Origin of the sequence: Nitratidesulfovibrio sp. D1, assembly GCF_051133415.1 — a bacterium.
GTDB lineage: Bacteria > Desulfobacterota > Desulfovibrionia > Desulfovibrionales > Desulfovibrionaceae > Cupidesulfovibrio.
In genome coordinates this window covers 568,403-626,073 of the sequence record NZ_JBPGNZ010000001.1, presented here as the reverse complement: position 1 = coordinate 626,073, position 57,671 = coordinate 568,403, and the positions used below count along the sequence as shown (strand labels likewise).

Annotated in this window: 44 protein-coding genes, 1 tRNA gene and 1 pseudogene (2 of these 46 running past the window's edge); 27 read left to right on the top strand and 19 right to left on the bottom strand. The window is 67.4% G+C overall.

Annotated features, from left to right (window positions below):
* Nucleotides 1-2,306: the 5' portion of an ATP-binding protein gene (locus tag ACR4XJ_RS02625; protein WP_434753739.1), read on the bottom strand. The gene continues 1,261 nt to the left of window position 1, outside the view; the window shows 2,306 of its 3,567 coding nt (coding positions 1-2,306); it begins with the start codon at nt 2,304-2,306; its stop codon lies off the left edge, out of view.
* Nucleotides 2,307-2,646: 340 nt separating this feature from the next.
* Between ACR4XJ_RS02625 and ACR4XJ_RS02620 the strand changes: the two genes are divergently transcribed.
* The 12 genes from ACR4XJ_RS02620 (at nt 2,647) to ACR4XJ_RS02565 (ending at nt 18,814) form a co-directional block, all read left to right on the top strand.
* The gene (locus tag ACR4XJ_RS02620) at nt 2,647-2,934 is read left to right on the top strand and encodes a phage regulatory CII family protein (RefSeq protein ID WP_333507549.1); all 288 of its coding nucleotides are present in this window, start codon (nt 2,647-2,649) and stop codon (nt 2,932-2,934) included.
* A 2-nt stretch (nt 2,935-2,936) separates the two neighbouring features.
* Nucleotides 2,937-5,174 carry an ATP-binding protein gene (locus ACR4XJ_RS02615; protein ID WP_434753738.1) on the top strand — a complete coding sequence of 746 codons (2,238 nt, stop codon included), beginning with the start codon at nt 2,937-2,939 and terminating at the stop codon, nt 5,172-5,174.
* Nucleotides 5,171-5,623 carry a response regulator gene (locus ACR4XJ_RS02610; protein WP_434753737.1) on the top strand — a complete coding sequence of 151 codons (453 nt, stop codon included), beginning with the start codon at nt 5,171-5,173 and terminating at the stop codon, nt 5,621-5,623. Before ACR4XJ_RS02615 ends, ACR4XJ_RS02610 begins: the two co-directional genes overlap by 4 nt.
* Before the next feature lie 112 nt (nt 5,624-5,735).
* Nucleotides 5,736-8,420, top strand: a complete 2,685-nt coding sequence (locus tag ACR4XJ_RS02605; RefSeq protein ID WP_434753736.1) for a PAS domain S-box protein — start codon at nt 5,736-5,738, stop codon at nt 8,418-8,420.
* Between the two features lie 106 nt (nt 8,421-8,526).
* Nucleotides 8,527-10,308, top strand: coding sequence for a methyl-accepting chemotaxis protein (locus ACR4XJ_RS02600; RefSeq protein ID WP_434753735.1), 1,782 nt, complete (start codon nt 8,527-8,529; stop codon nt 10,306-10,308).
* Nucleotides 10,309-10,381: 73 nt separating this feature from the next.
* Complete coding sequence (locus tag ACR4XJ_RS02595) at nt 10,382-10,747, top strand: response regulator (RefSeq protein WP_333507554.1); 366 nt, start codon at nt 10,382-10,384, stop codon at nt 10,745-10,747.
* Nucleotides 10,744-12,114, top strand: coding sequence for an ATP-binding protein (locus tag ACR4XJ_RS02590; RefSeq protein ID WP_434753734.1), 1,371 nt, complete (start codon nt 10,744-10,746; stop codon nt 12,112-12,114). The genes ACR4XJ_RS02595 and ACR4XJ_RS02590 overlap by 4 nt, the downstream gene beginning before the upstream one ends.
* 468 nt (nt 12,115-12,582) lie before the next feature.
* Nucleotides 12,583-13,392: an HD-GYP domain-containing protein gene (locus tag ACR4XJ_RS02585; protein WP_434753733.1), complete on the top strand. Its 810-nt coding sequence runs from the start codon at nt 12,583-12,585 to the stop codon at nt 13,390-13,392.
* Nucleotides 13,393-13,641: 249 nt separating this feature from the next.
* Complete coding sequence (locus tag ACR4XJ_RS02580) at nt 13,642-14,100, top strand: RrF2 family transcriptional regulator (RefSeq protein ID WP_434753732.1); 459 nt, start codon at nt 13,642-13,644, stop codon at nt 14,098-14,100.
* Nucleotides 14,101-14,494: 394 nt separating this feature from the next.
* Nucleotides 14,495-15,142 carry an RrF2 family transcriptional regulator gene (locus ACR4XJ_RS02575; RefSeq protein WP_434753731.1) on the top strand — a complete coding sequence of 216 codons (648 nt, stop codon included), beginning with the start codon at nt 14,495-14,497 and terminating at the stop codon, nt 15,140-15,142.
* A 52-nt stretch (nt 15,143-15,194) separates the two neighbouring features.
* Nucleotides 15,195-17,606 (top strand): PAS domain S-box protein, encoded by a 2,412-nt coding sequence (locus tag ACR4XJ_RS02570; protein ID WP_434753848.1) that lies wholly within the window; start codon nt 15,195-15,197, stop codon nt 17,604-17,606.
* Entirely contained in the window at nt 17,603-18,814 is a 1,212-nt protein-coding gene (locus ACR4XJ_RS02565) for a response regulator (protein ID WP_434753730.1), read from the top strand. The genes ACR4XJ_RS02570 and ACR4XJ_RS02565 overlap by 4 nt, the downstream gene beginning before the upstream one ends.
* Here the strand turns inward: ACR4XJ_RS02565 and ACR4XJ_RS02560 are convergent.
* The 9 genes and pseudogenes from ACR4XJ_RS02560 to tmcD all read right to left on the bottom strand — a co-directional run bounded on the left by ACR4XJ_RS02560 (nt 18,811) and on the right by tmcD (nt 27,711).
* Nucleotides 18,811-20,826, bottom strand: a complete 2,016-nt coding sequence (locus ACR4XJ_RS02560) for a hybrid sensor histidine kinase/response regulator (RefSeq protein ID WP_434753729.1) — start codon at nt 20,824-20,826, stop codon at nt 18,811-18,813. The genes ACR4XJ_RS02565 and ACR4XJ_RS02560 overlap by 4 nt on opposite strands.
* A 309-nt stretch (nt 20,827-21,135) precedes the next feature.
* Nucleotides 21,136-21,531, bottom strand: coding sequence for a DVU0259 family response regulator domain-containing protein (divK, locus tag ACR4XJ_RS02555; RefSeq protein WP_434753847.1), 396 nt, complete (start codon nt 21,529-21,531; stop codon nt 21,136-21,138).
* Between the two features lie 291 nt (nt 21,532-21,822).
* A pseudogene (locus ACR4XJ_RS02550) lies at nt 21,823-22,107 on the bottom strand (response regulator); the annotation flags it as partial.
* A gap of 41 nt (nt 22,108-22,148) precedes the next feature.
* Nucleotides 22,149-23,066 (bottom strand): universal stress protein, encoded by a 918-nt coding sequence (locus ACR4XJ_RS02545; protein ID WP_434753728.1) that lies wholly within the window; start codon nt 23,064-23,066, stop codon nt 22,149-22,151.
* A 5-nt stretch (nt 23,067-23,071) separates the two neighbouring features.
* Nucleotides 23,072-23,683, bottom strand: coding sequence for a hypothetical protein (locus tag ACR4XJ_RS02540; RefSeq protein ID WP_434753727.1), 612 nt, complete (start codon nt 23,681-23,683; stop codon nt 23,072-23,074).
* Nucleotides 23,684-23,756: 73 nt separating this feature from the next.
* Complete coding sequence (gene tmcA / locus ACR4XJ_RS02535) at nt 23,757-24,188, bottom strand: acidic tetraheme cytochrome c3 TmcA (RefSeq protein WP_434753726.1); 432 nt, start codon at nt 24,186-24,188, stop codon at nt 23,757-23,759.
* Between the two features lie 20 nt (nt 24,189-24,208).
* Complete coding sequence (gene tmcB / locus ACR4XJ_RS02530) at nt 24,209-25,546, bottom strand: electron transfer complex ferredoxin TmcB (protein ID WP_434753725.1); 1,338 nt, start codon at nt 25,544-25,546, stop codon at nt 24,209-24,211.
* A gap of 127 nt (nt 25,547-25,673) precedes the next feature.
* The gene (gene tmcC / locus ACR4XJ_RS02525; RefSeq protein ID WP_434753724.1) at nt 25,674-26,333 is read right to left on the bottom strand and encodes a TmcC family electron transfer complex membrane anchor subunit; all 660 of its coding nucleotides are present in this window, start codon (nt 26,331-26,333) and stop codon (nt 25,674-25,676) included.
* 22 nt (nt 26,334-26,355) lie between these two features.
* Nucleotides 26,356-27,711, bottom strand: a complete 1,356-nt coding sequence (gene tmcD / locus ACR4XJ_RS02520; protein WP_434753723.1) for an electron transfer complex subunit TmcD — start codon at nt 27,709-27,711, stop codon at nt 26,356-26,358.
* Between the two features lie 541 nt (nt 27,712-28,252).
* On the opposite strand from tmcD, the gene ACR4XJ_RS02515 reads away from it, so the two are divergent.
* Together ACR4XJ_RS02515 and ACR4XJ_RS02510 are read left to right on the top strand one after the other, a co-directional pair.
* The gene (locus ACR4XJ_RS02515; protein ID WP_434753722.1) at nt 28,253-29,665 is read left to right on the top strand and encodes an outer membrane homotrimeric porin; all 1,413 of its coding nucleotides are present in this window, start codon (nt 28,253-28,255) and stop codon (nt 29,663-29,665) included.
* 475 nt (nt 29,666-30,140) lie between these two features.
* On the top strand, nt 30,141-30,833 hold the full coding sequence (locus tag ACR4XJ_RS02510; protein ID WP_434753721.1) for a hypothetical protein: 693 nt from the start codon (nt 30,141-30,143) through the stop codon (nt 30,831-30,833).
* A 243-nt stretch (nt 30,834-31,076) separates the two neighbouring features.
* On the opposite strand, the gene ACR4XJ_RS02505 is transcribed toward ACR4XJ_RS02510, so the two are convergent.
* The 4 genes from ACR4XJ_RS02505 to ACR4XJ_RS02490 form a co-directional block, all read right to left on the bottom strand.
* Nucleotides 31,077-31,739, bottom strand: a complete 663-nt coding sequence (locus ACR4XJ_RS02505) for a DUF3313 domain-containing protein (protein WP_434753720.1) — start codon at nt 31,737-31,739, stop codon at nt 31,077-31,079.
* Between the two features lie 327 nt (nt 31,740-32,066).
* Entirely contained in the window at nt 32,067-32,657 is a 591-nt protein-coding gene (locus ACR4XJ_RS02500) for a TetR/AcrR family transcriptional regulator (protein ID WP_434753719.1), read from the bottom strand.
* A gap of 203 nt (nt 32,658-32,860) precedes the next feature.
* Nucleotides 32,861-32,937, bottom strand: a tRNA-Glu gene (locus tag ACR4XJ_RS02495).
* Nucleotides 32,938-33,048: 111 nt separating this feature from the next.
* Nucleotides 33,049-33,588, bottom strand: a complete 540-nt coding sequence (locus ACR4XJ_RS02490) for a DUF721 domain-containing protein (RefSeq protein WP_434753718.1) — start codon at nt 33,586-33,588, stop codon at nt 33,049-33,051.
* A 427-nt stretch (nt 33,589-34,015) separates the two neighbouring features.
* On the opposite strand from ACR4XJ_RS02490, the gene ACR4XJ_RS02485 reads away from it, so the two are divergent.
* The 4 genes from ACR4XJ_RS02485 to pstA all read left to right on the top strand — a co-directional run bounded on the left by ACR4XJ_RS02485 (nt 34,016) and on the right by pstA (nt 40,238).
* Complete coding sequence (locus ACR4XJ_RS02485) at nt 34,016-36,517, top strand: methyl-accepting chemotaxis protein (protein WP_434753717.1); 2,502 nt, start codon at nt 34,016-34,018, stop codon at nt 36,515-36,517.
* 171 nt (nt 36,518-36,688) lie between these two features.
* Nucleotides 36,689-37,723, top strand: a complete 1,035-nt coding sequence (locus ACR4XJ_RS02480; RefSeq protein WP_434753716.1) for a PstS family phosphate ABC transporter substrate-binding protein — start codon at nt 36,689-36,691, stop codon at nt 37,721-37,723.
* A 91-nt stretch (nt 37,724-37,814) separates the two neighbouring features.
* Nucleotides 37,815-39,059 carry a phosphate ABC transporter permease subunit PstC gene (pstC, locus tag ACR4XJ_RS02475; protein WP_434753715.1) on the top strand — a complete coding sequence of 415 codons (1,245 nt, stop codon included), beginning with the start codon at nt 37,815-37,817 and terminating at the stop codon, nt 39,057-39,059.
* Between the two features lie 9 nt (nt 39,060-39,068).
* Entirely contained in the window at nt 39,069-40,238 is a 1,170-nt protein-coding gene (gene pstA / locus ACR4XJ_RS02470; RefSeq protein WP_434753714.1) for a phosphate ABC transporter permease PstA, read from the top strand.
* Between the two features lie 103 nt (nt 40,239-40,341).
* On the opposite strand, the gene ACR4XJ_RS02465 is transcribed toward pstA, so the two are convergent.
* Nucleotides 40,342-41,574 carry a Fic family protein gene (locus tag ACR4XJ_RS02465; RefSeq protein ID WP_434753713.1) on the bottom strand — a complete coding sequence of 411 codons (1,233 nt, stop codon included), beginning with the start codon at nt 41,572-41,574 and terminating at the stop codon, nt 40,342-40,344.
* Between the two features lie 495 nt (nt 41,575-42,069).
* On the opposite strand from ACR4XJ_RS02465, the gene ACR4XJ_RS02460 reads away from it, so the two are divergent.
* From ACR4XJ_RS02460 to ahcY, 5 genes are all read left to right on the top strand, one after another.
* Nucleotides 42,070-43,053, top strand: a complete 984-nt coding sequence (locus ACR4XJ_RS02460; RefSeq protein WP_434753712.1) for an AAA family ATPase — start codon at nt 42,070-42,072, stop codon at nt 43,051-43,053.
* A 77-nt stretch (nt 43,054-43,130) separates the two neighbouring features.
* Nucleotides 43,131-44,450 (top strand): vWA domain-containing protein, encoded by a 1,320-nt coding sequence (locus tag ACR4XJ_RS02455; protein WP_434753711.1) that lies wholly within the window; start codon nt 43,131-43,133, stop codon nt 44,448-44,450.
* 2 nt (nt 44,451-44,452) lie between these two features.
* A complete protein-coding gene (locus ACR4XJ_RS02450; protein WP_434753710.1) occupies nt 44,453-44,911 on the top strand; it encodes a hypothetical protein in 459 nt (152 codons plus the stop codon).
* 385 nt (nt 44,912-45,296) lie between these two features.
* Complete coding sequence (locus ACR4XJ_RS02445; protein ID WP_434753709.1) at nt 45,297-46,226, top strand: ArsR/SmtB family transcription factor; 930 nt, start codon at nt 45,297-45,299, stop codon at nt 46,224-46,226.
* Nucleotides 46,227-46,345: 119 nt separating this feature from the next.
* Nucleotides 46,346-47,785 (top strand): adenosylhomocysteinase, encoded by a 1,440-nt coding sequence (gene ahcY / locus ACR4XJ_RS02440; RefSeq protein WP_434753708.1) that lies wholly within the window; start codon nt 46,346-46,348, stop codon nt 47,783-47,785.
* A 60-nt stretch (nt 47,786-47,845) separates the two neighbouring features.
* Here the strand turns inward: ahcY and ACR4XJ_RS02435 are convergent, their stop codons facing one another.
* A complete protein-coding gene (locus ACR4XJ_RS02435) occupies nt 47,846-49,993 on the bottom strand; it encodes a DEAD/DEAH box helicase (RefSeq protein ID WP_434753707.1) in 2,148 nt (715 codons plus the stop codon).
* On the bottom strand, nt 49,994-50,848 hold the full coding sequence (locus tag ACR4XJ_RS02430) for a HamA C-terminal domain-containing protein (protein WP_434753706.1): 855 nt from the start codon (nt 50,846-50,848) through the stop codon (nt 49,994-49,996).
* A 212-nt stretch (nt 50,849-51,060) separates the two neighbouring features.
* Here ACR4XJ_RS02430 and dhaK point away from each other — a divergent pair, with 212 nt between their 5' ends.
* The 3 genes from dhaK (at nt 51,061) to ptsP (ending at nt 55,645) form a co-directional block, all read left to right on the top strand.
* A complete protein-coding gene (dhaK, locus tag ACR4XJ_RS02425; protein ID WP_434753705.1) occupies nt 51,061-52,125 on the top strand; it encodes a dihydroxyacetone kinase subunit DhaK in 1,065 nt (354 codons plus the stop codon).
* A 355-nt stretch (nt 52,126-52,480) separates the two neighbouring features.
* A complete protein-coding gene (dhaL, locus tag ACR4XJ_RS02420; protein WP_434753704.1) occupies nt 52,481-53,113 on the top strand; it encodes a dihydroxyacetone kinase subunit DhaL in 633 nt (210 codons plus the stop codon).
* Nucleotides 53,114-53,116: 3 nt separating this feature from the next.
* Complete coding sequence (gene ptsP / locus ACR4XJ_RS02415) at nt 53,117-55,645, top strand: phosphoenolpyruvate--protein phosphotransferase (protein WP_434753703.1); 2,529 nt, start codon at nt 53,117-53,119, stop codon at nt 55,643-55,645.
* 275 nt (nt 55,646-55,920) lie between these two features.
* Here the strand turns inward: ptsP and flgM are convergent, their stop codons facing one another.
* Both flgM and ACR4XJ_RS02405 read right to left on the bottom strand, forming a co-directional pair.
* Nucleotides 55,921-56,232: a flagellar biosynthesis anti-sigma factor FlgM gene (gene flgM, locus ACR4XJ_RS02410; protein ID WP_434753702.1), complete on the bottom strand. Its 312-nt coding sequence runs from the start codon at nt 56,230-56,232 to the stop codon at nt 55,921-55,923.
* A gap of 46 nt (nt 56,233-56,278) precedes the next feature.
* Nucleotides 56,279-56,695, bottom strand: a complete 417-nt coding sequence (locus tag ACR4XJ_RS02405) for a DVU0524 family FlgM-associated protein (protein ID WP_434753701.1) — start codon at nt 56,693-56,695, stop codon at nt 56,279-56,281.
* A 398-nt stretch (nt 56,696-57,093) separates the two neighbouring features.
* Between ACR4XJ_RS02405 and ACR4XJ_RS02400 the strand changes: the two genes are divergently transcribed.
* Nucleotides 57,094-57,671, top strand: partial view of a Maf family nucleotide pyrophosphatase gene (locus ACR4XJ_RS02400; RefSeq protein ID WP_434753846.1) — the 5' portion only. Its footprint extends 109 nt past the window's final position; the window shows 578 of its 687 coding nt (coding positions 1-578); it begins with the start codon at nt 57,094-57,096; the stop codon falls past the right edge of the window.

The following is a 57,671-nucleotide window of genomic DNA, read 5'->3' as shown; positions in this document are numbered from 1 at the left end:
ATGTAGATGTCCCGCGTGTCCCGGAACGCGGCCGGGGTTGCCGTGGCCACCACGCTGGCCAGGACGGCGAACCTCTTTTGCATGATTTCCGGCGCATTGCATTCAAGCAGGGAGTGGCCTTCCAACTGGTCCGGGGTCATGCCCAGGCGTCCGGCCCCGGTGGCGTTGCATGCCAGCACGCGGCCCGTGGCGTCGAGCAGGAAGGCGCTGAGGCGCGGCGCGTTGAGCAGGGCGCGCAGGTTGGCCTCGCTTTCGCGCAGCGACTGCTGCTGCATGATCCGGGCAAAGGCGCTGCCGCCCTGGGCGGCCACGGCCTCCGCGTGGTGGCGGGCGGCCTTGTGGATGGGGTCGGGGCCGCGCGTGCCCACCAGCAGGCAGGCCACGGCCCGGCCTTCGTGCACCACGGGCAGCAGGTGCGCGCAGCAGATGGACGAGGCGGCCGCCAGCGCATCCAGTTCCGCGTCGCCGGTAAGGACGCAGTGGGATTCCTGCTCCGGCGGCGTCTCCGGCACGGGGCGTCCGGCCTCCATCAGGCGCGCGGCGGGCGTGCCCGAGGGCAGGCGGCGCACCCTGGCCAGTTCCGCCGGGTCGAACCCCTGCGCCGCCACCAGCCGCCATTCGTGCGGTTCCGGGGCGTCCCCGGCCAGCGGGGGGGAGCCCGGCGCACGAGGCAGGGACACGCGCAGCCATGCCGCGCCCGCGTCCACGCTTTCGGCGCGCAGGGCGGTGCGCAGGCACAGCCCCAGGCAGTCCTCCACCGAGGTGGTGATGCCGAGGGCCAGCAGCAGGTCGCGTTGCAGGCGCAGCAGTTCGTCGCGCTGGCGCTGGTCGTTGATGTCCTGGACCATGCCGTGCATCACCACCGGGGCCTTGTGCCCGGTGCGGGCCGTGGTGTCGAAGGTCACCTGCTGCCGGGCGTGCCGGTATTGGCCGGATGGCCCCCGGTAGCGGTATTCCACCAGGGTGTCGGTCTTCCGGTCCATGGCAAGGTACAGCTGCCCGGCCACCCTGACCCGGTCGTCGGGGTGGATGCGCTCGAAGAACCGCGCGAACGAGGGGGCCTCCGCCGCCAGGGGGAATCCGAACATGCGGAACAGGTTGTCCGACCACTGGCCGCGCCCGGTGTCCACGTCGCGCCAGTAGCTGCCCAGGTGGCCGATGCGCTCGCCGTGCTCCAGCAGGTCGCGGCTGCGGCGCAGGGCGGATTCCGCCCGCCGCCGCTCGGCCACCTCGCGCCGCAGCAGCTGGTTGGCGCGCCGCAACTGGGCGGTGCGCTTGCGGATGCGGTTGTCCAGCCCGCGCAGCGCCCGGCGCGTGGCGTCAGCGGTGCGGGCCGTCTGCAAGAGGTGCGCGGCGGTGTGGGCCAGCCCTTCGAGCTGCATATCGGTGATGGGGTCCAGCGTGGGCAGGGTCACCCCCAGCACGCCGCCGGAAATGCCCTGGCCGATGCGGATGGCGTACGCGGCGAACACGCCGCAGTCGCAGGTCAGGGGGGCGTCGGCCTCTGGCGTTGCGTGCAGCACCGGCCGCCGGGTGCTGGCCGAGGCGGCGCGCCCCACCGGGCCGTGCCGGAAGGGAATGCGCGCGATGCGCGGGTCGGGCCGGAGATGGCCCGGCAGGGCCGCTTCCTCCACAGCCAGGTGCAGGCAGACCGGCGCGCTGCGGGCGGTCACGGCGCACCGCGCCCCCGCATGGGGGCACTGGCCGCAGCGGTCGCCCGGACGCGCCAGCCAGATGCGGCAGGCCCCGGCGTCGAAGATGGACAGGATGTCCCGCGCCATCAGGCGCAGCTTTTCCTCGGGCGGGCCGCCATGGATCAGGGCGGCCCGCAGGTCGTTGAGCCGCTGCACCCGGTCCACGCGCCGCATGGAGTCGTGCAGGGTCGACACGTCGTGCACCACCGAATGCAGCAGGGCCCGGCCGTTCAGCCACACCGGGCCGCTGTGCACCTCCACCTCGCGTTCCAGCCCCGACGCGGCGCGATGGCGGAACCGGAAGGCCGAACGGTCGCAGCGGAAGGCCTCGTCCATGCGCTCGGCCAGTTCGTGCTCGTCCAGGGTGTTGATGGCGGAGATGGGCATGCCCGCCATGCGTTCACGGGGGTGCCCGTAGAAGCGGCAGGCGGCGGGGTTAGCGTCCACTATGGCGCCGCTGGCCGGGTCCACCAGCAGCATGGGGGCCACGCTGTGCTCGAACAGCGGGATGGGCCCGGCCAATGGCCCGGACGGCTGCCCGGACTGCTGACCGGACGGCGCGCGGTCCGTGGGGCCGGGAGCGTGTCCGGGCGGAGGCTGCTGGCGCGGCATGGGAAACCTCGCGGGTGGCGGGGGTGTCCGTCGGGCGTCCTTACGACAGGAATCTGCCGTGACCTGCCGTGATCGGGCGCGGCCCGGCGCATCCGGTGACGCGGCGGGGAATAGGGCATGTCTCGTTTGGCGAGACGCGGTCTCATTTCATGAGACGGGATTCTCACCTTCGGATACAGCATGAGAGATAGCGCTCCCCGCTGAAAAGAGCAACCCCAGCAGATACAAGGTGTTGCAGGCGCAGGGTGAGGCGGCGTGCCCGCTTGCCCCGGCCCACGGCGCGGCATGCTTCTTGATATTCCCCCCGGCAGGCCGGCCGACGGCGGCCGCAGGAGGGAACATGTCGGAGAAGTGGATCACCCGGATGGTGCAGGGGGCGGTGCTCAGCAGCAGAAGCCAGGCGCGCGAGGTGGCGCGCAGCATCGGCAAGCCCTATCCCACCCTGATGCGCGAACTGAATCCGTTCGACCTCGGGGCCAAGCTGGGCGTGGAGACGTTTTTCCAGATACTGCGCACCACCCGCGACGTGACGCCGCTGGAGCAGATCGCGCAGGAACTGGGCTATCGGCTGGCCCCGGTGGATGGCGGCGAGGAGGACCACGGCCACGGCGCGCACCCCGGACGGTAGGCATGCCGTCCCTGGGGAACAACACGGCGGCGGGGCTGCTGGCGCGGTGCGTGCCGGCAGCCGTGGCGGCGCTGCTGCTTCTGCTGCTGCCGCATGGGCCGGGCGGCCCCGCCCTGATGGTTCCGGCGGAAGCCTGGGCCATGCAGGACGGCTGGCTGCGCACCGGCCCGGAACCGCCGCAGCCCCGCGACGGGCTGCCCCCCGGCGCGCCGGAACTGCGCATCGGCCTGCTGACCACCTATCCGCCGCTCAGCTACATGGTCGAGGGCGTGCCCGCGGGCTTCGCGCGCGACCTGGCCGAGGCCGTGGCCCGTGCGGCGGGACGGCACGCGGTATTCCACGACTACGACAGCGGGGCGGCCCTGCTTGACGACCTGCGCGACGGCGGGCTGGACATGCTGTCGCTGGTGGCGGAAACGCCGGACCGCCTGCTGCGGATGGAATTCAGCGAACCGGCCCTGGAAATGTCCGAACGCATCTACGTGCGGCGCGACAGCGCCGCGCATCCGCGTGGCGTGGCCGACCTTTCAGGCATGCTGGTGGCCGTGGTGGAAGGCCATGCCAGCCACCAGTTCCTGCGGGGCATGCCGGGGCAGCGCCTGCTGGCGGTGCCCACCCCGCTGGACGGCGTGATGGCCGTGGCCTGGGGCCGGGCCGACGCCCTGGTGGGGCCGGAACCCGTGCTGGAGCACATCATCCGCCGCCTGCCCACCGAGGCTCCGCTGGAAGTGTCGGGCACGCAGCTGCGTATGCTGCGGTATTCGTTCGGGGTGCCCAAGGGTGAGACACACCGCGTCGCGGACATCAACGAGGCCATGAACCGGGTGCGCGCCTCGGGCGAGTACGACGTGCTGTACCGCCGCTGGTTCGGCGGCAACGTGCTGTCGCGCTACACCGACCGCGAACTGCTGCTGGCCGGGGCCGCCGTCATGCTGCTGATGGTGTTCCTGGGGGCGTCGGTGGTGCTGCTGGGGCGCACCACGCGCCTGCGCCGCGACGTGGAGGCGGGCACGGTGGCCACGCGCGAGGCGCGGGCATCCATGCTGCGCGAGGCCATCAGCAGGCAGCGGGCCGAGCAGGAGGCGGAACGCTTCTTCGCCCTGTCGCTGGACCCGGTGGCCATCATCACCCAGCAGGGGGCGCTGCACAGGGTGAACCCGGCCTGGGAGCGGTTGTCCGGCTACCAGGCGGAAGAGGTGGCGGGCCACCCGTTCCTGGATTTCGTGCACCCGGACGACGCGGCGGCCAGCCGTCCGGTGCTGGCGGGGAGCCTGGGCGGCGCGGTGGTGGAAAACCGCTTCCGCTGCAAGAAGGGGGCGTACCGCTGGCTGGCCTGGACCTCGGTGGCCCTGCCCGAGGAAGGGCTGGTCTACGTGTCCGGGCGCGACGTGACCCAGCGTAAGGAGGCGGATCTGCACCTGGAGCGCCAGGCCGAGGAATTGCGCCGCTCCAACGCGGAACTGGAGCAGTTCGCCTACATCGCCTCGCACGACCTGCAGGAGCCGTTGCGCAAGATCGCCAGCTTTCTGGACCTGCTGGCCAGGCGCTACGTGGGGCGGCTGGACAGCGACGCCGACGAGTTCATCGGCTTTGCCGTGGATGCCGCCCGCCGCATGAAGGACATGATCGAGGACCTGCTGGCCTATTCGCGGGTCAGCACGCAGGGGCGGGAGTTCGAGGACACGGACATGGAGAAGGTGGTGGACACCGTGCTCTCGGACCTTGGCCTGCTGTTCGAGGAGACCGGGGCCACCGTGGAGCGGGGGCCGCTGCCCATGATCCACGCCGACCGGGTGCAGATGGAACAACTGCTGCGCAATCTGGTGGGCAATGCCGTGAAATACCGGTCGGAAGCGCCGCCGGTCATCTCCATAGGGGCGGAGCGGGGCACGGCGGCGGAAGGCGGCGGGGGGGCGTGGAGCTTTTACGTGCGCGACAACGGCATCGGCATGAAGCCGGAGTATTTCGAGCGCATCTTCCGGGTGTTCCAGCGGCTGCACGGGCCCGGCCGCTATCCGGGCACCGGCATCGGCCTTGCGGTGTGCAAGAAGATCGTGGAGCGGCACGGCGGCTCCATCGGCGTGGAATCGGCTCCGGGCCGGGGCAGCACGTTCCGGTTTGTCATTCCGGATGGGCCGGACAGGCCCGACAGGCCCGACAGGCCAGACAGGCCGGACAGGCCCGCCATTTCAGACAGGCCCGGAAAGCCGGAGAGGAAGAACAGGAAGGAGGGGACATGAGCGGCATGCATCAGGCAACACTCATCGACATCCTGCTGGTGGAGGACGACCCCGGCGACGTGCGCCTGACGCGCGAAGCGCTGAAGGGCAACCGCGTGTCCAACCGGCTGTTCGTGGTGGAGGACGGCGAGGAGGCCATGTCCTTCCTGCGGCGCGAGGGGCAGTACGCCGACGCGCCCCGCCCCGACCTCGTGCTGCTGGACCTGAACCTGCCGCGCAAGAACGGGCGCGAGGTGTTGGAGGAGATCAAGAGGACGCCGGAGTTGCGCACCATCCCGGTGGTGGTGCTGACCACCTCGCGGCAGGAGCGCGACATCCTGAACGCCTACGACCTCAACGCCAACTGCTACATCACCAAGCCCGTGGGCTGGGAACAGTTTCTGGAGGTGGTGGGGCAGATCGAGCACTTCTGGATGGGCATCGTGACCCTGCCCCATAAGGGAGATTGAGGGGAGATTGATGGGGATCGGCCGCCACGCCCGCCGGGGCGCGGCATGACGGAACGGGACGCGGCGCGCCCGCCGCGCGCCGCATGAAGTCCGGAACAACCCCGGAGCACGCATGAACCAGGGGCTGGTGCGCATTCTGCTGTTCGAGGACGACTCCGGCGACGCCAGGCTGTTCAGCCTGCTGCTGGCCGGGTCGGGCCTGCCCCATGCCATCGAGCGGGCGGAAACGCTGGCCGACGGCCTGGCCCTGCTGGATGGCGGGGAATTCGACGTGGCCCTGCTGGACCTCAGCCTGCCCGACAGCCAGGGCTGGGACACCCTCGGCAGTCTGGTCTCCCACGCCCCGGAACTGCCGGTCATCGTGCTGACCGGGCTTTCCAGCCCTTCCTTCGCCGAAGAGGCCGTGGCGCGCGGCGCCCAGGACTACCTGCGCAAGGGCGAGGTGGCCGAGGGGCTCATCGGCCGCACCATCCGCTACGCCATCGACCGCAAACGCGCGGAGGCCACGCTGCGCCAGCACCGCCAGCGGCTGGAGACCATCATCAGCGCCAACCCGGACGGCATGCTGGTGGTGGACGCGGAAGCCCTGGTGCGCTTCGCCAACCCGGCGGCGCTGGCCATGCTGGGGCGCGACCGGCCCGATTCGCCCGATCTGCCTGATCTGCCTGATCTGCCCGATCTGCCCGATCTGTCTGACATGCTGGGCCAGCCGTCGCCCGTGCCGGTGCGTGACGACGAACTGGACCTGTGCGGCGGCAGCGGCGACCCCTGCCTGGTGGAGGTGCGCACCGCCCCGGTGACCTGGGACGACGGCCCGGCCACTCTGGTGGCCCTGCGCGACATCACCGCCCAGCGCCTGGCGGAACGCGCCCTGCGCGAGGCGGAACTGCGCTACCGCACCATCTTCGAGCATTCGCTGGACGGCATTTCGGTCTACGAGCACTACGAGGACGGCCGCCCGCCCCGGCTGGTGGACTGCAACCGGGGCTACGCGCGCATGGCCGGGCGCACCCGCGACGAACTGCGCGAGGTGGACGACGTGCGCGAGCTCCAGACATACCTGGGCGGGCGCAGGGCTCCCGACCCCTTCCGCCCGCTTCGCGAGGAAGGCGGCCTGCGCGGGCCGCAGAGCGCCGTGTATTCATGGCTGCGACCCGACGGGCGCGAGAACTGGATAGAGTCGGTCTCCGTGCCCGTGCGCGATGGCGACAAGGTGCTGGTCTTCGGCATCGGGCGCGACGTCAGCCGCCGCCGCAAGCAGGAAGAGGCGTTGCAGCAGAGCGAGGCGCGCTTCCGCGCCGTGTTCGAGCACGCCCCGCTGGGGGTGTTCATCAGCGATCAGGACGGCAGCCTCGTCAAGACCAACCGGCTGTTCAACGTGCTGCACGGCTTTGCCGCGGCGGAACTGCCCCTGGGGCACTTTTCGGAACTGGTGCACGGCCACGAGGCGGGCGACGTGCGCGCCCTGTTCGCGGAACTGCACCGGGGAGAGCGCAACGGCTTCTTTCTGGAAACGCAGCACCTGCGGCGCGACGGCGCGGTGTTTCCCGTGCGCCTGGCCGTGGCGGCCATCCGGGGGCGCAAGGGCGACCTGCAATACGCCGTGGGCATGCTGGAGGACATCAGCGAGCGCCGCGCCGCCGAGGCGGAGTTGCAGGGCTACCGCGCCCGGCTGGAGAACATGGTGCTGGAGCGCACCCGCGACCTGGAACAGGCCCTGCGCACGGCGGAATCGCACCGCGAGAAAATCGACCTCATCCTGCGCTCCGTGTCCGAAGGGCTGCTGGTCACCGACCCCGGCCACCGGGTGGTGCTGACCAACCCGGCGGCCGAGGACATCCTGGGCCTTGCCGCCCCCGGAGACCTGGAGGGCGAGGCGGTGGCCGACCTCATCGAGGACGAGCCCTTGCGCAGACGGCTGGCGCACTGCCTGGACGACACCATGGGCGGGGCCCCCTGCCAGTTCGGCTTTTCGCGCCCCACGGAGGCGGGCGGCGTGCACCACTACACGGCCAGCACTTCGGAGGTGCGCGACGCGCGCGGCGGGCGCACCGAACGGACCGAACGCGCCGGCGTGGTCACCGTGCTGCACGACGTGACCAACGAACGCGAACTGGACCGCATGAAGAACGAATTCCTGACCACCGCCGCGCACGAGCTGCGCACCCCGCTCACCACCATCCTGGGGTTCTCGGAACTGCTGGTCATGGGAAACGACATTGCCCCGGCCGAGCAGCGCCAATACCTCGGCTACATCAACGAGCAGGCCGCGCTGGTCACCGGCATCGTGGCGGACCTGCTGGACATTTCCCGCATCGAGATGGGCCAGGGCTTCAGCCTCAAGCGCAGGCCGTGCGACCTGGTGGCGCTGATCCGCCGCAAGGTCGCCGCGCACATCGTGGGCACGCGCCGGCATTCGTTCCGGCTGCTGCTGCCGGAAACGCCGGTGACCGCCGTGGTGGACGCGGACAAGGTGGCCCAGGTGCTCGACAACGTGCTCAGCAACGCCGTCAAGTATTCCCCCGGCGGCGGCGTGGTCGAGGTCCGCCTGCGGCCCGGCCAGGGCGCGCACGAGGTCAGCGTGCGCGACAACGGCATGGGCATGAGCCCGGAACAGCTTTCGCGGGTGTTCGAGAAATTCTATCGGGGCGACGCCTCGAATACCGGCATACCCGGCACGGGCCTTGGCATGAGCATCGTGAAGTACCTCATCGAGGCCCACGGCGGCGAGGTGGCGGTGGAAAGCGCCAAGGACGTGGGCACCACGGTGCGCTTCACCCTGCCCGCCGGGGCATGACCCCGGCATGGGAACCGGTGACCCGATGCCCTGATGCCTTGATGCCCTGATGAGTGGATGGGTTGACGAGTTGGTGAGCCGGGCCGCGCGGCCCGAAGGAGACGCCATGACCGGCGAGCGTGGAAAACGTGGAACATTCGGGATCAAGGCCAAGATCATGGCCATCGCCGTCCTGGGGCCGGTGTGCATCGCGGGCGTCATGGCCGCGCAGCGCATCGGCGACATCCGCGAGGGCGCGCACGAGGCCATCCTGCAACAGAGCCGCGCCGTGGTGCTCATGGCCGAGGCCGCGCGCGACGAGATGTCGCGCAAGCTCGAAGCGGGGCTGATCCGCCCCTTCGCGGAACTGCCGCCCGACAAGGTGGTGGACGCGGTGCCGGTGATCACCGCCATCAAGATGGCCAGGGTCAACGCGGAAAAGCTGGGCTACGAGTTCCGCGTGCCCAAGCGGCAGCCGCGCAACCCGGTCAACGAGCCCACGGACCTGGAACGCGGGGTGCTGGACCAGCTTTCGTCCTCGGGCCAGCAGGAACTGATCCTGCGCGAGGCGGACCGCATCCGTTACTTCCGGGCCATCCGGCTGACCCGCGAATGCCTGTTCTGCCACGGCGACCCCAAGGGCGAGCATGATGTGGTCGGCGGCATCAAGGAAGGCTGGCGCGAGGGCGAGGTGCACGGCGCGTTCGAAATCATCTCTTCGCTGGACGCGGTGAACGCGCAGGTGCGCCTGGCCGCCCTGACGGTGACCGGCTGGGCGCTGGGCATCGTGGCCGTCGTGGTGGCCTGCGCGTGGCTGCTGGCCAGCCGGTCCATCGCCCGGCCGCTCCAGCGCATCCGCGACGTGGCCGGGCAGGTGGCCTCGGGCGACCTGACGGCCGACGTCGAGGTCACCGGCCGGGACGAGGTGGGCAGCGTGGCCGAGGCCATCCGCGTCATGACCGTCAACCTGCGCCGGGTCATCGGCGAGGTGATGGAAACCACCCATGGCGTCACCTCCGGCAGCCGCGAACTGTCGGAGACGGCGGTGAGCATGGCCCAGGGCGCCACGGAGCAGGCCAGCGCGGTGGAAGAGGTGTCCGCCTCGGTGGAGCAGATGACCTCGAACATCCAGCAGAACGCCGAGAACGCGGCCGAGACCGACCGCATCGCCCTGCGCTCGGCAGAGGACGCCCGCGAGGGCGGAACGGCCGTGGCCCAGACCGTGCGGGCCATGAAGACCATCGCGGAAAAGATATCCATCGTGCAGGAAATCGCGCGGCAGACCAACCTGCTGGCGCTGAACGCCGCCATCGAGGCGGCCCGCGCGGGCGAGCACGGCAAGGGCTTCGCGGTGGTGGCGTCCGAGGTGCGCAAGCTGGCCGAGCGCAGCGGCACGGCGGCCGCCGAAATCGGCGAGCTGTCTTCGTCCAGCGTGGCCCTGGCCGAGCGCGCGGGCAACATGCTGGGCACGCTGGTGCCCAGCATCCAGAAGACGGCGGAACTGGTGCAGGAAATCGCGGCGGGCAGCAAGGAGCAGAGCGTGGGCGCGGAGCAGATCAACAAGGCCGTGCAGCAGCTTGATTCGGTGATCCAGCAGAACGCCTCGGCCTCGGAAATGATGGCCGCCACGTCGGAACAACTGGCCGGGCAGGCCATGCAACTGGCCCGGACCGTGGCGTTCTTCCGGCTGTCCCCGGGCGGCGGCCTGCCGCCCGGGTCGGTGACCCCGGCGGCCCCGCTGGGCGGTCCGGACGGGCCGGAAACACGCCGCCAGCCGCGCGGGCGTCCGTCCGCCGCCGTTTCCGACGGCGCGCTCCATGGCGGCCGGGCCGCCGGGGCCGGAAAGCCCGGCGTGACCCTTGACCTGGACGACGCGGCCCCGTCCGACGCCGACTTCGAACGATACTGACGCACGCCGGACCGGAACCGGACGCGCCCCGCCGGACGGGTCCCGATTCCGCCGCATGCAAGGGGGAGACGCCATGAAACGGATACTCATCGCCGAAGACCAGTACGAGGTGCGCGAACTGGTGCAGGCCACGTTGCGCATTGGCAACTATCAGATATTGCAGGCCGAAAACGGCATGCAGGCGGTGGAGATGGCCCGCCTGCACCGCCCGGACCTGATCCTGATGGACGTGATGATGCCCGGCGAGATCGACGGCCTGGAGGCTACCCGGCGCATCCGGGACGACCCGGCCACGGCGGGCTGCCGGATCATCATGCTGACCGCCAAGGGCCAGGCCCTGGACCGCGAGGAGGGCTTGCGCGCCGGGGCCGACGACTACTTCCCCAAGCCGTTCAGCCCGCTGGCGCTGATCCGCAAGATCGAGGAGTTTCTGGGATGACCCGTCCGCCGGATGACATGCGCCCGGATGTGGGGCCGGACGCGGGGCCGGACCCGCCGGACCAACTGGAACTGGCCGAGTGCGGCGAGGTATCCATGCAGACGGTGCGCTACGCCGAGGATCTGGCGGCGCTGTACACCGTGGAGCGGGCCCAGCGCGCGGAGTTGCAGGCCGTCAACCAGCGGTTGCGCGCGGTCATCGATTCCATGGCCGACGGCATGCTCACGGTGGACGCGGCGGGCATGGCCGTCAGCGTGAACACGGCGGCCTGCGCCATGCTGGACCGCCCCCCGCCGGACGTGCAGGGCCGCCCCCTGCACGAACTGCTGGGCGAGGCGGGGGCGGCGGCCGTACTGCCCGGCGTGTCCGGTGACTCCGCACCGGGTGCGGGCCCGGCGTCGGGACAATTTCCGGACATGGACGGCGCGCGGGTGGTGGAACTGGAACTGCCCTCGCCCGAAGGGATGCCCCGGCGGATGGTGCGGGTGGCCACCTCGCCCCTGAGCGACGGCGGCCGGGTGCTGGTGCTGCACGACATCAGCATGCAGCGCCGGGTGCAGCACCTGAAGCAGGATTTTCTGGCCATCATTTCGCACGAGATGCGCACCCCGCTCAACGGCATCCTGGGACTGGGCGACGTTCTGCTGGACGAGGCGCGCCGCCGGGGCGATTCCGACGCCGAGGAATTGCTGGGCCACCTGTTGCAGGCCGCGCGGCGCATGCATGCCATGGTGCGCGAGGTGGTGCGCTTCGCGGAGGTGCAGGGCGGCCGGGTGGAGTCCTCCGACGCGCCGGTGGACGTGTACCGGGTGCTGGCCGGGGTGCTGGAGGAGTTGTCCGCTTTTTCCGCCGCGCACGGGGTGGTGCTGGGGCCGGTGCCCGCAGGGGCCGCGCCGGTGACGGTGCGCGGCAACGCCGGGCTGCTGCGCGAAATGTTCCTGCACGTGGTGCACAACGCCATCCGTTTCAACAGGCAGGGGGGCATGGTGACCCTGCGTTGCCGCCCGCCGCGCGGCGCGGCCGGGGCGGGATCGGATGCAGGCTTGGCAGACGCGGCGGAGGGCGCGGCGGACGACGCGTGCTGCATGGCCTGCGAGGTGGTGGTGGAGGTGGCGGACACCGGCATCGGCATCGGCGCGCAGGAGCGGGAGCGGGTGTTCGAAAGTTTCTACCAGGCGCAGGGGTACATGACGCGCAACCGCGAAGGGCTGGGCATCGGGCTTACCCTGGCACGGGCCATCGCCCGGCTGCACGGCGGCGAGGTGACCCTGGCCAGCGAGGTGGGCCGGGGCACGACGGTGGCGGTGCGCCTGCCCGCCTGCGTGGGAGCGCCGGGCGCGGGCGCGCGGGAACTGGTGGCAGGCTGACGTTTCGGGCGCGGCACGCGGCGTATGGGTGCCCCCCCATGCGCACGGGCCGTTCGCCCGCTCCGGGGCAGGACGGCGGACGGGGGTTCCGCCGTGCGGCCCACCCGCTTCGGAGCTGCGCACACCCCCGCCCCAGGCCGCGCCGGGTCCCGCACGGGCGCAAGCCCGAAACCCGGCGCGGCCGCAGGGGAGAGCGGCGAGTGTGGGGCTTGGACCGGCGCGGCCGTCATGGTTGGTCACGCCGGGTCCCGCACGGGCAACAGCCTGAAACCCGGCGCGGCCGCAGGGGAAACGATGGGTGTGGCGGCATGGACCGGCGCGGCCGTCATGGTTGGTCACGCCGGGTCCCGCACGGGCAACAGCCCGAAACCCGGCGCGGCCGCAGGGGAGAGCGGCGAGTGTGGGGCTTGGACCGGCGCGGACGGCAGGGCGCGCAGCACGGGAGGACACACAGCACGGGAGGACAGCATGGCGCGAGACACCACGCGCGATCCACGGCATCCCGGCCGGGATCACGTTGAAGAGATTGCGGAAAACACCTGTTCGGCCATGGAGGAGACGCGCGAGCAACTCCGCATGGCCCATGGCCAGTTGCGCGCCTTCGCCGACGACCTGGGGCGCACGGTGCTCGACCTGCGCGCCTCGCGCGCGGAACTGGAGCGCTCGTACCTCGACACCCTGAACCGGCTCACCCTGGCGGCCGCCTACAAGGACGACGACACCGGGGACCACATCCTGCGCATGGCCTTCTACAGCGAAGGCATCGCCGCCGCGCTGGGCATGCCCGCCGACGGCCTGCGCGACCTGCGCGTGGCCGCGCCCATGCACGACGTGGGCAAGATCGGCACGCCGGACGCCATCCTGCTGAAGCCGGGCAAGCTCACGCCGGAGGAGTTCTCGGTGATGAAGCAGCACGCCACCATCGGCGAGAAGATCCTGGCGGCCTCGTCGTCGCGGGTGGTGCGCGTCGCCGCCACCATCGCGGGCACCCACCACGAACGCTGGGACGGCACCGGCTACCCGCGCGGCCTTTCGGGCGAGGGCATCCCGCTGGAGGGCCGCATCGTGGCCGTGGCCGACGTGTTCGACGCCCTGACCAGCAAGCGGCCCTACAAGCCCGCCTTCGAGTTCGACAAGGCCATCGCCATCATGCGCGAGGGACGGGGCGCCCATTTCGACCCCCGGCCGCTGGACGCCTTTCTGGAAATAGCGGGCGACCTGTGGGCCGCGCGGGACCAGGTGAGTTCCAGCCTGCGCACCGGCGAAACCATCCGGTGACCGCCAGCCGCCGCAGGGCGGCGCGCCCGGACTGTTTCATGAAGTCTCACTGGTGGAACGTTGTTCCGGATTGAAAACATCCTGGATGAAAGTAGTCCGATACAAGAGTTCTCCGGTGTGTGCGCCGCAGTGCCGGGGTGTGCCAATCCTGACTAATGGTGTTGAATGCCGTGCACGCATGGTGTAGGTGTACCGCAGTGGACGGGGCGCAACGTCGCGCGCCGCCGCAACGGGAGACCCTGAAACGGCATGAAGCTCACCGCCAGAACGCGCTATGCGGCACGGGTGCTGGTGGCCCTTGCGGTGCACGGCACCGAGGGGCCGCTGACCACCACCGCGCTGTCGCGGTACACGGACATCAGCGTCCAGTTCCTGGAGCAGATACTCAAGGACCTGCGCCGCGCCGGGCTTACGGCCAGCGCGCGGGGGGCCATGGGCGGCCACCGTCTGGCCCTGCCGCCCGCCAGGATAACCCTGGGCACGGTGGTGCGGCTCATGGAGGGCGGCATCCGCATCGCGGAACACTGCGCCCCGGTCGGCACCCCCGGCGACAGGCTGACCTGCCTCGGCTGGACCCGCGCCGCCGACGCCGTGGAATCGGCGCTGGACGCCATCACCGTGGAAGATCTGGCCAAGGGCCTGCCCGACGTGCCCGAGCACGACCTGTCCCCCGACGGAAACATCCTGTCCGACAGGCCGGATGCCTGACGTCCCGTTTCCCCGCCTTTCACGCGCACTCCACCTTCCCCCCTTTCCGCCCCGCCTTTCCTCAATGACACTGGCGTCCGGCCCATGCAGGGCAGGACGCCTTCATGTTTCATGCTGCATCGTGCGCATGTTGCGTCATGTTCCATTGCAGCGTCGTTTCGTGCGCTAAAAGTGGATTTGCAGCGTGGCAATCTGTTCAATCCGGATTATCCCGATGTGGAGTGAATGCGTTAGCAGCGTGGCGTTGTTGAATATACCATTGCGGTATGGTATGTCGGCAGGGCGTGCATGGAGCGTTGGTTTCTGTTCGGCATGCATGCGCGCTGCGTGGCATTGAGCGGGGGTGTGGGTTCCCGTTCATGGTGCGGCGCGACCGTCAACCGAGGGGGCAGGCATGCGTTTGTTGACCAACAGCCGCTACGGCACGCGGATGATGCTGGACATCGCCCAGCACAGCCGCCTTGGTCCGGTGCTGATGCGCGACGTGGCGCGCCGGCTGGACGTATCGCAGAAGTACCTGGAAAAGATCAGCCGTTCGCTGAAGGAGGCGGGCCTGCTGGTGAGCCAGCGCGGGCCCAACGGCGGCCATCGCCTGGGCCGTCCGCCGGACGGGATTTCCGTGGGCGACGTGGTGCGCGTGCTGGAAGGCGGGGCGGAGATGGTGGGATGCGGCCGCGACGAGGAGCACTGTTCCCACGCCCCCGGCTGCCTCACGCGCATGGTCTGGAAGGAGTGCAGCCGGGCCATGTTCGACCGGCTGGACGCCATCACCTTCGGCGAGTTGTTGCGCTACGTGGACCAGGGAGTGAAGTTCGGCGACTGGTGCCCCGGCACCATGGCCGAACGCCGCCACGAGGCGGAGCGGGAATTGCGCGCGTTGGCCGGGCTTGCGGAGCCGGGCGGCTTCGCGGCGCCGGGAAAACCCGCGCGTCCGGGGGATCTGGAGAATCCGGATGATGCGGCCAGATCGGGCGACGCGGCCAGAGCGGACGATGCGGACGGACCGGGCATCCCGCGCAACCGCCCGGCCACCGTGTCCTGACCGTGGCTGACCGGCGCGCGGCGCGGCAACACAGGAGGTCGCCATGACCGCCATGACCGGAATGACCGCCGGAACAGGCGGCGCATCCGCTGGCCCGGGCAGCGGTCCAAGAGCCGGTCAGGGCCGCCGTGCGCGCTGGCTGCGGGGCGGCAGCCTGGCCGCCAAGGTGGTGGCGGGCAGCGGCGCGGCGCTGTTCCTGGGGGTGCTGGTGCTGTCGCTGGGCAGCATCCGCTACCAGCGCGAACACCTGCACGACGAACTGGCCGCCGGGGGCGACCGCCTGGGCACCACCATCCGCCTTGGCGCGCGCTTCGCCATGATGCTGAACGCCCGCGACGAGATCAACCAGATCATCAGCGACGTGGCCCGCCAGAAGGACATCGTCTCCATCCGCATCTACAACAAGGAAGGCGTCATCAAGTTCTCGGGCGACCCGGACGAGGTGGAACGCCGCACCAATATCCGCGACGAGGCCTGCGCCGCATGCCACCGCACGGCCGAGCCGCGCCAGTGGCTGGCCCTGCGCGAGCGCACCCGCGTGTTCACCGATGGGGAAGGCCGCCGCCTGCTGGGCAGCCTTACCCCCATCATGAACGAGCCCGGCTGCTCGGGCGAGCCCTGCCACTTCCACCCGGCGGACAAACTGGTGCTGGGCGCGCTGGAGGTGGTGCTTTCGTTGCAGGACGCGGAAACCGAAGTGCTGTCCTTCCAGACCCGGGTGGTGACGCTGGCGGCGGCGGTGTTCCTGCTGGGGGCCACGGCGGTGCACCTGTTTCTGCGGCGCTTCCTGACGCGCCCGGTGGCCCGGCTCATCGCGGGCACCCGCGCCGTGGCACGCGGCGAACCGGTGGACCTTTCCGGCGTGCGCCAGCAGGACGAGATCGGCGAACTGGCCGGGGCCATCACCCGCATGGACCGCGACATCGCCCAGAAGCAGGCGGAACTGAACCGCCAGCGCGACGAGTACCAGCGGCTGTTCGACCAGGTGCCCTGCGCCATCACCGTGCAGGACCGCAACCTGCGGCTGCTGCGCTACAACCGCATGTTCCGCGAGAACTTCACGCCCAAGCCCGGGGACTTCTGCTTCCAGGCCTACAAGGGCCGCACCGGCAAGTGCCCCAACTGCGCGGTGGAAATGACCATGCAGACCGGCCTTGCCCATTGCAGCGAGGAAAGCGGCTTCCACACCGACGGCAGCCGGGCGCACTGGATCGTGCACACCTCGCCCGTGTTCGACGCGGAAGGCCGGGTGACCGCGGCCATGGAAATGACCCTGGACATCACCGACCGCAGGGAACTGGAGGAAAAGCTGCGCCGCTCCGAGCTGAAGTACCACGCCATCTTCAACCACATTCCCAGCGCCGTGTTCGTGCTGGACCAGCAGACCCTGGAGGTGGTGGACTGCAACTCCACGGCGGAAAAGGTGTACGGCTGGCCGCGCGAGGACATGAAGGGCCGCTCGTTCCTGGACCTGTTTCCGCCCGACGAGCGCGAGCGCTACGCCTCGCAGTTGCGGGCCTTCACGGTGCTGAACCGCGCCCGCAACGTGGCCCGCGACGGCAGGCCCTTTCACGTGGACATCATGCTCTCCCCGGCGGAATACCTGGCCCGGCAGGTGCTGCTGGTGACCACCACCGACATCACCGAACGGCTCGAAGCCGAGCAGAAGGTGATCCAGGCGGGCAAGATGGCCACCCTGGGCGAGATGGCCACCGGGGTGGCCCATGAACTGAACCAGCCGCTGACGGTCATCAAGACCGCTGGGGGCTTCCTGCTGCGCAAGGTGACGCGCGGCGAGCCCATCGACCCCGATATTCTCGCCACCATGGCCCGTGAGATCGACGGCCACGTGGACCGGGCCAGCCGCATCATCGGGCACATGCGCGACTTCGGCCGCCGGTCGGACCTGGCGCTGGAACGGGTGGACGTGAACGCGGTGCTGCGAAGCGCCACGGAATTCTTCAGCCGCCAGTTGTCGCTGCGCGGCATAGACATCGACTGGCGGCTGACCGAGCCGTTGCCCCCGGTCATGGCCGTGCCCAACCGGCTGGAGCAGGTGTTCATCAACCTGCTGCTCAACGCCCGTGACGCCATAGAGGAGCGCAGCGAACGGGAACCGGGCGCGCCGCGCCGCATCACCGTGGAAACGGTGGCCGACGACCGCCGGGTGACGGCGCGGGTGTGCGACACCGGCGGCGGCATCCCCCCGGCGCTGCTGCCGCGCATCTTCGAGCCGTTCTTCACCACCAAGAAGGTGGGCAAGGGCACGGGGCTGGGGTTGTCCATCAGCTACGGGCTGGTCAAGGAGTTCGGCGGGTCCATCCAGGCGTCCAGCCCGGCGGAGGGCGGGGCGTGCTTCACCCTGCATTTTCCGGTGACCTCGGGAACTGTGGGAACTGTGGGAACGGGGGGCGGCGGAGCGGCGGAGGAACCGGTTGCCCCCCGTGAAGGGGACGCGGCATGAGCGCACAGCCGCCGCTGCCCCCCCTGTTGCCCCTTCTTCTGCCACTTCTCTTGGTTGACGACGAGGAGGGCATCCGCACCGTGCTCGCGCTGCTGCTCGCGGACATGGGCTGCGCGGTGCGCACGGCGGCGTCCGGGGCCGAGGCGTTGTCCATGGTCCGCGCGGACCCGCCCGCCGTGGTGCTGACCGACGTGCGCATGCCCGGCATGGACGGCATCGACCTCTTGCGCGCGGTGAAGGCGGAATTTCCCGGCGTGGAAGTGCTGGTGCTGACCGGGCACGGCGACATGGAGCTTGCCGTGTCCAGCCTGCGCTTCGGCGCGGGCGACTTCCTGACCAAGCCGGTGGCCCCGGAGGCGCTGGAGGTGGCGCTGGACCGCGCCCGCCAGCGCATGGCCCTGCGCGAGGCCCTTCGCCGCCATACCGAAGAACTGGAACTGCTGGTGGCCCAACGCACCCGCCAACTGCTGCACGCCGAACGGCTGGCCGCCGTGGGCGAGACGGCGGCGGGCCTGGCCCACGCCATCAAGAACATGGCGGGCGGGCTGGAAGGGGCCATGTTCGTGCTGGAAAAGGGGCTGGAACTGGACCGGCGCGACTACCTGGAACAGGGCTGGCGCATGGTGCGCGACGACGTGGCGCGGGTGCGCGACCTGGCCGTGCGTCTGCTGGACATGGGACGGGCGGCGGCGCTTTCCCCGCGCCCGTGCGACCCGGACGGTCCCCTGCGCGACGTGGCCCGCCTGCTGGCCCCGCGCGCGGCAACGGCCGGGGTGGCGTTGGAGGTGCAGGCCAGGGCCGGGCCGGAGCCGGTGCTGCTGGACCCGGACGCGGTGCACCGCTGCCTGATGGACCTGGCGGTGAACGCCATCGAGGCGTTCGGGGGGCAGGGAGAGGAACGGCGCGCGGATGGCCCGTCCCGGCGGGTGGTCCTGCACAGCCGCCGGACGGCGTCGTCCGAATCAGCCGAATCAGTCGGCGCGCCCGGCGTCGAATACGTGGTGGAGGACAACGGCCCCGGCCTGCCGCCACGAAACAGCAAAGACGCGGACGGCTTCGCCGCCTTCGTCTCCGCCAAGCCGGGCGGCAGCGGCGTGGGCCTCATGGCCACGCGCAAGCTGGCCCGCGAGATGGGCGGCGAACTGGAACTTTCCCCCGCGTCGCCGGAGGGCGGCGTGCGGGCCGTGCTGCGGGTGCGGACCGGCTAGCTTCCGGGAAGCCGCCCGCCGTTCTCCTCGCGGGCTTCCTCCTCCGCCTCGCCCCGGCGCACCGCGTCGGGCAGGCGGCGCGGCAGGGACACGGTGAAGGTGCTGCCCTCGCCCGGCTCGGAGGCCACGGCGATGTGCCCGCCGTGCTGCTGCACCACCCGGCTGGCCACGAACAGGCCGATGCCCGTCCCGGCGGTGCCCTTGGACGAGAAGAACAGGGTGAACAGCTTTTCGCGGGTCTCGCGGTCCATGCCGGTGCCGTTGTCGATGATGGTGAAGGTCACCTCGTCCGGCGCGCCGCGCACCCGGAAGGTAACCTCGTGGTCCTGTTTGCGGGTGTCGGCCGCGCAGGCTTCCACCGCGTTTTCCAGCAGGTTCACCAGCGCGGACGACAGCGCCCCGGCGTCGGCCTCGAAGGTGCCGAGGTCGGCCGGGCCGCCGCCCGTCCCCCCGTCCCCATCCCCCTCCGCGAAATCCCGCACGAAGCGCACCCCGCGCTCCGCGGCCTTGGACTCCACCAGCGCCGCCGTGTCCTCGGCAACGGCGCGGGTGACCACCACTTCCCAGTTCAGTTCGCGGTTCTTGGCGTAGTACAGCAGGTCCAGCACCATCTTGCGCAGCCGGTCCACCAGATGGCGGATGTCCTGGTGGCTGTCCTGCACCCGCGCCGCGTCCCCGCGCGCGATGCCGCTGCCAAGGCGGTACACCCCGCCGTCCAGCGCGGTGAGCAGCCCCTTGATGCCGTGCGCCGTGGACCCCAGCAGCAGGCCCAGTTGCGACAGCCGGTCCTGCAAGCGGCGCAGTTCGGTGATGTCCGTGGACATCTCCATGACCTCGGTGATGCGTCCGTCCGCGTCGCGCAGGGGGGCCGTCCACACCAGCACGTTCACCTGCCGCCCGTCGCGCGCGGTGACCACGGTTTCCGCCTGGTGGGGCCGCCCGTCGTCGAAGGTGCGGCCCGCCGGGCAGCCCGAGCAGGGGGCCAGGCGGTGGGCGAAGGCGTCGTGGCAGCGGCGGCCGGTGGGGTCTCCGAAATCCTCGCGGTATCTCCGGTTGGCCTCCACCACGCCGAAATCGCGGTCCATGACCGCCACGTAGCAGGGCGATTCGTCGAACAGCTGGCGGAACCGTTCGCGGGTCAGGCGCAACTCTTCACGCAGGCGGCGCACCTCGGAGACGTCCACCGAAAGCTCCAGCACCAGTTCCACGTCGCCGTCGTTGCCGTAGATGGGCGCGGTGTGCACGATGACCGGGATTTCCTGGCCGTTTTTGTCCAGCAGCACTTCGTTGGAGCGGAACCCCTCGCCCGTTTCCAGCACGCGCATCACCGGGCACAGCCGGTCGCCGGGGCCGCGCCCGGCATACGCCTCCCAACTGCGGCTGCCGATGCGGTGGCCCAGGCGTTCCTTGTACAACTGGTTGGTGGAGACGATTTCCAGATCGGCGTTGTGCACGGCCACGAAGCAGGGCAGCTCGTTGAACAGCCCGCCGTCGTCCAGGGCGCTGCACAGCGAGCGGATGCCGCTGGCGATGCCGTCCATGACCTGCAACGCGGCCAGTTGGCGCTCCGCCTCCACCAGCCGGGCGGACTGGTCGCGCACCATCTGTTCCAGGTTTTCGGTGTACCCGCGCAGGCGGCTGCGCATGGACATGCGCTCCCCGGCGCGGCGCAGGGCCACTTCGAGCATGTCGTCGTTGACGGGCTTGGTGAGAAAGTCGGTGGCGTCGCGTTTCAGGCTCTGGATGGCGAGGTCCATGTCGCCGTGGCCGGTGAGCATGATCACTTCCACGTCCGGGTCGGCGGCCTTGATGCGCTCCAGCAGGTCCAGCCCGGACAGGCCGGGCATCTTGATGTCGGTGAGCACGATGTCGGGCCTGCGCTCGGCGAACCGGGCAAGGGCCTCTTCGCCGCTGGCGGCGGTGGTCACGTGGTAGCCCGCGTCGGCAAGGGATATGCCGAGCACGGTGCGGATGCCTTCCTCGTCGTCCACCAGCAGGATCGATGCGCCCATGCGCGGCTCCTCGTGGTCCGGCGCGTTCCGGGTGGGGATGTTGCGGGGCGGTGGGCCTCGTCCCGCGTCCCGGTGCGGCCATCGGGGGATGGGCGCGGCGGGCGGCGCGACGCGGCGGATGCGCTGTCGGAGGCCGCCCGGATGGCCCCGGACGGCACCCGGACGGCGCCCGGATGCCTCGTTATCCCACGCGGAGCCGCGCGCGGCAAGGGCGGGCCGCCGGAGAGGGTATTGCCCGCCCCGGTGCGGACGCCTTCTCCGGCGTCACGCCCGCCGCCGTTCCATAAGGCCGGCGGGCGTGCAGCCGCGCTACTGCCGCACTTCGGGCGCTTCCGCCGCCAGTTCCCCGCGCTTTTCCAGCGTGTCGCGGATGATCTCCAGCAGGCGGTTGGGGTCGAAGGGCTTCTTCAGCGAGGCCACGGCGTTGCGGATGGCCAGGTGAATGCCCGACAGCCCGCTGATGACGATGACCGGGATGTCGCGGAAGGCTTCTTCCTTGGTCATCTTGCGGTAGAAGCGCGGCCCCCACTCGTTGGGCATTTCCAGGTCCAGCGTGACGAGGTCGGGGCGTTCGCGTTGCAGCACCTCCAACGCCTCGCTGCCGTCCGAGGCGGAGCAGGTGGCGTACCCGTTGTCGGAAAGGATATCCACCATGTACTTCACGATGTAGGGGTCGTCGTCCACGACCAGTATCTTGTACGGCATGCGCTCATTCTCCTTGACGTCGTGCGTGGCGGCGCGCGGTGCCGCCGCTGCCTGCCCCGTCCTCTGTGATATTCCGTCCGGGTCCGCCCCGGTGCTGTCTTGTGCCGCCCGTCCCGCTTGTCCCGCCGTTCCGTTTTTCGAGCCATTCCGGGGCGCGTCGAGCGCCCCGTCGAGCGCCCCATTGAGCGCCAGATGCGCCAGCTCCAGCAGCCTGTCCGGCCGGGGGGGCTTTTCCACGTAGGCGAACGGCGCGTCCACGTCCTTGCCCCCATTCCCGTCCGCGGCCCCGCACATGGACAGCCCGTGGGCGAAGGTGGCCCCGCCCACGCCGGACAGCATGATCACCGGCACGGCGCGCAGGGCGGGGTCGGCCTGCATGGCGCGGTACATGGGCAGGCCCCCCCCGCCCGGCATCATCACGTCCAGCACCACCAGGTCGGGCCGCCTGCGCCGGGCCGCCTCCAGCCCTTCGGCGCCGTTGCGGGCGGCCACGGCCTCGTGCCCGTCCGTTTCGAACAGGGCCTTCAGGAAGAACCGGAACGACAGGTCGTCGTCCACCACCAGCACCAGCGCCATGGGCCTACCCGCACAGTTGTTTTGTCTTCAAGGGGCTGGCGTCAGGCCACCCGCTCCGCGTGGGTCACGCTGGCCACCGGACAGGCCGAGCGCAGCACCACCTGCTCCACGGTGGAGCCGATTTCCGCGTCCTCGGCGGGAACGTCCCTGGCGTGGTGGGCCATGACGATGAGGTCCGCCTTGCGATCGCGGGCGTACTTCAGGATTTCCACGTAGGGCGTGCCTTCCCAGATTTCCACCTGATAGTTGTCGTAGTCGGTCATCTTGCTCACGTACTTGTCCTGCATCTGCTTGCGCGCCCGTTCCAGCTGCCGTTCTATCTCGGCCTGGCTGGGGTACAGCCCCGCGCCGCCAAGGTCGCAGGCGTGGAACAGGTACAGCTTGGCGCCCACCTCGCGCGCGGTCTTGTAGGCGAACTGGAAGGCCGCGTCGGCGGGCTTGGAGAAGTCGGTGCTGAAGATGATGTTGGAGAACATGTGCCAGCAGGTGTTGCACGGCCGGTTCACGATCAGCACCGGACAGCGGGCGGACTTGGCCACCTTCTGCATGGTGTTGCCGATGATGGAGCGCACCCGCGACGAGGCGGCGTCCTCTTCGCGCCCGTGCGCGCCCATGACGATCAGGTCCACCCCTTCCTGCCGGGCAAAGCGCAGGATTTCGGTGTGCGGCACGCCCACGGCCAGTTGCAGCGCGGCGTTGGGCGGGCCGAATTCCTTGAACTGGGCCTCGTAGACGTGCTTCAGCTCTTCGGTGACCCATTCGCGGTAGTCCGCGTCGGCCACTTCCTCCTCGCCGGACTTCAGGTCGCGCACGTAGTGGCCGAAGCCGCGCGTGGGCACCCCCAGCACATGGAAGACGTACAGGCGCGCCTCGCTGCGCCGGGCCAGTTCGAAGGCCACCTTGGCCGCATTGTCGCATGCCGGCGAGGCCGACGTCGCAAAGAGGATCTTACCGAACATGGCGTTTACCTCCGTAGGCTGCAGTGTCTGGCGCCGCCCTGGAAGCCGAGCTCCCATGCGAGGCCCTCGATGACTTCGAACAGGCTGAAGGTGGTCTCGCAGTCGAGCACCCGCGTCCTGTCCCCGAATACCACGTGTCGCAGGCCGCCCAGCGAGAGCGGCAGATCCAGAAGGGCGTCGAGAGGGATGAACCTGATTTCGTGTTCCGTTTCGCCGTCGCGGCCGCAGGGGCTGCCCGCCCCCGGAGCCAGCGCCCGCAGCGAAAGGTAGATTTCCGCGCGTGGGCCGCCGGGGTAGCCGATGAGGTCCACCGTCTTGCGCAGGGCAAGGCCGCTGAGTCCATCGGCGCGGCAGCCTTCGGCCGGGCAACGGGCCGCGTCCGCCACGGCGGCGGGCAAAAACGGGCCAAGGCGTTGCAGTTCCGCGTACCGGGTCAGCAGGGCGAAGAACGAGCGCAGCGTGCAGCCCGCGTCCAGCACCGCCGCCAGCCGCAGGCAGGGCAGCGGGTCGGTGTGGACCGTTCCGTCCGAACCGCCGGATCCGCCAGATCCGCCAGATCCGGCAGACCCGGCTGGCGTGCGGAGCGTTCCATCGGGGGCGAGGTGCACGGTGTCCATGTGTTCTCCGTCAGGTGTGACGTGGGGTGCCGCAGGGGGCCGGTTGCCGTTTCCGCCGTTCCGCCGCCGCGCCTCAGACCTTGGTGTGGCAGCCGCCGCAGGCCGTGGGGCCCTTGCCCTGCTCTCTGTGGCAGCCCATGCACTGGCGGTGGTAGGCGCGCTCCAGCGGGGTGCCCTTGCCGGTCTTGCCGACCCCGCCTCCCCCACCTTCGTGGACGGCGTGACAGTCCGCGCAGGGCGTGCCCTCGGACGTGGGGGCAGCCGGGTCGCGCCGCCCGTCCTCTGTGGTGCCGTGGTGGCACGTGCCGCACTCGTCGATCTTGGCCTTTTCGTTGTGCGTGTCGTGCACGAACCGGGCGGCGGGCCGGGAATGCGGGGCCAGCGCGTCCGGCGCGAGATGGGTCATGTCGTCCTGCGCCGGGGCCGTGGGCACGGGCGGCAGCAGCAGGAACAGCAGCGCGGCCGCCAGAATCGCCGCCACCGGCAGGGAACGTGGTGCCTTCATGGGGGTGCTCCTTGCCGTGCCTACGCGGCGCCGGGCTTTTCCATGCAGTCGTAGATCAGGTCGCCCAGGAACTTGGTGTGCATGCCGAGCTTGTAATGGTGGATGATGTCCTCGAGCCCGCCGTGGCAGTTGTGGCAGGGGGCCACCACCGTGTGCACGCCCGTGGCGGCCAGTTGGTCGGCCTTGGCCTTGTTGCCCGCCAGCCGCACGCCCTTGAAGGGCGGGCCGCAGTTGATCACCCCGCCGCCCGCGCAGCAGCACAGGTTGTGTTCTCGCGTGGGGGACATTTCCACCACGTTGGAACACAGAGCGTGGGTGACCTCGCGCAGCTTGTCCATCAGGCCGCGCCCCCGGATGATGTTGCACGGGTCGTGGATGGTCACCGGCTCGTCGAATTTCTTCGCCAGTTTGATCTTGCCCTCGGTCAGCAGTTCCCAGAAAAACTCCACGGAATGCACGATGGGCACGGGGTGGTTCTTCCAGCCCAGCCAGCGGTTGCCCACGTCGTACACGGACCGGAAGGCGTGCCCGCACTCGCCCATGACGATGCGCCGCACCTTCAGCTTCTGGGCCATCTCGAAGTGGCAGCGCTTGAGGCGCCCCATCATTTCGTAGTCGCCGGTGAACATGCACATGTCGCTGTTGTCCCAGCCGGGGGCCGAGGGCATGGTCCAGTCCACCCCGGCCTGGTCGAAGATCACCGCCGCCTGGTAGATGAGCTGGGTGCGGAACTTGGGTTCCGGCGCGATGACCGAGTACAGGAAGTCGGCCCCTTCCTTGTCGAAGGGGATGCGCAGGGCGGGAATTTCGCCGCGCGCCTCGTCCTCTTGCCAGACAAGGCTGTCCAGCCATTCGTCGTCCTTGACCCACATCTGGTTCATGGTGCCGGAATGGCTGTGCGCCGTATCCTGGATGTACAGCGGCACCACGCCCAGGCGGTGGCAGATGCGCCGCACCAGCCCCATGACGTAGCCGGTGTCGATGCCCACGGGACAGTAGTGCACGCAGCGGCGGCACAGGTTGCATTCGGTGTAGGCGATCTGGGCCATGCCGTAGATGTCGTCCGGGTCCACCTTGCCGCCGGTGCGCAGCAGCTTCCACATGGTCTGTTCCATCTTGCCCACGGGCGAATAGGTGGGGTCGCCGTCGTGCGAGATGCAGTAGTGGCAGGCGTCGGCGCACATGCCGCAGCGCATGCAGGTTTCGTGGTACACGGCCAGGCGCGCGCCCGCCTCGCCCTTGGTCACGGCCTTGACCACGCGTTCGATGCGTTCGCGCGTGAGGGCGGACACGCCCCGCACGAGGTTGGCGTCCTCTATGCGGCGTTCCGCGATGCCCGAGAATTCCGTTGCGCTCATGTGGTTGTCTCCCGTGGGATGGCGCGGTGCGCCCTTCCGATGAATCCGGCCCGTTCGTGTGGCCCGGTCGATCTGGCATGCCGCCCGGTCCGGCATGCCGCCGTCTGCCCTGCCCGCCGAACCGGCGTCACCAGTCGGGGCAGTGGCGCACCCCGCCGAATTCCGAGCCCATGTAGGCCCGCGTGAAGGGCGAGAAGATGGCGTGCGACAGCCGGGTGAAGGGCAGGGCCATCAGCATGGCCTCGCCCGACAGCACGTGCAGGGTGGACAGCAGCAGGTTGTCGCCGATCTGCTGCTTGGCCAGGAACGCGGTGACGCATGGCACGGCCACCAGCGCCAGCACCAGCCAGTCCATGGGCCGGGTGACGAAGCGGACCGTAGGCAACTGGAGCCTGCGCCACGCGAAGAACCCGCACAGCAGGATGACCAGCACGGTCAGGACGTCGGCCACGCCTTCCGGCAGCGACCAGACATTGACGCCGAAGGCGTAGTCCCACAGCACCGCGTGCCCCGGCGCGAAGAGCAGCAACAGGCCGAGCGAGATGTGGAAGGCGAAGGTGGCCACGGTGACGGCGGGGTTGGCCCGCCAGCCCAGCGTGGCGAAGGGGGTTGCCCAGCGGGCCATGGACCGCGCGGCGAAGCGCACGTCCATGTAGGCCACGGCGTTCATGTCCTTCTTGCGGGCCAGCGCCCACATGGAGCCCAGGCGCCATGCCGCTCCGCCCAGGAATACGGCCCACGCGACCCAGGCCAGGGGACCCACGGCGAAATTGTAGAGTTGTTGCATTGCTGTCGCCTCCGCTGGCCGGTCAGGCCCTGAAGTCGTCGGGGGTGGCCACCCACCGTTCGCACGCGCCGTCGCGGATGCCCCGCAGCAGCACGGCCATGCCCGCGCCGTTGGCCGTGGCGGGGCCGAACACCGGGTCCCACGCCGTGGTGAACGCTTCGCGCCACGGGCGGCCGTCCAGCAGCACCGTTTCGCGGCCCCGGTCCTTCACCCGCACAGCCACGTGCCGCCCGCACGGGCTGAACACGGGCCGCCAGGCCATGTCCCACCGGCCGGGCCAGACCACGCCGTCCACCACCACCTGCCAGGCCGCGTTGTCGTGGCTGGCCAGGGCAGCGGCGCGGGCGCCGTCGGGTGACAGGACCAGGTCGGTGACCACCGGGGCGGCGAATGGCCAGGGCGACGCGTCGCGGGCCACGGTGAAGCTGCCGTAGCGGGGGGCCACGATGGCCCACAGGTGCCGCCCGTCGGGGCTCCAGGCGGGCGTCCAGCACTGGAAGAAGCGCGCCTCCCACAGCAGGGTGCCGTCCAGGGCCATGCCCCAGCGGCCGTCCTTGCGCACCGGGGCGGCCACCGCGCCGGTGGCTGGGTCGAAGCAGGGCTCCCACACGCAGGGGAACGTGGCGGGCCACGGCGCGCCGTTGACGGCCACGGTGTATTCGGAATGGGAAAGGCGCACCTGCGCGGCCACCCGGTCGTTGCGGTTGTCGAACACGGGCGTCCACACGTTCATGAAGTTGCGGCCCCATGCCTCGCCGTCCACGGCCACGCTGTATACGCCCCTGGTGAAGGTCTCGATGTCGGCCTGGCCCAGCGGCACGGTCTGCACCACGGCGGCGGTGCGGCGGCCGTCGGGGCTGAGGGCGAAGTTGTTGGCGTTTTCGTACAACGTCTCCCAGGGCTCGCCGTCCACGATCATGCCGTAGCGCATGTCCTGCTGTACGGCGGCGATCACCTTTCCGGCGGGGCCGTGCAGCAGCGACCAGATGAATCCGTAGGTGTCCGGCCACGTCTCGCCGTCCACGGCCACGGTCCATTCCCCGTCCTGCTGCACGATGGCGACCAGCCGTCCGTCGGGCAGGAAGCGCGGCGACCAGACCTTGTCGAACCCCGCATCCCAAACCTCGTCGTCCACGCGCATGGTGAAGCTGTCGTCCTCCTGCCGGACCACGGCGGCCACGTGCATGCCGTCGTGCGACATGAGCGGCTCTTCCTGCCACTGATGGCCGGGCAGCGGCGCGAAGGACGGCGCGATGACCCGCCTGCCCGGCTCCCAGTCGCCGGGATCGGGGTGCGGAAGCCCCGCGGCGGCGTGCGCGGCGGGCGGCGCTTCCGGCTGGCCGTGGGCCGTTTGCGGGGTTGCGGTGGATGTGGACATGCGGACCTCCTGTTCTGATCCGGCATCTTGTATGCCAGGCGCAGAAGAATGATCGTTGCACTGTAATGTGACGTCGCAAATGCGGATGTATTTGAAGATGGTGTAACACAGGAAAGACTACCGGGGAAGTGGTGTTGTAAAAAATAGTAGTCTACTTGCGTGGTAGATTTGATTGTCTACTGCAATGGTAGAATATCAATGCTACTGCTCAGGTAGAAAATACGTATCCGGCTGCGTGTGCCGCATTGCGACATGGCGTGGCGTTCCGTGATGCATTTTCCGGGTGATGTATCATCGTGAAACGATACGTTTCGGTGATGTTTCGAAAGAGGAATGGAGGCTGGCCGTGCCCCGGCGCAGGGGGAGGGAAGGCAGCGGGCGAGAAACCGGGATATCTCAGATATGAGATTGACTGTGAGAATCGTTTTCAGTATTCGACACGGAAACGCCCGCCGCACCCCTGCGCGGCGCGGCGTTGCACGGGGCCGCGCGACGCCAATGCCGCCGGTCCGAAGAATATTCCTGCAAGGAAGGAGGAAACATGAAACGTTTGATCACGCTGCTGCTGGGCATGGCGCTGCTGTGCGGCGCCGTATCCCCGGCCGGTGCGGCGACCATCGAGGCCAAGGGCGAATGGGCCTTCGACTTCTCGTGGACCGACGGCATGAACTACCGCGCCGCCGATGACGGCGGGGACAGCGAAGATGACTTCGCCGCCCACCAGCGGCTGCGCACCCAGATCGACATCATCGCCAGCGAATCGCTGCGCGGCGTGGTGTTTCTGGAAATGGGCACCACCACCTGGGGCCAGGAAGACGGCGCCCTGGGTTCCGACGGCAAGTCGGTGAAGGTGCGCCGGTCGTACATCGACTGGATCGTGCCCGAAACCGAACTGAAGGTGCGCATGGGCCTGCAGGGCATGGACCTGCCCGGCGCCACCTTCGGCGCCAGCCCCATCCTGAGCGACGAGGACGTGGCCGCCCTGGTGCTGAGCTACGCCGTCAATGAAAACCTGGGCCTCACCGCTTTCTGGGCGCGCCCCTACGACACCTCGTCCGGAGAAAGCGCGGGCAGCAACCACTTCGACGAAGTGGACGTGTTCGGCCTGACCGCGCCGGTGACCCTGGACGGCGTCAGCGTGACCCCGTATGTCCTGTACGCCTCGGTGGGCAAGGACGTGGACGGCACCGACACCGAATCGTGGGAAACCTTCCTGGACGGCATGCAGAGCCTTGGCCAGAGCACCGGCCTGCTGACCGGCGACGACACCACCACCCACAATGCGTGGTGGGGCGGCGTGGCCTTTGAACTGACCATGTTCGATCCCTTTGCCGTGAAGATGGACTTCACCTACGGCAACAAGGACGCCGACGACGACTACGCCACCCGCGAAGGCTGGCTGGTTTCGGCCATGGTCGAGTACAAGATGGACATGATGACCCCCGGCGTGTTCGCCTGGTACGGCAGCGGCGAAGACGACGACCTCGACAACGGCTCCGAGCGCATGCCCTCCATCTCGCCCAACGCCTGGGCGCCCACCAGCTTCGGCTTCCCCGGCTCCGCGTTCAACCAGGACAGCCAGTTCGCCCTGAACGGCGCGGGCCTGTGGGGCGTCGGCGTGCAACTGGCCGACATCTCGTTCGTCGAAAACCTGTCGCACGTCCTGCGCGTGGCCTACATGCGCGGCACCAACGACGCCGACCTGGTGAAGAAGGACGCCACGGGCATTCTCGCCGACGCGCTGGCTCCGGCCCAGGGCGGCGTGTTCCTGACCGACGAGGACAGCGCCTGGGAAGTGAACTTCGATCACACCTACCAGATCTACGAAAACCTCACCTTCATCCTGGAAATGGGCTACATCCGCCTGGACCTGGACGAGGACACCTGGGGTGCCGTGGGCGAAGACCTGAACTCCGCCAAGAAGCTGACCTTCAACCTGGTGTACGAGTTCTAGTCACGGCGTCCCGCGGCCGCGCGGCGTGACCGGCGCAGGGTGCCGGCCGAAGGGACGACGCGCGCACCGGCAGAACCGGGCGCGGAATGCAACGGGGGCATGGCCTTTGGGCCATGCCCCTTCGCTTTTTGCGCGCCGGGCGGGCAGCGGGGCGGGTAGCGTGACGCCTTGCCGTGGTGTTGCGGCACGTCATGCGGCGAATGTGCGGGGACGATGGGAAGAGAGTGGCAAGGTGCACCACTCGTGCGGCGATGCATCAAGATCGTGGTGTACAATACGCGAAACGGCATGCTACGCGACAGGACAGCAATCTTCGGTGGAAGGCGTCGTGCGCTGCGGCGAGCAGCGGGCGACGCCCCGCCGTCGTGCCGTCCGATGCGTGCGGATGCAGGGCGGATGGCGCGTCTTCGCCGTTTCCTCTTCGTTTCCCTCTCGGCTGTCCATTTACCCCGCAATCCGCAAAGGTGCACCGCCCATGCCCATCGACCGCTGGCTCGACGCCTTGCCGGGCCCGGAGACCGGCGGCGTGGACCACGACGTGACCCTGTTCGCCGGGCGGGGCTACCCGTTGCTGTCACAGCGCACGGTGCGCCGCCAGGTCACCCGGCTCAGCGCGCATCTGGGAGCCATGGACGACGGCCTGCGCCGCGCGCTCATCGGCTATTCCCTGTACACCCGCCAACTGGACGTGGTGCAGGGCCACGCCACCAAGCACATCTGCCGCGACGGCTGCGAACGGCCCCCGCTGGGCTGCTGCAACCGCAGCCACAACGTGGTGTTCAGCCTGTCGGACATCATGATGCAGCAGCCCAGCGGGCTTGCCCTGCGCATGGCCGACGCGCTGGCGCGCCTTCAGGCCGTGGAGGGCGCGCACCACGCCGGGGGCGCGGTCATGGGCGAACGGGGCTGCCCGTACCTGACGGCCACCGGTTGCCCGCTGCGCCTCTTCAAGTCGCCGCTGTGCGTGCACTACCTGTGCGGCACCGTGGCCGACGCCCTGGATGCCACACATGGCGGCGGAGCCGCGCCCTTCGTGGCGGGCATGCGCCGCGCGGCCACCCGCCAGATAGAGCGCAGCACGGACTTCATGGAACCCGGCCTCATCGAGGCGGCGGTGGAGATGTTCGGCGCGGAGGGCGGGATGGATGGGGGGCACGGCAACGCCTGAGCCCGGCGCGGGCAGACGAAAAGGGCGTACGCGGTTGCGTACGCCCTTGCCATTCAGGGGAGGGCGCCAGGCGCACGGGGGAAATGGCCGGGCGGATTCCCGCGTCTCTTGCCGCCGGTGTCAGGGAAAGCGGGCGGATCAGGGGGAAAGCGGGAGGACAAAGGAGAACCGGACGGCGGGTGGAAGCGGGCGACGGCAGGAGACAAGGGGGATGCCCCTCGCACGCGGAACGCCGCCAACGGTTTATTTCAAGCGATCCACGATGTCCTCCGCGCCCTTTTCGATGCCTGTCTTCGCCGCTTCCAGCGCTCCGATGCTGGCCCCTATGTTCATGGGGTTCGGATATTGCCTGGAAATGTACGCCATGAGCAGGCGGGAGGTCTGGGCGTCATAGACTTCCACGGCATAGATCACCGAACCGGTGAAGGTTCCTTCCCTGTCCCGGAAACTCTGCACACCGTTGTACACGCCCCCCAACAGGTCGAACCGCGACACCGTGCCCAGCACCGGCGTGGTCTTTTCCGCTCCCGTCAGCGTCAGGGCCACGCGCAGCGTGTCGGGGGCGGGGCTGTCGGTGATCTGGAACCGCGTGCCCAGCTTTTCGGCGAACCGGGCCTGCATGTAGGTGGCAAGTTCCGTCTTTTCCCCTTCGGAAATGTCGGCGAACTGATGGTCCGCCCCCTTGTAGATGCTGACGTTGTCGAGCACCAGTTTCCTGTATCCGTTCCAGTTCACCCGTGCCGCATACCTGTAGGGGGTGCGGTCCGACGCGTCGTCGGGATCGGGGGTCAGGTACGGAGACGAGGCGATGCCGTTGTACGCGGCGGGTTTTGTGCCCGCGCACCCCGCCAGGAGTGCGCAGGCGATGAGCGGCACCAGGTGCCGGGTCATGAGGCGTGTAATCATGGAATCCTCCGGTGTTGATCGTGAGTCGCTTCGGGGAGAGCGGCCGCGTCCCTCATGCGCCCTTGCGGCGATGCGGCGGCGTTGTCTCCGGCTCGTGCGCGGCCGGGGTGGCGGCGTTGTGCCGGATGCGAAGCCAATCTATCCGCAAAAAAACAAACCGTCCAGTCTGTTTTTATATTGGTAAAAAAGAGAGCGGCACGCCAGTCGCAGGCGGGCCGCCGGGCGGGCGCGAGGCGGGGAGGGAGCCGTGCGGTTCAACGGCGGCGGCCCCGTGCCGGTCGCGGGTAGTGCAACCGGCACGGGGCCGTGGGGAATTGCGGGGCGGGGCTAGACGCCGGGCTTCGGCGGGTCTGCCCGATGCTGCCAGTACTGGTCGTCGAGCAGCAGGTCGAACAGGCGCTCGCGATCTTCCCGGGAAAGTGGGCAGATCCTGAACAGGGTGGTCAGGGCCAGACCCCTGGCGGCGGCCCAGCGCAGCAGGGCCAGGTCCGGGTCGGCGGCTTCGGCCTTGATCTGCTCGATGGCTTCGGTGTCGCGCTCGATGATGATGGACAGCAGGTCGGGAGCGTCGGTCAAGGCGCCGAGGATGGCGAACGCCACGGAATGCTGCTGCCTGGTGATGGCGATCTCCCGCAATGTCGCTATCTGCGACACCAGGCGGGGCTCGGGCTGCGCGGGGTCGATCTCCTGCAAATAGTCGCGGGAGAATTTCGCGAAATATTCTATCTGGTATTCGAGCAGGGCCTGCAACACGGCGCCCTTGGTGCGGAACTGGTGCGTCAACCCGCCCTTGCTGAGCCCGCTTTCGCGGGCGATGGCGTCCAGGGTCAGCCGCCCCGGCCCGTCGCGGCCTATGATGGTGAGTGCGGCCTGGATGACGGCGTTGCGGGAACGCTCTGAACGGAGTGCATTCTCCATGATACCTCTCGGGGGTGGTGCTGGGATGCGCGCCCGATGCGCCAGGTACGCCGGGTATGGCGATACGGCCGCGCCGCCGGTGCGGGCCGTGCAGGTGGCAGGATAGCCATGCGCCGTGCCTCCTGCAAGTACCGGCGAAGCCGGGGCCAAATCCGCTCGGCCAGCCAAACAAAAAAGGAGGCGAAAGCCTCCTTGATTTGTTGTGGCGTCCCCAAGGGGATTTGAACCCCTGTCGACGGCGTGAAAGGCCGTTGTCCTGGGCCAGCTAGACGATGGGGACACCCTGTGCGCCATGCGGCGCGGAAGAGACGGATACTCCGAAGGCGCGGGGTGCGTCAAGCGAAAAAGATGGCGGCGCGGCAGGAGAATACGGGAGCGGGGGCGAGGGGGCTCACTTCCTCCCGTTGGGCCCGTCACGCCCGTCACGCCTGTCGCGCCCGTCCCGTCCGGCATCGCCCGGCTTCACGGCGGCATCCCCGATCTCGCGGAACATGCGCACGTAGCTGGCGTAGGCGCGGGCCACGGGCGATTCCGGGTCGAAGGCGCCCAGCAGCCCGCCCAGGTTGTCCGGCCGGGGCGGCACGCGGGGCGGCGGCGCGCCGCGCGTCACGCGCACCTCGTCCAGCGGAGTGCGGCGTTGCAGCAGGTGCACCTCCACCCGTTCGAAGTACGGCCCGTCGGACACGTCGTCCATGAAGGCGTTGACCCGCTCCAGGATTTCCGGCGTCAGGAAGGTCAGGTCCTGCATGGCCATGTTGTCCTCCGCCCCCACCAGCAGGATGCGCTTGCGGTGCCCCAGCGGGTAGGCCAGCACGGCGATGTCCACCCCCATGACCATGTCCCAGTTCTCCCACAGGCGGACAAGGCGCATCCGTTCGGGTGCGCCGCGCCGTTCCAGGAACCCGCGCAGGGCTTCGCCGATGGCCTTCATCGGGGCCTCCGGCGGGCGGGCGCGGCGGGGAGGATGCGGACGTGGATGATCGTCATGCGCGCCGTGTAGCACGTCCGGCCCGGAAACGCACCGGCCGCGCGGCGGGCATTCCCGGCCGGGGGCGGGAGGTGGCCGCCGCCGTCATTGCCCGCCGTAACGCCAACGCCACATGCGCCAACACGTGGAAAGCGCGGGCAACCGCCATGCGTTACGGAAACGTGACCCCGCCGTCACCTGATCTTCGCCCGCGTGGCCCATGAATACGCCAGCCGCCGGGGAGGGTGGCGCGCCCCTGCCGCCGGGGCGCGCGTTTCGCGCGTTCTGCTTTCATCCGCTTCCCGCCCCGGCCCGCATCCCGCGCCGCACCGGCGCATTCCCCGGGCATTTTTTCCGGGCATCTTCCCGGACATATTCCAAGGACGGGCGCATGTTCACCACCGTATCGTTCCGCACCAAGCTCATTGCGGGCTCGCTGGTCATGGTGCTGGCCGCCATGTCCGGCATGCTGGTCACCAGCCTGGTGGACACCCGGCGCGGCTACCTGGCGCAGGGACGCGCATCGTTGCGCAACGTCTCGCAACTGCTCATGGAATCCGCGAAATTCCAGGACACGCTGAACCGCAACAAGATCGGCTCGGACCTCAGGCTGATGCAGTTGCAGTTCGGCCTGGCCGGGTTCCCCATTCCGGAAATATTCATGGAGGTGGAGGCCACCCTGCGCGACGCCGACACCGGCCAGCAGGTGAAGGCCACCCTGCCCGGCTTCAAGCTGGGGTCTGCCTACCTGCACGAAAGCACCGACCTCGTGGACCGCATCCGCGACCTGGCCGGGGTGGGGGCCTCCGTGCTGCAACTGCACGACGGACGGCTGGTGCGCGTCAGCACCAGCGTGGCCGACCCGTCCGGCAGCGCCCGCTGGACCGTCCTCGGTAAGGATGGCCCGGTGACGGCGGCGCTGCTGTCCGGCAACGGCTTCACCGGCATCCTCAAGGTGGGCGGCCAATGGAATCTGGCCGCCTACGCCCCGGTAAAGGGCATGGACGGCAGCGAGATACTGGGCGCGGTGGAGGTGGCCCGCCCCCTGCTGGCCCCGGAATTCGCCGCCGCCGTGGTGCGCCACAACGTGGGCGGCAAGGGGCATTCCTTTGCCTTCGACGGCGGGGGCACCATCCTCATCCATCATGACCCTTCCATGGTGGGGCGCAACATCGCTGACTTGCCGTGGGGCGCGGCCTTGTCGCCCGGTGCCGGTTCCGGCGGCCCGGACACCGCCGCCTACGGGGGTGACTCCCGCGCCGTCATCTATACGGACGGCGGCGAGGAGTACGAAGCCTTCGTGGCCCGCTACGCCCCGTGGGACGTCACCTTCGTCACCACCGTCAGCCGCGCCGACCTGATGGAAGGCGTCAGCGCCCGGCTGTGGCGCGGCGCGGGCATCGCCGCCGCCGTGGCCCTGCCCGTGGCCGCGCTGGTCATCTGGCTGATGGTGCGCCAACTGATGGTGCCCATGCAGCGGCTGGCCACCCTGGCCCAGCAGGTGGCGCGCGGCAACTTCGACTACACCTTCCACTACGCGGCCGACGACACCATCGGGGCCACGGTGCGCGCTGTGCAGGCCATGGTGGGCGAACTGCGCATGCGCCTGGGATTCAGCCAGGGGGTGCTGGACGGGGTGGTGGTGCCCTGCGTGGTGGTGGACCTTGCCAACAACATCACCCACGTCAATGCCGAGGCCCTGGCCGTGCTGCGGCGCGTGGGCGAACCTTCCGCGTGGCTGGGCAGGCAACTGGGCGAACTGGTGTACGGCGGCGCGGCCGACGCCGCCCGCCCGGTGCTGACCCGGCGCAGCATGGAGCGGCGCGGCCGGGTGGCCGAAGACCTCATCCTCGACCCGCAGGCCGACGGGCGCGAGGTGGTGCTGCACATGGTGGCCACGCCCATCTACGACCTGGAGGGCGAACTGATGGGGGCCATCTCGCTGTGGGTGGACCTGACCCACGAGCGCGCCCAGCACGCCCGGCTGGACGCCCAGAACGCGGTCATCGCCGCCACCGCGCGCGAGGCGGAGGACATCGCCCGCCGGGTGAGCTCGTCCGCCCACGAGCTGGCCGAGCAGGTGGCCCACTCCAGCGACGGCGCCGCCCGCCAGCTGGCCCGCGTGGACGAGGTGACCGCCGCCATGGACCGCATGAACCAGACCGTGGCCGAGGTGGGCCGCCGCGCCGCGCTGGCCGTGGACATGGCCGGTTCCACCATGCGGGTGGCCGAGGATGGCCGCGACGTGGTGCGCGCCTCCATGGAGGTGATGCACCGGGTGCTCGGCCAGGTGGAACGGTTGCAGGAAAACGTGACGGAACTGGGGCGCGAGGCGGAATCCATCGGCCAGATCATGGGCGTCATCAGCGACATCGCCGACCAGACCAACCTGCTGGCCCTCAACGCCGCCATCGAGGCGGCCCGCGCCGGGGAGGCCGGGCGGGGCTTCGCCGTGGTGGCTGACGAGGTGCGCAAGCTGGCGGAAAAGACCATGAGCGCCACCGGCCAGGTGGGCGAGCGCATCCGGGCCATCCAGCGGGCCACGCGCGGCTTCGTGGACAGCACCGCCAGCGTGGCCGGGGCCGTGCGCGAAAGCGACGCGCTGGCCACCCGCTCCGGCGGGGCGCTGGACGACATCCTGGCCCGCATCGGCGATTCCGGCGGCGAAGTGCGGGCCATCGCGGCTATGGCCGAGGCCCAGACGCGCGGCGGTGAGGAAGTGGTGCGCGCCGTGGCGGAAGTGGACGCCATCGCCCGCGAGACCGCGCAGGGCATGGCCGAATCGGCCGAAGCCGTGGCCGGGCTTTCGCGCCTGGCCGGGGAACTGCAACATGTCATGGACGGCATGACGTGCGATGGCGATGGTGCAACCCACTGCGATGAAAAGGAATGATGGCAGACATGCGTGCCCTGCGCCGTTGCCGGCCACGCAACGGGCCGCATGACACAGGATTGTAACGGTTGTCACAACAGGCCGTAACGTGCGCTGGATAATTCTTGTGGCGCGTTGACGCTGAATCGCACACAACTACCCCCATACAGGGAACCGTCAGGGAGGCTTGCAATGAAATCGTTCAAGAAAGTGGCGCTGGCCGCCGCGCTCGTGCTGTCGCTGGCCGGTGTGGCCGAAGCCCGCGACCAGATCCGCATCGTGGGTTCCAGCACCGTGTATCCCTTCTCCAGCGCCGTGGCCGAAGAATTCGGCGCCACCAACAAGCGGTTCAAGTCGCCCGTGGTCGAATCCACCGGTTCGGGCGGCGGCCACAAGCTGTTCTACGCGGGCGTCGGCCCCGACACCCCGGACATCACCAACTCCTCCCGCCGCATGAAGGTCGAGGAGTTCGAGACCAACGCCAAGAACGGCGTCACCGATATCACCGAGGCCAAGATCGGCTTCGACGGCATCGTCATCGCCCAGAACATCGGCAACGCCGACATGAACCTTTCCCTGAAGGACCTGGCCCTGGCCGTGCTGGAGGAAGTGCCCGTGGACGGCAAGCTGGCTCCCAACCCCTACAAGACCTGGAAGCAGCTGAACCCGGCCCTGCCCGACCGCAAGATCGTCATCTACGGCCCGCCCGCCACCTCCGGCACCCGCGACGCCTTCATCGAAATGGTGGTGGAAAAGTTCACCGGCAAGGACGAGACCTTCAAGGCCGTGCTGGGCAAGGACGCCGCCCAGTACAAGAAGATCCGCCAGGACGGCCCCTACGTGCCCGCCGGTGAAAACGACAACCTCATCGTGCAGAAGCTGACCAAGGACACCGAGGCCGTGGGCATCTTCGGCTACAGCTTCCTGGCCGAGAACAAGGACCGCATCAAGGGCTGCACCGTGGAAGGCAACGCCCCCACCTTCGAAGCCATCTCCTCGGCCAAGTACCCCATTTCCCGCGCGCTGTTCTTCTACGTGAAGGACGCGCACATCGGGAAGATTCCCGGCCTCAAGGAATACGTGGAACTGTTCATGTCCGAAAAGATGATCGGCGATTCCGGCTACCTGAAGACCATCGGCCTCATCCCGCTGCCCGCCGCCGAACGCGAGCAGGTGCGCAAGGACGTGACCGGCTTCAGGAAGCTGACCGCCGCCGACCTGAAGTAGCAACGGGCCGCACGCGCCGGGGAAGGAAGCCGCCTTCCCCGGCCTTCACCATTTCCGGGGGGTGCGCGCCCCCCGGCCAACGGGATCGCACATGACCATGGGAAGCGCGTTGCAGATGGCCCTGATGGCCATATTGCCGCTTTCGGTGCTGGCGTACATGATCGCCCGGCGCAGGGCCGGCGCGGACAATGCGCGCGGCACGGAATTCCATTCGCCGCTCGTGTACTACGGGTGGTATTCGTGTCTGTGGGTGGCGCTGCCGTCCATGGGCCTGTTCGTGCTGGCGGGGCTGCTGCACCTGCTGCACATCGTCACCGTGCCCGGTCCGGTGCTGGCGGGCGGGGGCGTGGCCCTGGCCGCGTTGGGCCTGGTCTGGTCGCAGCGGGCCATCGGGCGCGACTTCCGCGCCATCCACCGGGTGGAGGGCGCGGTGCGCTGGGCGCTCATCGGGGCCTCGTGCATTTCCATCCTCATCACCATCGGCATCGTGGTCTCGGTGGTGTTCGAGGCCATGCAGTTCTTCCGGCTGGTGAACCTGTGGGACTTTTTGACCGGCACCAAGTGGAGCCCGGAGACGGCCTTTCTCATTTCCACCGGCCGGGCCGACGGCAACGTGGCCACGCCGGAATTCGGATCGCTGCCGCTGTTCGCGGGCACCTTCTACATCACCGCCGTGGCCATGCTGGTGGCCGTGCCCATGGGGCTGTTCGCGGCGGTGTACATGGCCGAATACGCCAGCAAGCGGGTGCGGCGCATCGCCAAGCCCGCGCTGGAAATCCTGGCGGGCATCCCCACCGTGGTCTACGGGTTCTTCGCGGCCATCACGGTCAGCCCGCTCATCGTGCACCTGGCCGAGGCCGTGGGGCTGGAGGCGGAATACACCAACGCCCTGGCGCCGGGCCTGGTCATGGGGGTGATGATCATCCCGCTGGTCTCCTCGCTGTCGGACGACGTGATCAACGCCGTGCCCCAGGCCATGCGCGAAGGGTCGTACGCGCTGGGGGCCACCACGTCGGAAACCATCCGCAAGGTGGTGCTGCCCGCGGCCCTGCCGGGCGTGGTGTCCGCCGTGCTGCTGGCCGTGTCGCGCGCGGTGGGCGAGACCATGATCGTGGTCATGGCCGCCGGGCTCATGCCCAACCTGACGTGGAACCCGCTGAAGAGCATGACCACCGTCACCGTGAGCATCGTGGATTCGCTCACCGGCGACCAGGCCTTCGACAGCCCGCAGACCCTTTCGGCCTTCGGGCTGGGCCTCGTGCTGCTGGTGCTCACGCTGGTGCTCAACGTGGTCTCGCTGGTGGTCATCCGCAAGTTTCGCGAACAGTACGAGTAGGGGGGCGGCATGGCATCACTGTTCGGCATCGACGAAAAGGCCCTGCTGCGCAAGCGGCGCGCGGCCGAAAAACGCTTCCGCCTGTGCGCCATTTCCGCGCTGTTCCTGGCCGGGGCGTTCCTGGTGTTCTTTCTGTTCGACATCACCATGAAGGGCTACCCGGCCTTCCAGCAGGCGGAACTGCTGGTGACCGTGACCTACACGGCCGAGGCGCACGACAATCCCTACGCCGCCATGGACCCGGACACGGTGCAGGTGGTCTCGCGCAGCTTCACCCGGCTCATCCCGTCCATGATGGCCGAGAACAGCCGGCTCATCGGCACCTCGCAGGAACTGTGGGTGCTGGCCAGCGCGGACACTGACCAGTACATGAAGGGCAATCCCAACCGGCTGCGGCCCAGGCACCAGGCGCTGGTGGACACCATGCGCCAGGAAGGCAAGGCGCGCCTGGCCTTCAACTGGGGGTTCTTCGAATCGGGCGACTCCAAGCTGCCGGAACTGGCGGGCATCCGCGCGGCGGCCATCGGCTCACTGTACGTGCTGCTGATCACCCTGGCCATCAGCTTCCCCGTGGGGGTGATGTGCGCGGTGTACCTGGAGGAATTCGCGCCGGACAACCGGCTGACCCAGATCATCGAGGTGAACATCAACAACCTGGCGGCCATCCCGTCCATCCTGTACGGGCTGCTGGGGCTGGCCATCTTCATCAACTTCATGGGGGTGGCCCGCTCGTCGGCCCTGGTGGGCGGCCTCACCCTGTCGCTGATGACCCTACCCGCCATCATCATCAGCACGCGGGCGGCCATCCGGTCCATTCCCCCGTCCATCCGCGAGGCGGCGCTGGCCCTTGGGGCCACGCCGTTGCAGGTGGTCTGGCACCACGTCCTGCCGTTGTCGCTGCCGGGCATCCTGACCGGCACCATCATCGGCCTGGCCCGCGCCATGGGCGAAACCGCGCCCCTGCTCATCGTGGGCATGATGGCCTACATCCCCGAGGCCCCGGAAAACTTCAACAGCGCGGCCACGGTGCTGCCCGCCCAGATATTCACCTGGGCGTCGGATTCGCAGCGGGCCTTTTCCGAGCGCACCGCCGCGGGCATCATGGTGCTGCTGGTGCTGCTGCTGGGCATGAACGCCACGGCCATCTGGCTGCGCAACAAGTACGAGCGCAAATGGTAGGGGGCGGCGCGGGCCGCGCCCGATGCGTGTCGGACGGACAGAGATGCACGAACGGCGGCCCCGCAAGGGGCCGCCGTTTTCGCGCGCGGGGGGAGGGGGACGGCTACAGCGCGGGGCCGCCCACCACGGCGTCGGGGAACAGGGGGGGGAAGAGATCGGAAAGGGCAAAGGTGGGCAGGGCCACCCGCACGGGAGCCACGTGGGTGGCTGCCTGAAGCAGGCCCGTCCGCAGCAGCAGGCTGAGCACGCGGCGGCCCGTGCGCTGGCTTTTGCCGAGCACCATGGTGGCCATGCCGCGTTCCAGTTCGCCGGTTTCAAAGACCAGGGCCAGCAGGCGGGCCACCAGCGCCGCGTCCTCCGGCCGGAGGACGCCCGCCGCCTCGGGAATGCCCACAAGATGCCGATGCACCACGGTCTGGTAGCGCAGGGCGATGTTCCGGACGTCGAGGCTGGCGGCCATGAAGCTGATCTGGTCCAGGCAGGTTTCAAGGACGAACGCGCAGAAGTCCGCCAGGTCGACCGGGCCGAAGCGGCCGTCGCGTTGCGGGTCGGCGGCGTTCAGGTGGATGAAGTACCCTGCCCGGTCGCGGGAGATGCCGCGCGAGAAGGACCATGCGCCACTCTCGTTGACTCCGGCCGCGCGCAGGTAGAGTTCGGTCAGCAGGCGCACCACGCGGCCGTTGCCGTCACGGAAGGGGTGAAGCCACGTCAGCCTGTGGTGGCTGGCGGCCGCCGCGATGAGCCTGTCCAGTCCGTGGTGGCGGTCTGGCGCGTATGCTTCGGCAAACTGGCGCATCAACCCGGGTAGGTCGCGGGCCAGCGGGCCGTGGATGCTGGCCCCGCCGTCCACGGAGACCTCGCGGTCGCGCAGTTGGCCGGGCGCCACGGAAATGTCGGTGAACCGGCCCCCGGAATGCACATACTGGTGCGCCTCGGGCAGGTGGCTGAAAAATTCGCGGTGCATGTCCAGCAGGAAGTTTGTGGAGCAGATGTCGCGGGGCGTTTCCGCCAGTTGCCGCAGCAGGGCCGACTCCGTTTCCACGTGGGCGAGGCCCAGTTCCTGCGCGTAACGGCGTTGGTCGTCGGGTGAAAAGCGCTGCTGGTACGCAGCCTCGATGGCGAAGATGGACGTCCTGCTGCCTTCGATCAGGTTGCTGTGGTAGCTGTTCAACAACCGGATGCGTGTCCTCAGGGTGGCGGCCGTCAGTGGATGCAGGCTGCCGTCCAGTTGGGCGGAGGCGCGCACCACCGCCAGCGCCTGATCGCGCAGTTCGTCGAGGTGTCGCCCCTCGGGCAGGGCTGGGGCCAGCGTGGCCGGTATGTTGTCCGGTTTCATATGTCGGATATATAGGGGGATACGAACAAGAATGCAACACACTTTGGCCGGTTCATTGGCCGGTTCGGGGCGTGGTTGTGGGGAGGAGGATTCGCCCGCCCACGGCAGCGGGAAGAAGACGGTTGCGACTTTTGTTGACTTCGATTTTCAATTTCAATACACAGGTGGGGCCGCCGACGTGGCCCACCCCGGACCAATGACGCTCACCCCCCTGCGCCATGACCGCGAGGCGACCTGATGGCAATCGGGTCGCAGCCTGATCGCAGGTGGGCCGCAACCCCCGTCGGCGTCGCGTCCATCCCGTGGCCGTCCCGCGTCCGCCAGCATCTGGCCGGATGCGGAGCCGGTCCGGCAGGGCGGCGTGCCCGGCAAGTGCCTTCCCCCACATGGTGTCCGTCCAATACGCCTCGCTGCGGGGTTTGCCGGGTGCGCCGCGCCTCTCGGCGGGCCAGTCTGGCCCAGCCGCCCGCCATTCCTTCATCCCATGGAGCCTTCATGATTCCTTCCCAGATCGCCCGCGCCCTTGCCACGCTGGTGACCATCCCCCGTCCCGTGTTCCTGTGGGGCGCGCCGGGCGTGGGCAAGAGCCGGGTGGTGGCGCAGGTCGCCCACGGCCTCGGCATGGACCTGCGCGACATCCGCGCCGTGCTGCTGGACCCGGTGGACCTGCGCGGCCTGCCTTCCATCGACGCCGCCGGGCGCGCCCGGTGGTGTCCGCCCTCGTTCCTGCCCGACGGAGGACGGGGCATCCTGTTCCTGGACGAACTGAACGCCGCGCCGCCGCTGGTGCAGGCCGCCTGCTACCAGTTGATCCTAGACCGCCAGCTTGGCGAATACCGCCTGCCCGACGGCTGGGCCGTGGTGGCGGCGGGCAACCGCGAGCAGGACCGGGCCGTGACCCACCGCATGCCCACCGCCCTGGCCAACCGCATGGTGCATCTGGACTTCGAGACCGACCTGGACGACTGGCTGGGCTGGGCGCAAGGCGCGAACATCCGCCCGGAAGTGACGGCCTTCCTGCGCTTTCGCCCGCGCCTGCTGCACGACTTCGACCCCGCCGTGGCCGACCGGGCCTTCCCCTCGCCGCGCACCTGGGAATACGTGTCCGACATGCTGGCCGCCGGGCCGGACGAGGCCGTGGAATACGACCTGGTGCGCGGGGCCGTGGGCGAAGGGGCCGCCGCCGAATTCGCGGGATTCCTGCGGGTGTGGCGCGACCTGCCCGAGCCGGACGCCGTGCTGGCCGCCCCGCACGACGCCCCGGTGCCCGACGAGCCCGCCGCGGCCTACGCCATCTGCGAGGCCCTGGCCCGCCACGCCGCGCCCGACACCATGGAAGCGCTGGTGTGCTATGCCGACCGCCTGCCCGTGGAATTTGGCGTGCTGCTGATGCGCGATTCCGTGCGCGCGGACACCACGGTGGTGGAAACCCCGTCCTTCGCGCGGTGGGCCCAGGCCAACGCCCACGTGCTGCTGTGAGCGGGGACGTGCATCCGGAATCCTCCCTTCCCCCGGCTGACGTCCCCCCCTCGCCGGAAACGCAGGCCCACGCCCGCATGCTGCGTGCCCGCGCCGCGCTGGTGCTGGACCATCCCTTCTTCGGCTCGCTGGCCCTGCGGCTGCACCTGAAGGCGGACCCGGCCTGCGACGGCCTGTGGACCGACGGCGTGACCCTGGGCTTCAACCCGCAACGGGTGGCCGCCCTGCCCGACGCCATGGTCGTGTCCATGCAGGCGCACGAGGTGTTGCACGTGGTCTGCGGCCACCACGTGCGCCGCCACGGACGCGACGAGGGCCTCTGGAACCGCGCCTGCGACTACGCGGTGAACGGCATCCTGCTGGACGCGGGATTCACCCTGCCCGCCGGGTTTCTGGACGCGCCGGAACACCGGGGCCGCACGGCGGAAGACATCTACGCCGTGCTCGCGCGCCTGCAAGAAGAAGAGAAGGGCGGCGGCACCGGCGACAAGGCCCAGGGCGAGGCCGAGGCCAGCGGGGCGCGCTCCGGCGCGTCCGGCGATCAGCCGGACACAGCACCGGCCACGCAGCGCCGCAGCGACCCGGAACAGGCCCCGCCGGAGTTGCCGGAAGGCGACGACGCCGACGGGCGCGGCGGCGACCGCACGGGAGAGGGCGAAGGCCGCGACAACGTGGAAACGTCCTTTTCCGGCGAGGTGCGCGACCATCCCTTGTTGCAGGGGGACGCTTCCGACGCGGCCCGCCGCCGGGCCGAGCGCGACCTGCGCATCGACCTCGGGCAGGCGGTGCAGGGGGCGCGCTTCATGGGCGACCTGCCCGCCGGGCTGGAACGGCTGGCCGGGCAGGCCCTGCACCCGCCGCTGGACTGGCGGACCCTGCTGCGCCGGTTCATCCGCCAGTGCACGGCCAACGACTATTCGTGGACGCCGCCCAACCGGCGCTACGTGCACATGGGGCTGCACCTGCCGTCCCTGCGCTCGCAGGACCTGCCGGAACTGGTGCTGGTCATCGACAGTTCCGGCTCGGTGGACGACGCCGCGCTGGGCCGCTTCTGCGGCGAGGTGTCCGCCATATTGCAGGATTTCGACACCCGGCTCACGGTCATCTACTGCGACTGCGCCGTGCAGGAAGTGCTGCACCTGACCCGCTGGGACCTGCCCCTGCGCCTGACCCCGCGCGGCGGGGGCGGCACCGACTACCGCCCGGCCTTCGCCCGCGTGGATGCCGACGGCCTGCGCCCGGCCTGCCTGATCTACCTCACCGACCTTGAATGCAACCGCTTTCCCGCGCCGCCGCCGTACCCGGTGCTGTGGGCGTCCACCCGGCCCGTGAGGGCGGACGGTGGCGATGACGCCCCGCCGTTCGGCGAGGTGCTGACCCTGCACCAAGGAGCCTGACCATGCGCATCGAATGGCGCATCGACAAGCAGCGGGGCAACCTGCGCCCCGTGCTGCGCTACACCGTGTCCCTGGAACCGCACGAAAAGGCACTGGCCGTGCCCTCGGTGCGGGTGCAGTCCATCATCCCGGAGCCGCCCGATTCGTGGCGGCCGCACTGCTACCCCGGCGAAAGCGAACGCGCGGGCGAGGCCCCCAAGGGCATGTACGTGCTGGATGCGCCCTCGCACGCGGGCCGCGAGACGGAAACCACACTGCGCCTGCCGTGGCGCGAGGACAACGAGTACCCCGAGGTGGAGGCGTCGTTCGCCCTGCTGCGCGACGCCTGCGAGGCGCAACTGACCCGCGCCCACGCCAGCGAGCCCATGAACCTGCGGGGCGAACTGCGCGCCACCGAATCCATGCGCCGCCACGTGGCCCCGGCCGTGGTGGCGGAGCGGCTATTGCGTCTGGCCCGGTAGATGGTGTCGTCACGAGTGTCTTTCTGCCCTCTGCCCATGTCAGAACAGCTTTGCATTCCGGTCGAATACCATAAAAGCACACCCCCTTCATGAAACGTTGTCCTTCCTTGGCAGAGAACAAAAATCCTGCTCGTGACGACACCACCTAGGGGCTGTTTCTGACGCCTATCCCTTATCCCTGCGGCCTTCACAGTGCGGGCTGTTCCCGCCTGCGCCGCCCCATGCGCCCAAAGGACGCATGGGGCGGCGTTGCGCTGTATGCGCCGGAGCGGATGCTTGCAAATCAACTTTTCTTGATGTATGAATATCAAGGCATCCGGAAACGGTTGCCCGGCGCGTGGCGAACCGCGCGTCATCCCTTGAAAAACCTTGCGCGGGAATCCCCATGTCGGCAGCACTCGATTACTTCAAGGCCCTTTCCGACGACACCCGAATGCGGCTCATGCACGTGCTGAACAAGCACGAGCTGAACGTGAACGAACTGGTCTCCATCCTCGAGATGGGCCAGTCGCGGGTGTCGCGCCATCTCAAGATCCTGACCGGGGCGGGGCTGCTGGTCTCGCGCCGCGACGGGCTGTGGGTGTTCTACGCCGCCCCGGCAGAGGGCGAGGGCCGCGACTTTCTGGACGCGGTGGCCCCGTTCATCGCCGAGGACATGACCCTGCAGGGCGACATGGCCATGGCCGAGAAGATCATCGAGGAACGGGCGCTGAAGACGCGCCAGTTCTTCAACGCCATTGCCGAGGACTGGGACGAACTGAACCGCGAGGTGCTGGGCGGGTTCGACCTGGCGGGCGCCGTGGCGGATGCCATGCCCGCTGCCGCGCCGGGCTGCCGCGTGGCCGTGGACCTGGGCTGCGGCACGGGCACCGTGCTGGAGCGCATGCTGCCCCGCGCGCAGGAGGTCATCGGCGTGGACGGTTCGCCGCGCATGCTGGAAATGGCCCGCCGCCGTCTGGCCGATGCCGGGGGGCGCGTTTCGCTGCGCATCGGCGAACTGGACCACCTGCCCCTGCGCGACGGCGAGGCCGACTTCGCGTCCATCAACATGGTGCTGCACCACCTGTCGGAGCCGGTGGCGGCCCTGCGCGAGATCGGCCGTACCCTGCGCACCGGCGGCCTGCTGTTCATCAGCGACTTCGACCGGCACGACAACGAACGCATGCGCACCGACTATGGCGACCGCTGGCTCGGCTTCGACCGGGCCGCGCTGACGGCCCGCCTTTCCGAGGCGGGTTTTGTCGTGCGCCGGGCGGACCTGCGCGAGGTGAGCAAGGGGTTGTCGCTGCACCTGATTCTTGCCGAGAAGACATAGCCGGGCGCGCCTTGCGGCAGGACCGGCCATTGATCGGGAACCATACTCCCGCCGCTGTGCCGCAAACCAGCGCCTGACAATACGGAACAACAACAGAATCCTTCCCCACGGAGGCACAGATGACCGATGCCAAGCGGGCGCAAGCCCTGGACCTTTCCCTTGCCAACAAGGTGGCCGACATGGCCTTGGCCGACTTCGGCCACAAGGAAATGCAGCTTTCCGAGCGTGAAGTGCCGGGGCTGATGGAACTCATCCGCATGTACGGTACCAGCAAGCCGCTGAAGGGCCTGCGCGTCACCGGCTCGCTGCACATGACCATCCAGACGGCCATGCTCATCAAGACGCTGTACGAACTGGGCGCGGACATCCGCTGGGCCTCGTGCAACATCTTTTCCACCCAGGACCACGCGGCGGCGGCCATTGCCGATTCCGGCATGGCCAAGGTGTTCGCCTGGAAGGGCGAAACGCTGGAAGACTACTGGTGGTGCACCGAAATGGCGCTGACCTGGCCCGACGGCGGCGGCCCCGACCTGCTGGTTGACGACGGCGGCGACGCCACCCTGATGATCCACAAGGGCGTCGAGGTGGAAAACAACCCCGAACTGCTCAAGCAGGGCTACGACAACAAGGAATTCCAGATCATCATGGACCGCCTTGCCCTGTCGTACCAGAAGGATTCCGGCCGCTGGCAGCGCGTGGCCGCCCGCGTGCGCGGCGTTTCGGAAGAAACCACCACCGGGGTGCACCGCCTGTACCAGCTGGAGCAGGAAGGCAAGCTGCTGTTCCCGGCCATCAATGTGAATGACTCGGTGACCAAGTCCAAGTTCGACAACCTGTACGGCTGCCGCGAGTCGCTGGCCGACGGCATCAAGCGCGCCACCGACGTGATGGTGGCGGGCAAGGTGGTGGTGGTGGCGGGCTACGGCGACGTGGGCAAGGGCTGCGCCCAGTCCATGCGCGGCTTCGGCGCGCGGGTGCTGGTGACCGAAATCGACCCCATCTGCGCCCTGCAGGCGGCCATGGAAGGCTACGAGGTGACCACCATGGAAAAGGCCGTGGAGGAAGGCGACATCTTCGTCACCGCCACCGGCAACTACAAGGTCATCACCGGCGCGCACATGGAGGCCATGAAGGACGAGGCCATCGTCTGCAACATCGGCCACTTCGATAACGAAATCGACATGCACTACCTGGAGAACACCCCAGGCTGCACCTGCCTGAACATCAAGCCGCAGGTGGACAAGTGGACCCTGAAGTCGGGCCGCTCCATCATCGTGCTGGCCGAAGGGCGGCTGGTGAATCTGGGCTGCGCCACCGGCCACCCCAGCTTCGTCATGTCCAACAGCTTCACCAACCAGACCCTGGCCCAGATCGAACTGGCCACCAATCCCGACCTTGAACGCAAGGTGTACATCCTGCCCAAGAAGCTGGACGAACAGGTGGCCCGCCTGCACCTGGCCCGCCTGGGCGTGACCCTGACCACCCTGACCAGGGAGCAGGCCGAGTACATCGGCGTGCCCATGGACGGGCCGTACAAGCCGGGCCATTACCGGTACTAGGAGAAGAGGGGTAGAGCGCGAATGAAGCCGCCTCCGGGAGGGAACTCCCGGAGGCGGTTTTTATAATCCTTTGAATACGTGACTTAAAATGTATGCTTCGAATTTGCTGAGTACTACGGGAAGGTTAGATGTTTTCCCCACGCGCTTTAGTTTTGACGTTGCAGTGTCAATGTTGTCAGTATCGCTAAAAATATTGAGTTTCCTTGTAATACTAGTTGGAAGTCCGTATTCGTCAAGTGCAGAAAATATTGGTGGTAGAAATTTTGCTTCTACGACAGAAGCATAGTGTGTGTAGTCACCACAGGGCATGCGATTTTTCAGAAAGATTTCCTTTTGAATGTTTGATATTGTTGTCAACCATTGTGGAAACAGGTGTTCACACCAGTGTTTTTCAAAGGTAAAAACTCTATCAATTGCATCATCAATATTTCTTGCTTTATATTTAGGGTTTTCATTGTTCATTTCTAATTTAATTAATTCTTTTATTTTGTCGCGATGTTCATATTTTTGAATTAATTTAAATGAAAGCTGGTTTCCACTGGATATTCCATACACGTTTCCACCCTCGTGTGAGGCAAAAAAATCCCAAATAACATTGCAGATAAAATTCAACTGGCGAGAGTTCGGAAATCTATTCCAATTCATATTTGTATTATAGTGGTCTTTACGTTCTTTTATTGCTTTTGCAATCTCTATTTGAAGCTCTGGTGGGACTCCTGCATTTTTCTTAATGGTATCAAGGGATATGTAATTTTGTGATTTGATGTGCGAAAGTTTTTCAATAGAGGACTGTTCTAAATCAGCTTCATCAATTTGAATGAGCAAAGAGTTCGGTGTTTCTATGTTTTGTGAAAGTGCGGGTATGTCGATAATAGGTAATTTTTCTTGTGGCTGGTCTTGGAATATGTATGCTTTGCCAACGTAGTGTTTGAACATTCTTCCCGAACGTCCTTTTATATTGCTAAATGTGAAATAGTCAATTGGTTTTCTTTTTATGTTGTGGTCGTATATGACGACAACCTTTGCGGATGTATTTACACCTTCGATCAGTGAAGACGTACATATTAATATTTTTGTGATGTTCGAATTGAATAGTTTTACAGACAACTGTGCTATTGATCTTGGTAGCTTACCATGGTGAAGAGATATGAGCTTTTTTGCCGCAAGCGATGCAGTCCAGTCATTGTGATAGTTTTCTGAAAACCACGACGCGATAACTTCGCCTTGTCGTTTTATGGTTAGAAAATCTTGTTCACAGAGCTTCTTTGCTAAATTCGTTGCAGAGTTTGGAGATTTGCAAAAAATAAGAATTTGATCATCTTTTGCGACGTGCTTTTTGCATATCTCAAGTAGTTGCTGTTCTTTGTCGTTTTCGTTGCGCGGGTGCTTTCTTATGATGTCTGTGGCAACTGTAGAAAAATCTGTTTTGTAGAATAGTATTCGTTTCATTTTCCCAATGTCGAGTCCCTGGATGTTTGGTCCAAGGAGATACGCCTGTGCGCCAGATTTGATCAATTTATAGAATGCATGGTTGAGTGTTGAAAAACGCTTGTCTTTGTCTTTGCTGTTATTTTGTGATAATTTGTAAAACTCATCTATTACGAAGAAATCAATCTTTGGGAGTTTGTCGAATATTACTATGCGTTCTGCGGTGAGGATGAATATATTGTTTATGTCTGGTGCTTGTGACGTTTGAGTTATGATTTTATAACGTGTGGAAAATTGTTGTGATAGCCTTCTGCGTGTTTCATCAAGCAGAGCAATTGTTGGAACAACTATTGCAATGTTCTTAAAGTTTTTATGTGCAATGATGGCGTCGATTATTTTGCTTTTTCCAAAGCTTGTTGGAGCGCTTATTGCAACACTGTTTCCCATTAGAAGGTTTTGAAATACTGCGGATTGTTCCCTGTGGAACGTTATTCCTTCAAGTTTTGATGGTGAGTGCATGAGTCTGCACACGTTTTCTTTCGTGCTGATATCGCTAGGGAGTATGTATTGATATAATCCAGATGTGTGTAAGATGCTGTTTATTATGCTTTCATATCCTATTAGAACGCTTCTTTTTTCAAGAAGTCTGAGGATTATATCGTTTTTCTTTGTTATGTCGTCTTCAGAGTTTATATAACTGATCACCTTTTGGAGTGATTTGAATGTGGCATCAGTTTCATGCCCTAATTTTTCAACGACGGCCTTGATAGTGGTAACCATTTATATTCCCTGGAGTGATTTGAGTTTGTTGTGCAGTGTTTTTATGAGTTCACTTTTGTTTTTTAGGGGGAATATGTATAGGTGTATAATTATGTCAATTCCAGTGGCAGAGTTGAAAAAATCCACAGCAACACTCTTAAGTTCTTCTTGCAATGACGTAATGTATGCTTCAATTTCTTTTGTGTAGGTATCGAAAAGTTTTGACTCGTATGTTATGAATACAGGGATGCGTATTTTTGAAAAAATACTATCCAGTGAAGTGCGGTGGTCAATTAGTTGCTTTATGTTATCATAGTTTGGAGTTTCTTTGTCGAGCTTATTGGTAATTACAATAAATTCATTTCTAAGGTATTTGTGCGCAATATGTTCTTTTATTTCGTGTATTACAGATTTTATTGCATTTTTGATATTTCTATAAAATTTGACTTCGCCAAGCCATAATTCAATAGAGTTGTTATCTTCTACGATATGTACAGCATCAAATCCTTTTACGGTATCGTTCAGTGCGGATTTAAAGTATATTTTTGAGATTGCTGGTATTGTTTTATGTATCGTGCGCATCGCCATATGTAGGAATATTTCTCCAAATTCACCGCGGCGGATATATTTTTCAGAGTCATATATTAGTTTTGAGGATTTAATTATAGAGTCAACTGAGTTCGCTCCGCATATATCTTTGTATTCAGTATATGGCAATGCAAATTCAGGAAGCCATTCAATAACGTTTCTAGCAAAGGTCTCACTTCTCCAAGTGTTTGATTCAAAACCAATACATAGTCCTGTTCCAGTTTGGTTGGGCATCAAAGAGATTGAATAGTGTTTCCATATCACATGTGGGTGGACGCTGTATGGCATAGTGTTTTATTTGTTATGGGTTGCTATAAATTTATTTTAGTATAAGTCGTCTTTGATTGAATTTCTATGACTTTATTAGGTGTTGTGGTTGGCTGTACAGCCAGCCTTAAGTTCGTAAAAGCTAATGCCCCCCGCCCCGTTCCCACCGCTTCGGAAATGGCGTATTGTCCGGGGTGACTGTCCCTAACGAACAAACCCCACGAGGCATGACCATGAAGAAATTGATCAATGCAGTGGAAAACGTGGTTCGAGAGCAGTTGCAGGGCATGGCGGCGGCGCATCCGGAACTGCGGGTGAACATCGACCCGCACTTCGTCTGCCGCAAGGAAATACCGCAGGGCAAGGTGGCCATCGTCTCGGGCGGCGGCAGCGGGCACGAACCCATGCATGGCGGCTTCGTCGGCCACGGCATGCTGGACGGCGCCTGCCCCGGCGAGGTGTTCACCTCGCCCACCCCCGATCAGATGTACGAGTGCGCAAAGGCCGTGGACCGCGGCGCGGGCGTGCTGTTCATCGTCAAGAACTACACCGGCGACGTGATGAACTTCGAAACCGCCGCGGAACTGTGCCACGCCGATGGGCTGAAGGTGCAGAACATCCTCATCGACGACGACGTGGCCGTGAAGGACAGCCTGTACACGGCCGGGCGGCGCGGCGTGGGCACCACCGTGCTGGCGGAAAAGATCGTGGGCGCGGCGGCGGAAGCGGGCTACGACCTCGACAAGTGCGCGGACCTGTGCCGCAAGGTGAACCAGTACGGCCGCTCCATGGGCATGGCGCTCACCCCGTGCACCGTGCCCGCCGCGGGCAAGCCCACCTTCGAACTGGCCGAGAACGAGATCGAGATCGGCATCGGCATCCACGGCGAACCGGGCACCCAGCGCGCCCCCATGAAGCCGGTGGATGAACTGGTGCAGATCATGGCCACCGCCATCATCGACGACCCGGCCTACACCCGCACCGTGCGCGAACTGGACCGCGCCAGCGGCCAGTGGGTGGACAAGACCCTGACCGACGCGCCCTTCGCCAAGGGTGACAAGGTCATCGCCTTCGTGAACAGCATGGGCGGCACCCCGGTCAGCGAACTGTACGCCGTGTACCGCAAGCTGGCCGAAGTGTGCGCGGCGCGCGGCATCTCCATCGTGCGCAACCTGATCGGCCCGTACATCACCTCTCTGGAAATGCAGGGTTTTTCCATCACCCTGTTGAAGGCGGACGACGAAATCCTGAAGTTCTGGGATGCCAAATGCGCCACTCCCGGCCTCCGCATGGGCTAGGGGTGCGCTGCGGTCTTTTTGCCCTCTGCCTTCGTCGAAGTGCCTTTTCATTCCGGTCACGTACGATAAGAGTACGCTCCCTTCATGAAAAGGCGCTTCTCCTCGGCAGAGAACAAAAATCCGCGCAGCGCACGCCGATTGCCATTGGCGTAGCGCATTTTGCAGAATGCTGACTGATGGCTTACGCGCGTTGCATGCTGACGTACCGCACCCGCACCAGAGCAGCTTCCCTTTCCGACCATGAATCCCGGTCCGGCCGGTGGCTGCGCGCCGCCCGCCGGACCGGAATCCGTCCACTCCATCCCACTGATTCACCACAGCCTTCGTCCACCATATTTCCCATAAGGACGCCCCCATGCAGATCACCCGCGACCACATCCTCACATGGCTCGCCAGGCTGGGCGAGATCATGCGCGACAACCGCACCTGGCTCACCGATCTCGACGCCGCCATCGGCGACGCCGACCACGGCATCAACATGGACCGGGGCTTCACCAAGGTGCAGGAAAAGCTGCCCGCCTTCGCGGACAAGGACATCGGCGCCATCCTCAAGGATACCGGCATGGTGCTGCTGTCCACCGTGGGCGGGGCCAGCGGCCCCCTGTACGGCACCTTCTTTATGAAGGCGGGCCTTGCCGTGGCGGGCAAGGACGCCCTGGACGCCCCCGACGTGCAGGCCCTGCTGGACGCCGGGGTGGAGGGCGTGGTCTCGCGCGGACGGCCTGTGCTGCACGACAAGACCATGTTCGACGCCTGGAAGCCCGCCATCGACGCCTATCGCGATGCGGTGGCGGGCGGCGGCGACCTGCTCGCCGCGCTGGACGCGGCCGTTGCGGCGGCGGAAGAAGGCATGCGCGCCACCATTCCGTTGCAGGCCCGCAAGGGCCGCGCCAGCTACCTTGGCGAGCGCAGCATCGGCCACCAGGACCCCGGCGCCACCTCCACGGTGCTGCTGCTGGCCGCCCTGCGCGACGTGGTGCGGGGGTAGCCCATGGTCGGCATCGTCGTCGTCACGCACAGCGCCATGCTGGGGCAGGGCGTGAAGGAACTGGCGGAACAGATGACGCAGGGCCGCGTGCCGCTGGCCGTGGCGGGCGGCATCGAAGACCCGGACCACCCTATCGGCACCGACCCCGTGCGGGTCATGGCCGCCATAGAGGAAGTGCAGCAGGGCGACGGCGTGCTGGTGCTGATGGACCTCGGCAGCGCGCTGATGAGCGCGGAAACCGCGCTGGACCTGCTGCCGCCCGAGGTGGCGGCGCAGGTGCGACTGTGCCCGGCCCCGCTGGTGGAAGGGGTGATGGCCGCCGCCGTGCAGGCGGCCATCGGGGCCGACCTCGACACCGTGCTGCGCGAGGCGCAGGCCGCTCTGGCCGTGAAGGCGGAACTGCTGGGCATGCCCCTGCCCCGAGAGGGCGCGCCCGGCGGGGCGGACGAGATGGCATCCCCGGCGGCGGCAGCCGCCCCGGAAGCCAGCCATGAACTGACCCTGATGGTGCCCAACCGCCTGGGGCTGCACGCCCGGCCCGCCGCGCGCATCGTCACCGCCCTTGGCCCGTTCGTGGCCGACGTGCAGTTGGCGCGCGGCGAGCGGATGGTGTCCGCCCGCTCGGTGAACCGCATCGCCACGCTGGCCGTGCGGGGCGGCGAAACCATAACCTTCCGGGCCACCGGGGCGGACGCCGTGCAGGCCCTGAAGGCGCTGGCCGATCTGGCGGCGGAGAACTTCGGCGACGCGCCCGACGCGTCCGGCTCGTCCGCTGCAACGGGCACGGCGGCGCACGGGAAGGACGGAGCCGCGGCCGCCCCCGCCGCAAAAGGCGGCGTGCCCGCCTCGCCGGGCGTCGCCGTGGGGCCTGTCGCGTGGCATCATCCGGCCTTCGACGCGCCTCCGCCGGACCTCGCGGCGGGCACTCCCGCAGAGGAGACCGCCCGGCTGGAGGCCGCACTGGACGCGGCCCGCCGCGAACTGGCGGCGCTGGAACGGCGCACCGCCGCCGTGGCGGGCAAGCAGGAGGCGGAAATCTTCGTCATGCACCGTCTGCTGCTGGACGACGCCACCATCGCCGGGGACGCTCGCCAGCGCATCGCAGAGCGGCGCGAGCCCGCCGAGGCGGCCTGGTACGCAGTGATCGACGAGGCGGCGGAAAGCTTCCGGCAACTGCCGGAAGGCTACATGCGCGAACGCGCCGCCGACCTGGTGGACGTGGGCGCGCGCGTGCTGCGCCTGCTCACCGGCGCGCCACCCTCCGGCCCGCGCCTGGACCGGCCCTCGGTGCTGCTGGCCACGGACCTTGGCCCCTCGGACATGGCCCATCTGGACCCCGCGCTGGTGCTGGGCATCGTGACCATGCAGGGCGGGGCCACCTCGCACGCGGCCATCCTGGCCCGGTCCATGGGCATCCCGGCCGTGGTGGGCGCGGGCGCGCTGGCCGCCAACGTGGCCGACGGGATCACCGTGGGCCTCGACGGGGCCACCGGCGAGATCTGGATATCCCCCGCCCCCGGCGTGCTGGCATCCATCGAATCCCGCCGGGCCGCGTGGCAGGCCGCCCGGCAGGCCGCACTGGCCGGTGCCGACCGGCCCGCCGTGACCACCGACGGCCGCCAGGTGCACGTGCACGCCAACATCGGCGCCCCGGCCGACGCGCCCGCCGCCCTGCAAAGCGGCGCGGAGGGCGTGGGCCTGTTCCGCACCGAGTTCCTGTTCCTGGACCGGGCCGCCGCCCCGGACGAGGAGGAGCAGCGCGCCGCCTACGCCGCCGCTGCCGCCGCCATGCCCGGCCTGCCGGTGGTGGTGCGCACCCTGGACATCGGCGGCGACAAGCCGGTGCCGTACCTGGGCGACTTCGCGGCGGGAGAGGACAACCCCTTCCTGGGCGTGCGCGGCATCCGTTTCTGCCTGGCCCGGCGCGACCTGTTCCTGACTCAGTTGCGCGCCCTGCTGCGCGCCGCCGCCGAGCATCCCCTGCGGGTCATGTTCCCCATGGTGGCCCACCCCGGCGAACTGGCCGCCGCAAAGACCCTGCTGGACGAGGCGCGCGCCGCGCTGAACGCCGAAGGGCTGCCCCACGGCCCGGTGGAGGTGGGCATCATGGTCGAGGTGCCCGCCGCCGTGGCCCTGGCCGATCAACTGGCGCGCGAGGCGGCCTTCTTCAGCATCGGCACCAACGACCTGGCCCAGTACGTCATGGCCGCCGACCGGGGCAACGCCGCCGTGGCCGACCTGTCGGACGCGCTGCACCCGGCCGTGCTGCGCATGGTGCGCGACACCGTTGCGGCGGGCAATGCGGCGGGCATACCCGTGGCCATGTGCGGCGAACTGGCGGGCAGCGCCGAGGCCATCCCGCTGCTGGTGGGGCTGGGACTGGATGAACTGAGCATGAACGGCCCGGCCATTCCGCGCGCCAAGGACGTGGTGCGCGGCTGCGACATGGCGGCGTGCGCCAGGCTTGCGGAACGGGCGCTGGACCTGCCCGATGCCGCCGCCGTGCGGCGTCTGTTGGCGGAAGGCGGGTAGCGCCGGGCCGACGGACATTGCGGCGCATGAAACAGGGCCTGCGCGGCGCAACACCGCGCAGGCCCTTTACGGGCGCACGACGCGGCAAGGCGGAACCCTCCGAAGACGGTTCCGCCTTGCCGTTGCATGCAAAGGCCGTGCAGTATCGCACGGCCGAAAGGCCGGACCTGCCACGGGCGCATGCATCCCTGCCCCGCAATTTGCAGCAACCGGCCAGCGCCGACTGCGCCCCGCGAAATGCGGGGCAGAAACGGGGGCAGGGGCGCCCGAAAACCCTAGCCGAACAGGTCCTGCTCTTCCTTGAGCAGCTTTTCGGCCACGGCGCGCGAGTCCACCTGGTATTCGCCGGATTCCACCTTGCTCTTCAGCGCGTCCACCTTTTCCTGCCGCACGTCGGGTGCGGCAAGGGCGGCGGAATACGCTTCGGTGCGCAGCTTGGCCTCGTTGGAAAGGCTCACCCGGTCTCCCTGGGGGGAAGACGCGGCGTCGCTTTCCTTGCGCGCGGAGGTGCGCTTGGTCTGAAGCTCGGACTGTTCCAGCTTGGTCCTGTACGGATCCAGGTTCTTGAGATAATTCTTGATTTCCATGGTTACCTCCCCGGGGGAGCATACCGTTTACCGGAACTCGAACCGCCTAGAGCATGGTTTCGTCCACCGTTTCGAGAGCGATGTGCCATAGCCGGTCCAGGATTCTCGCCTTCTCCGCTGGCGCTACCTCGACGGGGCCGTCCGGTCCGGTGCGAAACACCTGGATGTCCAGCTGCGTCGGAGGATACGTGAAGGTGAGCGTTTCTCCCAGTTCCTGTTCCAGCTTCTGCCGAATCTCTCGTACGACGGGGTTGTCGCTTCCCGCAAGCAGAAGATTCTCCATGATCTCGCGAGCCACGCGTTCCACCATGAACCTGCGCTTCACCTCTGGAGGAATGGCGCTTTCCTCCTCGCCCGACGCGAGTCGCATGGCCTGCCGGTAGCGGGCCAGCCTGCGCGCGGTCACAAGCTGCTTGTCGTAGTGCAGCAGCATGTTGCGAAGGTAAAACGAGTTCGTGGTCACGGTAGTCTCCCCTCGTATCGCCTATCGGCTGCCCTAGGGGGAAACTTTAGGGGGCGGACGCATTTTTTCCGAAAAAAACTTTCGGCCAATGCGGCGAGGGAAGACCCGCCCATGCACTCACCCCTCCTATCGGCGGCTGGCGCGGGAACATTAGGTGATTTTGGGGTGCGGCTGCATTCTTTTGGAGCAGGTAGGGATATCCCCCGGTGTGTATTGGGTGTTTTGCATCCACATGGGGGGACATGGATGCACCGCCGCATGGCGGCGCGGTCACATGCATGGGATACGGCTGTGGGGATGGCGCGCTTGCGCCCGGACTCGCCATGGGGCATGACACGCGAGACGCGTCGCGTCGTATTTTTTCCCGGAGCCATGACCGCATGACCGATGCTTTCACGATGCCGCAAGGCTGCCCGGCGGATTCCGCCGCCCCTGTCTCCCCCGTGGGCCCCTTCCGGGCGCTGCTGCCCGTGCTGCTGGCCTCCGGCTCGCCCCGCCGCCGCGAATTCCTGCACTCCCTCGGGCTGTCGTTCGAGGTGCATGGCAACGGCGCGGCCGAGCCCGATCCCCGCCCCGGCGAGCCCCCGGCGGACTACGCCCGCCGCGCAGCGGCGGCCAAGGCCGCCTCGGTGGCCGTGTCACGCGCCGGGTGGGTGGTCATCGCGGCGGACACGGTGGTGGCCCTGCACGGCGAAATCATGGGCAAGCCGCAGGACCGCGCCGATGCGCTGCGCATGCTCGCCCGTCTGGCCGGGCACACCCACGAGGTGGTCAGCGCCTGCTGCGTGGCCCTGCCGGGCGGCGCCCGCGAAACCTTTCACGCCGCCACCCGCGTGACCATGTGGGATGCGCCCCCCGCCGCGCTGGCCGCCTATGCCGCCACGGGCGAGCCCGACGACAAGGCCGGAGCCTACGGCATTCAGGGCGTGGGCGCGTTTCTGGTGGAATCCATCGACGGCTCGTGGAGCAACGTGGT

What these genes read in the sequence shown, in the direction of transcription:
- dhaK (WP_434753705.1), top strand. Translation starts at nt 51,061, where the DNA reads ATGAAGAAATTGATCAATGCAGTGGAAAACGTGGTTCGAGAGCAGTTG.
- ACR4XJ_RS02430 (WP_434753706.1), bottom strand. Translation starts at nt 50,848, where the DNA reads ATGCCATACAGCGTCCACCCACATGTGATATGGAAACACTATTCAATC.
- ACR4XJ_RS02460 (WP_434753712.1), top strand. Translation starts at nt 42,070, where the DNA reads ATGATTCCTTCCCAGATCGCCCGCGCCCTTGCCACGCTGGTGACCATC.
- ACR4XJ_RS02450 (WP_434753710.1), top strand. Translation starts at nt 44,453, where the DNA reads ATGCGCATCGAATGGCGCATCGACAAGCAGCGGGGCAACCTGCGCCCC.
- ACR4XJ_RS02480 (WP_434753716.1), top strand. Translation starts at nt 36,689, where the DNA reads ATGAAATCGTTCAAGAAAGTGGCGCTGGCCGCCGCGCTCGTGCTGTCG.
- ACR4XJ_RS02545 (WP_434753728.1), bottom strand. Translation starts at nt 23,066, where the DNA reads ATGTTCGGTAAGATCCTCTTTGCGACGTCGGCCTCGCCGGCATGCGAC.
- ahcY (WP_434753708.1), top strand. Translation starts at nt 46,346, where the DNA reads ATGACCGATGCCAAGCGGGCGCAAGCCCTGGACCTTTCCCTTGCCAAC.
- ACR4XJ_RS02455 (WP_434753711.1), top strand. Translation starts at nt 43,131, where the DNA reads ATGCTGCGTGCCCGCGCCGCGCTGGTGCTGGACCATCCCTTCTTCGGC.
- ACR4XJ_RS02505 (WP_434753720.1), bottom strand. Translation starts at nt 31,739, where the DNA reads ATGATTACACGCCTCATGACCCGGCACCTGGTGCCGCTCATCGCCTGC.
- ACR4XJ_RS02490 (WP_434753718.1), bottom strand. Translation starts at nt 33,588, where the DNA reads ATGAAGGCCATCGGCGAAGCCCTGCGCGGGTTCCTGGAACGGCGCGGC.
- ACR4XJ_RS02465 (WP_434753713.1), bottom strand. Translation starts at nt 41,574, where the DNA reads ATGAAACCGGACAACATACCGGCCACGCTGGCCCCAGCCCTGCCCGAG.
- divK (WP_434753847.1), bottom strand. Translation starts at nt 21,531, where the DNA reads ATGCCGTACAAGATACTGGTCGTGGACGACGACCCCTACATCGTGAAG.
- ACR4XJ_RS02570 (WP_434753848.1), top strand. Translation starts at nt 15,195, where the DNA reads ATGACCGGAATGACCGCCGGAACAGGCGGCGCATCCGCTGGCCCGGGC.
- flgM (WP_434753702.1), bottom strand. Translation starts at nt 56,232, where the DNA reads ATGGAAATCAAGAATTATCTCAAGAACCTGGATCCGTACAGGACCAAG.
- pstC (WP_434753715.1), top strand. Translation starts at nt 37,815, where the DNA reads ATGACCATGGGAAGCGCGTTGCAGATGGCCCTGATGGCCATATTGCCG.
- tmcC (WP_434753724.1), bottom strand. Translation starts at nt 26,333, where the DNA reads ATGCAACAACTCTACAATTTCGCCGTGGGTCCCCTGGCCTGGGTCGCG.
- tmcB (WP_434753725.1), bottom strand. Translation starts at nt 25,546, where the DNA reads ATGAGCGCAACGGAATTCTCGGGCATCGCGGAACGCCGCATAGAGGAC.
- ACR4XJ_RS02510 (WP_434753721.1), top strand. Translation starts at nt 30,141, where the DNA reads ATGCCCATCGACCGCTGGCTCGACGCCTTGCCGGGCCCGGAGACCGGC.
- ACR4XJ_RS02590 (WP_434753734.1), top strand. Translation starts at nt 10,744, where the DNA reads ATGACCCGTCCGCCGGATGACATGCGCCCGGATGTGGGGCCGGACGCG.
- dhaL (WP_434753704.1), top strand. Translation starts at nt 52,481, where the DNA reads ATGCAGATCACCCGCGACCACATCCTCACATGGCTCGCCAGGCTGGGC.
- ACR4XJ_RS02615 (WP_434753738.1), top strand. Translation starts at nt 2,937, where the DNA reads ATGCCGTCCCTGGGGAACAACACGGCGGCGGGGCTGCTGGCGCGGTGC.
- ACR4XJ_RS02575 (WP_434753731.1), top strand. Translation starts at nt 14,495, where the DNA reads ATGCGTTTGTTGACCAACAGCCGCTACGGCACGCGGATGATGCTGGAC.
- ACR4XJ_RS02500 (WP_434753719.1), bottom strand. Translation starts at nt 32,657, where the DNA reads ATGGAGAATGCACTCCGTTCAGAGCGTTCCCGCAACGCCGTCATCCAG.
- ACR4XJ_RS02540 (WP_434753727.1), bottom strand. Translation starts at nt 23,683, where the DNA reads ATGGACACCGTGCACCTCGCCCCCGATGGAACGCTCCGCACGCCAGCC.
- ACR4XJ_RS02610 (WP_434753737.1), top strand. Translation starts at nt 5,171, where the DNA reads ATGAGCGGCATGCATCAGGCAACACTCATCGACATCCTGCTGGTGGAG.
- ACR4XJ_RS02600 (WP_434753735.1), top strand. Translation starts at nt 8,527, where the DNA reads ATGACCGGCGAGCGTGGAAAACGTGGAACATTCGGGATCAAGGCCAAG.
- ACR4XJ_RS02565 (WP_434753730.1), top strand. Translation starts at nt 17,603, where the DNA reads ATGAGCGCACAGCCGCCGCTGCCCCCCCTGTTGCCCCTTCTTCTGCCA.
- ACR4XJ_RS02485 (WP_434753717.1), top strand. Translation starts at nt 34,016, where the DNA reads ATGTTCACCACCGTATCGTTCCGCACCAAGCTCATTGCGGGCTCGCTG.
- ACR4XJ_RS02435 (WP_434753707.1), bottom strand. Translation starts at nt 49,993, where the DNA reads ATGGTTACCACTATCAAGGCCGTCGTTGAAAAATTAGGGCATGAAACT.
- ACR4XJ_RS02560 (WP_434753729.1), bottom strand. Translation starts at nt 20,826, where the DNA reads ATGGGCGCATCGATCCTGCTGGTGGACGACGAGGAAGGCATCCGCACC.
- ACR4XJ_RS02595 (WP_333507554.1), top strand. Translation starts at nt 10,382, where the DNA reads ATGAAACGGATACTCATCGCCGAAGACCAGTACGAGGTGCGCGAACTG.
- ACR4XJ_RS02445 (WP_434753709.1), top strand. Translation starts at nt 45,297, where the DNA reads ATGTCGGCAGCACTCGATTACTTCAAGGCCCTTTCCGACGACACCCGA.
- tmcD (WP_434753723.1), bottom strand. Translation starts at nt 27,711, where the DNA reads ATGTCCACATCCACCGCAACCCCGCAAACGGCCCACGGCCAGCCGGAA.
- tmcA (WP_434753726.1), bottom strand. Translation starts at nt 24,188, where the DNA reads ATGAAGGCACCACGTTCCCTGCCGGTGGCGGCGATTCTGGCGGCCGCG.
- ACR4XJ_RS02515 (WP_434753722.1), top strand. Translation starts at nt 28,253, where the DNA reads ATGAAACGTTTGATCACGCTGCTGCTGGGCATGGCGCTGCTGTGCGGC.
- pstA (WP_434753714.1), top strand. Translation starts at nt 39,069, where the DNA reads ATGGCATCACTGTTCGGCATCGACGAAAAGGCCCTGCTGCGCAAGCGG.
- ACR4XJ_RS02605 (WP_434753736.1), top strand. Translation starts at nt 5,736, where the DNA reads ATGAACCAGGGGCTGGTGCGCATTCTGCTGTTCGAGGACGACTCCGGC.
- ptsP (WP_434753703.1), top strand. Translation starts at nt 53,117, where the DNA reads ATGGTCGGCATCGTCGTCGTCACGCACAGCGCCATGCTGGGGCAGGGC.
- ACR4XJ_RS02580 (WP_434753732.1), top strand. Translation starts at nt 13,642, where the DNA reads ATGAAGCTCACCGCCAGAACGCGCTATGCGGCACGGGTGCTGGTGGCC.
- ACR4XJ_RS02585 (WP_434753733.1), top strand. Translation starts at nt 12,583, where the DNA reads ATGGCGCGAGACACCACGCGCGATCCACGGCATCCCGGCCGGGATCAC.
- ACR4XJ_RS02620 (WP_333507549.1), top strand. Translation starts at nt 2,647, where the DNA reads ATGTCGGAGAAGTGGATCACCCGGATGGTGCAGGGGGCGGTGCTCAGC.